Annotated in this window: 50 protein-coding genes, 1 tRNA gene and 1 riboswitch (2 of these 52 cut by a window edge); of the genes, 14 read left to right on the forward strand and 37 right to left on the reverse strand. The window is 71.2% G+C overall.

Going from position 1 to position 56,858, the window contains the following annotated elements; translation table 11 throughout:
• Positions 1-218, forward strand: the 3' portion of a protein-coding gene (locus ABEA82_RS17345) for a peptide MFS transporter (RefSeq protein WP_345662419.1). The gene continues 1,288 nt to the left of window position 1, outside the view; only the last 218 of its 1,506 coding nucleotides appear in the window; the start codon falls outside the window, past its left edge; it ends in the stop codon at positions 216-218.
• Between the two features lie 59 nt (positions 219-277).
• Here ABEA82_RS17345 and ABEA82_RS17350 read toward each other — a convergent pair whose 3' ends face one another.
• The 4 genes from ABEA82_RS17350 to ABEA82_RS17365 all read right to left on the reverse strand — a co-directional run bounded on the left by ABEA82_RS17350 (position 278) and on the right by ABEA82_RS17365 (position 3,454).
• Positions 278-1,267 carry a hypothetical protein gene (locus tag ABEA82_RS17350; protein ID WP_345662421.1) on the reverse strand — a complete coding sequence of 330 codons (990 nt, stop codon included), beginning with the start codon at positions 1,265-1,267 and terminating at the stop codon, positions 278-280.
• Positions 1,268-1,328: 61 nt separating this feature from the next.
• Positions 1,329-2,030 carry an LPXTG cell wall anchor domain-containing protein gene (locus ABEA82_RS17355; protein WP_345662422.1) on the reverse strand — a complete coding sequence of 234 codons (702 nt, stop codon included), beginning with the start codon at positions 2,028-2,030 and terminating at the stop codon, positions 1,329-1,331.
• 254 nt (positions 2,031-2,284) lie between these two features.
• A complete protein-coding gene (locus ABEA82_RS17360; RefSeq protein ID WP_345662423.1) occupies positions 2,285-2,833 on the reverse strand; it encodes an ATP-binding protein in 549 nt (182 codons plus the stop codon).
• A 243-nt stretch (positions 2,834-3,076) separates the two neighbouring features.
• Positions 3,077-3,454: an STAS domain-containing protein gene (locus ABEA82_RS17365; protein WP_345662424.1), complete on the reverse strand. Its 378-nt coding sequence runs from the start codon at positions 3,452-3,454 to the stop codon at positions 3,077-3,079.
• Positions 3,455-3,705: 251 nt separating this feature from the next.
• Here ABEA82_RS17365 and ABEA82_RS17370 point away from each other — a divergent pair, with 251 nt between their 5' ends.
• Positions 3,706-4,620, forward strand: coding sequence for an RNA polymerase sigma factor SigF (locus tag ABEA82_RS17370; RefSeq protein WP_425588529.1), 915 nt, complete (start codon positions 3,706-3,708; stop codon positions 4,618-4,620).
• Between the two features lie 89 nt (positions 4,621-4,709).
• Here ABEA82_RS17370 and ABEA82_RS17375 read toward each other — a convergent pair whose 3' ends face one another.
• The 7 genes from ABEA82_RS17375 to hutU form a co-directional block, all read right to left on the reverse strand.
• On the reverse strand, positions 4,710-5,402 hold the full coding sequence (locus ABEA82_RS17375) for a hypothetical protein (protein WP_425588538.1): 693 nt from the start codon (positions 5,400-5,402) through the stop codon (positions 4,710-4,712).
• 28 nt (positions 5,403-5,430) lie between these two features.
• Positions 5,431-5,784, reverse strand: a complete 354-nt coding sequence (locus ABEA82_RS17380; protein ID WP_345662427.1) for a hypothetical protein — start codon at positions 5,782-5,784, stop codon at positions 5,431-5,433.
• A 9-nt stretch (positions 5,785-5,793) separates the two neighbouring features.
• Positions 5,794-7,992 (reverse strand): glycoside hydrolase domain-containing protein, encoded by a 2,199-nt coding sequence (locus tag ABEA82_RS17385; RefSeq protein WP_345662428.1) that lies wholly within the window; start codon positions 7,990-7,992, stop codon positions 5,794-5,796.
• A 328-nt stretch (positions 7,993-8,320) separates the two neighbouring features.
• On the reverse strand, positions 8,321-9,616 hold the full coding sequence (gene hutI / locus ABEA82_RS17390; RefSeq protein ID WP_345662429.1) for an imidazolonepropionase: 1,296 nt from the start codon (positions 9,614-9,616) through the stop codon (positions 8,321-8,323).
• Positions 9,613-10,950 (reverse strand): formimidoylglutamate deiminase, encoded by a 1,338-nt coding sequence (locus tag ABEA82_RS17395; protein ID WP_345662430.1) that lies wholly within the window; start codon positions 10,948-10,950, stop codon positions 9,613-9,615. The genes hutI and ABEA82_RS17395 overlap by 4 nt, the downstream gene beginning before the upstream one ends.
• A complete protein-coding gene (locus ABEA82_RS17400; RefSeq protein WP_345662431.1) occupies positions 10,947-12,164 on the reverse strand; it encodes an allantoate amidohydrolase in 1,218 nt (405 codons plus the stop codon). Before ABEA82_RS17400 ends, ABEA82_RS17395 begins: the two co-directional genes overlap by 4 nt.
• On the reverse strand, positions 12,161-13,825 hold the full coding sequence (gene hutU / locus ABEA82_RS17405) for a urocanate hydratase (RefSeq protein ID WP_345662432.1): 1,665 nt from the start codon (positions 13,823-13,825) through the stop codon (positions 12,161-12,163). Before hutU ends, ABEA82_RS17400 begins: the two co-directional genes overlap by 4 nt.
• A gap of 128 nt (positions 13,826-13,953) precedes the next feature.
• Between hutU and ABEA82_RS17410 the strand changes: the two genes are divergently transcribed.
• Complete coding sequence (locus ABEA82_RS17410; RefSeq protein ID WP_345662433.1) at positions 13,954-15,315, forward strand: type III PLP-dependent enzyme domain-containing protein; 1,362 nt, start codon at positions 13,954-13,956, stop codon at positions 15,313-15,315.
• Between the two features lie 84 nt (positions 15,316-15,399).
• Here ABEA82_RS17410 and ABEA82_RS17415 read toward each other — a convergent pair whose 3' ends face one another.
• Positions 15,400-16,242, reverse strand: coding sequence for a MurR/RpiR family transcriptional regulator (locus ABEA82_RS17415; RefSeq protein ID WP_345662434.1), 843 nt, complete (start codon positions 16,240-16,242; stop codon positions 15,400-15,402).
• Between the two features lie 145 nt (positions 16,243-16,387).
• On the opposite strand from ABEA82_RS17415, the gene ABEA82_RS17420 reads away from it, so the two are divergent.
• Entirely contained in the window at positions 16,388-16,822 is a 435-nt protein-coding gene (locus ABEA82_RS17420) for a hypothetical protein (RefSeq protein WP_345662435.1), read from the forward strand.
• A 99-nt stretch (positions 16,823-16,921) separates the two neighbouring features.
• Here ABEA82_RS17420 and ABEA82_RS17425 read toward each other — a convergent pair whose 3' ends face one another.
• The gene (locus ABEA82_RS17425; protein ID WP_345662436.1) at positions 16,922-17,683 is read right to left on the reverse strand and encodes an SDR family oxidoreductase; all 762 of its coding nucleotides are present in this window, start codon (positions 17,681-17,683) and stop codon (positions 16,922-16,924) included.
• 146 nt (positions 17,684-17,829) lie between these two features.
• On the opposite strand from ABEA82_RS17425, the gene ABEA82_RS17430 reads away from it, so the two are divergent.
• A complete protein-coding gene (locus ABEA82_RS17430) occupies positions 17,830-18,660 on the forward strand; it encodes a helix-turn-helix transcriptional regulator (protein ID WP_345662437.1) in 831 nt (276 codons plus the stop codon).
• 346 nt (positions 18,661-19,006) lie between these two features.
• On the opposite strand, the gene ABEA82_RS17435 is transcribed toward ABEA82_RS17430, so the two are convergent.
• Positions 19,007-20,395, reverse strand: a complete 1,389-nt coding sequence (locus ABEA82_RS17435) for a cystathionine beta-synthase (protein WP_345662438.1) — start codon at positions 20,393-20,395, stop codon at positions 19,007-19,009.
• Between the two features lie 163 nt (positions 20,396-20,558).
• On the opposite strand from ABEA82_RS17435, the gene ABEA82_RS17440 reads away from it, so the two are divergent.
• From ABEA82_RS17440 to ABEA82_RS17450, 3 genes are all read left to right on the forward strand, one after another.
• Positions 20,559-21,578, forward strand: a complete 1,020-nt coding sequence (locus tag ABEA82_RS17440; protein ID WP_345662439.1) for an SGNH/GDSL hydrolase family protein — start codon at positions 20,559-20,561, stop codon at positions 21,576-21,578.
• A 155-nt stretch (positions 21,579-21,733) separates the two neighbouring features.
• The gene (locus ABEA82_RS17445; protein WP_345662440.1) at positions 21,734-22,951 is read left to right on the forward strand and encodes an acetyl-CoA C-acetyltransferase; all 1,218 of its coding nucleotides are present in this window, start codon (positions 21,734-21,736) and stop codon (positions 22,949-22,951) included.
• Positions 22,952-23,225: 274 nt separating this feature from the next.
• Positions 23,226-24,005 carry a hypothetical protein gene (locus ABEA82_RS17450; RefSeq protein ID WP_345662441.1) on the forward strand — a complete coding sequence of 260 codons (780 nt, stop codon included), beginning with the start codon at positions 23,226-23,228 and terminating at the stop codon, positions 24,003-24,005.
• Between the two features lie 22 nt (positions 24,006-24,027).
• On the opposite strand, the gene ABEA82_RS17455 is transcribed toward ABEA82_RS17450, so the two are convergent.
• Positions 24,028-24,339, reverse strand: coding sequence for a hypothetical protein (locus ABEA82_RS17455; protein ID WP_345662442.1), 312 nt, complete (start codon positions 24,337-24,339; stop codon positions 24,028-24,030).
• 101 nt (positions 24,340-24,440) lie between these two features.
• On the opposite strand from ABEA82_RS17455, the gene ABEA82_RS17460 reads away from it, so the two are divergent.
• A complete protein-coding gene (locus ABEA82_RS17460; protein ID WP_003990751.1) occupies positions 24,441-24,671 on the forward strand; it encodes a DUF4287 domain-containing protein in 231 nt (76 codons plus the stop codon).
• Positions 24,672-24,731: 60 nt separating this feature from the next.
• Here the strand turns inward: ABEA82_RS17460 and ABEA82_RS17465 are convergent, their stop codons facing one another.
• The 3 genes from ABEA82_RS17465 to ABEA82_RS17475 form a co-directional block, all read right to left on the reverse strand.
• Positions 24,732-25,640: a Bax inhibitor-1/YccA family protein gene (locus ABEA82_RS17465; protein ID WP_345662443.1), complete on the reverse strand. Its 909-nt coding sequence runs from the start codon at positions 25,638-25,640 to the stop codon at positions 24,732-24,734.
• A gap of 154 nt (positions 25,641-25,794) precedes the next feature.
• Complete coding sequence (locus ABEA82_RS17470; protein WP_345662444.1) at positions 25,795-26,973, reverse strand: 4-hydroxybenzoate 3-monooxygenase; 1,179 nt, start codon at positions 26,971-26,973, stop codon at positions 25,795-25,797.
• A 136-nt stretch (positions 26,974-27,109) separates the two neighbouring features.
• A tRNA-Leu gene (locus ABEA82_RS17475) sits at positions 27,110-27,193 on the reverse strand.
• Between the two features lie 415 nt (positions 27,194-27,608).
• On the opposite strand from ABEA82_RS17475, the gene ABEA82_RS17480 reads away from it, so the two are divergent.
• On the forward strand, positions 27,609-28,379 hold the full coding sequence (locus ABEA82_RS17480) for an ABC transporter ATP-binding protein (RefSeq protein WP_345662446.1): 771 nt from the start codon (positions 27,609-27,611) through the stop codon (positions 28,377-28,379).
• A gap of 39 nt (positions 28,380-28,418) precedes the next feature.
• The gene (locus ABEA82_RS17485; protein WP_345662447.1) at positions 28,419-30,950 is read left to right on the forward strand and encodes an ABC transporter permease; all 2,532 of its coding nucleotides are present in this window, start codon (positions 28,419-28,421) and stop codon (positions 30,948-30,950) included.
• Positions 30,951-31,005: 55 nt separating this feature from the next.
• Here the strand turns inward: ABEA82_RS17485 and ABEA82_RS17490 are convergent, their stop codons facing one another.
• The 16 genes from ABEA82_RS17490 to ABEA82_RS17565 all read right to left on the reverse strand — a co-directional run bounded on the left by ABEA82_RS17490 (position 31,006) and on the right by ABEA82_RS17565 (position 48,582).
• The gene (locus ABEA82_RS17490; RefSeq protein ID WP_345662448.1) at positions 31,006-32,298 is read right to left on the reverse strand and encodes a class I SAM-dependent methyltransferase; all 1,293 of its coding nucleotides are present in this window, start codon (positions 32,296-32,298) and stop codon (positions 31,006-31,008) included.
• Between the two features lie 209 nt (positions 32,299-32,507).
• Complete coding sequence (locus ABEA82_RS17495; RefSeq protein WP_345662449.1) at positions 32,508-33,920, reverse strand: NAD(P)/FAD-dependent oxidoreductase; 1,413 nt, start codon at positions 33,918-33,920, stop codon at positions 32,508-32,510.
• Between the two features lie 421 nt (positions 33,921-34,341).
• On the reverse strand, positions 34,342-35,283 hold the full coding sequence (locus tag ABEA82_RS17500) for a Ppx/GppA phosphatase family protein (protein WP_345662450.1): 942 nt from the start codon (positions 35,281-35,283) through the stop codon (positions 34,342-34,344).
• Positions 35,280-35,810 (reverse strand): DUF501 domain-containing protein, encoded by a 531-nt coding sequence (locus tag ABEA82_RS17505; RefSeq protein WP_345662451.1) that lies wholly within the window; start codon positions 35,808-35,810, stop codon positions 35,280-35,282. Before ABEA82_RS17505 ends, ABEA82_RS17500 begins: the two co-directional genes overlap by 4 nt.
• A 47-nt stretch (positions 35,811-35,857) precedes the next feature.
• A complete protein-coding gene (locus ABEA82_RS17510; RefSeq protein ID WP_345662452.1) occupies positions 35,858-36,334 on the reverse strand; it encodes an FtsB family cell division protein in 477 nt (158 codons plus the stop codon).
• 119 nt (positions 36,335-36,453) lie between these two features.
• Positions 36,454-37,743: a phosphopyruvate hydratase gene (eno, locus tag ABEA82_RS17515; protein ID WP_345662453.1), complete on the reverse strand. Its 1,290-nt coding sequence runs from the start codon at positions 37,741-37,743 to the stop codon at positions 36,454-36,456.
• 279 nt (positions 37,744-38,022) lie between these two features.
• Positions 38,023-38,718, reverse strand: coding sequence for a transglycosylase family protein (locus ABEA82_RS17520; protein ID WP_345662454.1), 696 nt, complete (start codon positions 38,716-38,718; stop codon positions 38,023-38,025).
• A gap of 4 nt (positions 38,719-38,722) precedes the next feature.
• A riboswitch (cyclic di-AMP (ydaO/yuaA leader) is annotated at positions 38,723-38,889 on the reverse strand.
• 228 nt (positions 38,890-39,117) lie between these two features.
• Positions 39,118-40,077: a LysM peptidoglycan-binding domain-containing protein gene (locus ABEA82_RS17525; RefSeq protein ID WP_345662455.1), complete on the reverse strand. Its 960-nt coding sequence runs from the start codon at positions 40,075-40,077 to the stop codon at positions 39,118-39,120.
• A gap of 124 nt (positions 40,078-40,201) precedes the next feature.
• A complete protein-coding gene (locus ABEA82_RS17530) occupies positions 40,202-41,497 on the reverse strand; it encodes a cytochrome P450 family protein (protein ID WP_345662456.1) in 1,296 nt (431 codons plus the stop codon).
• A 52-nt stretch (positions 41,498-41,549) separates the two neighbouring features.
• Complete coding sequence (locus ABEA82_RS17535) at positions 41,550-42,578, reverse strand: nucleoside triphosphate pyrophosphohydrolase (protein ID WP_345662457.1); 1,029 nt, start codon at positions 42,576-42,578, stop codon at positions 41,550-41,552.
• A 66-nt stretch (positions 42,579-42,644) separates the two neighbouring features.
• Positions 42,645-43,286 (reverse strand): SurA N-terminal domain-containing protein, encoded by a 642-nt coding sequence (locus ABEA82_RS17540; protein ID WP_345662458.1) that lies wholly within the window; start codon positions 43,284-43,286, stop codon positions 42,645-42,647.
• A 142-nt stretch (positions 43,287-43,428) separates the two neighbouring features.
• On the reverse strand, positions 43,429-44,925 hold the full coding sequence (locus ABEA82_RS17545; protein WP_345662925.1) for a serine/threonine-protein kinase: 1,497 nt from the start codon (positions 44,923-44,925) through the stop codon (positions 43,429-43,431).
• Positions 44,926-44,963: 38 nt separating this feature from the next.
• Positions 44,964-45,581, reverse strand: coding sequence for a hypothetical protein (locus tag ABEA82_RS17550; protein ID WP_345662459.1), 618 nt, complete (start codon positions 45,579-45,581; stop codon positions 44,964-44,966).
• Positions 45,582-45,762: 181 nt separating this feature from the next.
• Positions 45,763-46,506: a GNAT family N-acetyltransferase gene (locus ABEA82_RS17555; RefSeq protein ID WP_345662460.1), complete on the reverse strand. Its 744-nt coding sequence runs from the start codon at positions 46,504-46,506 to the stop codon at positions 45,763-45,765.
• Between the two features lie 40 nt (positions 46,507-46,546).
• A complete protein-coding gene (locus ABEA82_RS17560; protein WP_345662461.1) occupies positions 46,547-47,755 on the reverse strand; it encodes an MFS transporter in 1,209 nt (402 codons plus the stop codon).
• A gap of 50 nt (positions 47,756-47,805) precedes the next feature.
• A complete protein-coding gene (locus ABEA82_RS17565) occupies positions 47,806-48,582 on the reverse strand; it encodes an HNH endonuclease family protein (RefSeq protein ID WP_345662462.1) in 777 nt (258 codons plus the stop codon).
• A gap of 162 nt (positions 48,583-48,744) precedes the next feature.
• Between ABEA82_RS17565 and ABEA82_RS17570 the strand changes: the two genes are divergently transcribed.
• From ABEA82_RS17570 to ABEA82_RS17580, 3 genes are all read left to right on the forward strand, one after another.
• A complete protein-coding gene (locus ABEA82_RS17570; RefSeq protein WP_345662463.1) occupies positions 48,745-48,930 on the forward strand; it encodes an antitoxin in 186 nt (61 codons plus the stop codon).
• A gap of 127 nt (positions 48,931-49,057) precedes the next feature.
• The gene (locus tag ABEA82_RS17575) at positions 49,058-49,819 is read left to right on the forward strand and encodes an SDR family NAD(P)-dependent oxidoreductase (protein WP_345662464.1); all 762 of its coding nucleotides are present in this window, start codon (positions 49,058-49,060) and stop codon (positions 49,817-49,819) included.
• A gap of 35 nt (positions 49,820-49,854) precedes the next feature.
• Positions 49,855-50,226, forward strand: a complete 372-nt coding sequence (locus ABEA82_RS17580) for a MerR family transcriptional regulator (RefSeq protein ID WP_345662926.1) — start codon at positions 49,855-49,857, stop codon at positions 50,224-50,226.
• Between the two features lie 47 nt (positions 50,227-50,273).
• Here ABEA82_RS17580 and mfd read toward each other — a convergent pair whose 3' ends face one another.
• The 3 genes from mfd to ABEA82_RS17595 form a co-directional block, all read right to left on the reverse strand.
• Complete coding sequence (mfd, locus tag ABEA82_RS17585; protein WP_345662465.1) at positions 50,274-53,831, reverse strand: transcription-repair coupling factor; 3,558 nt, start codon at positions 53,829-53,831, stop codon at positions 50,274-50,276.
• A gap of 339 nt (positions 53,832-54,170) precedes the next feature.
• Entirely contained in the window at positions 54,171-56,750 is a 2,580-nt protein-coding gene (locus ABEA82_RS17590; protein WP_345662466.1) for an ABC transporter permease, read from the reverse strand.
• Positions 56,747-56,858: the end of an ABC transporter ATP-binding protein gene (locus ABEA82_RS17595; RefSeq protein ID WP_345662467.1), read on the reverse strand. Its footprint extends 677 nt past the window's final position; the window shows 112 of its 789 coding nt (coding positions 678-789); the start codon falls outside the window, past its right edge; the stop codon is at positions 56,747-56,749. The genes ABEA82_RS17590 and ABEA82_RS17595 overlap by 4 nt, the downstream gene beginning before the upstream one ends.

A 56,858-nucleotide genomic window follows, 5' to 3' on the forward strand; every position in this document is an offset into this window, starting at 1 on the left:
CGCCGGCGAAGTACGCCTCGCAGATGATGGGCGTCTGGTTCCTCGCGGTCACCGCGGGCGACTCCGTCACCGCGCTGCTGTCCAACCCGGCCATCGGCGGGATCAACCTCGACCGCATGGGCTTCGTGGCGCTGGAGGCCGCGCTCGCCGTGGTCGCCGGTTTCGCGGTGTTCATGTACCGCAAGAAGGTCAAGGCGATGATGGGCGACGTGCGCTGATCGCCCTCGTCCGAGCCTGAGGAAAGGGCCGTCGCACCCCGGGGTGCGGCGGCCCTTTCTCATGTCTTCTTCTGGTCGGCGTCCGGGGCGAACCAGGGCGGGGCGGAGCGTCTGGCGGTGGCGGGCAGGCGCAGCCGGACACGGCGGCGGGCCGGGCGGGCCGCGTGACCGGGGCGGCGCGGGCGTACGTGGTCCACGACGGCCAGGCCCGCGCGGAACAGCGCCGCCGGTACGACCAGCAGGACGAGGCCCCAGAACAGGGTCACGCCCCACGGGCGGCCCACGCCCCAGGGGTGCTCGGCGAGGACCTTGCCGCCGTACTTCAGGGACACGGTGTAGTCGCCGTGCGCGCCGGCGGCGAGCTCCACGGGCAGTTCGATCCGGGCCTTCCCGCCGGGCCGGATCGTGCCGCGCCACCGCTGGTCCTGCCACTGCGGCGCGAACACGCCGTGGGAGGTGCCGACCTGGAAGACGGGGTCCCGCACGGGCGACGTCCCGACGTTGCCGACGGTGACCTCCAGGTTCCGGGCGGGTGGGGAGCCGAACCAGGTCAGCAGCCCGCCGGAGCCGCGCAGCCGGGTGTCCGCGAGCAGGGACAGCCGACCGCCGGCCCGGTCCGCGGGCAACGGCTCGACCGCGTGCCCGGCGACCTGGAGGGCAGCGTCGGCCTCGGCCCTGGCCCCCGTCACCGTCTCCACGTGCACCACGCAGGGGCACGGCACGGGCGGTTCCACGACGGGCAGCCGGCGCCGGAAGCGCCCGTCGGCGTCGGTGGTGACGGCCCGGCCGTCGGCGTTGGCACAGGAGTTGGTGCCGCCGGTCACACCCCGGGACGGCTCGGCCTGCCCGCAGACCAGCAGCGTCAGCAGCGCGCGCGGCCGCCAGCCACTCCCCCGGACGGTGACCGAACCTCCCGCACCCGCCTGCGACTCGGAGACCGCCACACCGGGCCGGTCCGCGGCCCGCACGGGCCCGGCCCCGGGCAGGCTCAGCAGGAGCACGAGCAGGACGAGCGGCGACAGGCGGGGAACACGAGCGACGTACGGCATCGGCGGCTCCAGCGGGGGTGCGGGCGGGCGCGGCTCGTGCCCTGGCGGTCGTACGGTCCGCTCAGTGGCCTGCCCGTGCGCCTCGGTGACGTCGTGTCAGCCACAGGGTTCCTGCCGCGCCGGCCAGCAGGACCGTGCCGCCGAGGGTGCCGAGGGCCACGGCCGAGTCCTCGGGGCCGGTCTGCGGGAGTTCGGCACCGGAGCCGGAGCCGGAGCCGCCGCCCTGGGTGGAGCCGGTGGTGCCGCCGCCGCTCGCGGCCGTGACGTCGAGTTTCAGGGACGGGCCCGGGTCGTTGGTCGGGGTGCAGGTGGTCGTCGTGCCGAGCGCCTTGATGGTGAGCACTCCGGCCGTGAAGGTGACCTCGCCGCTCTTCTTCGGCGTGTACGTCCCGCTCAGGTCGTTGATCTTGATGGGCGTGTTGGCCGGGACGGCCGCGTCGTTGGCGGGGCCGGTCACCGTCAGGGTGCCGCTGTCGGCGCCGCCCAGGGCGATGGTGGCGCTCGGGGTCATCGCGCCCTTGCCGAGTTCGACCGGGCTGGAGGAGACGCCCTTCCGCCAGGACATGGTGATCCGGTAGCCGCCGCCGCTCCTGACGCCCTTGATGTCGATGGGCGAGACGGCGCTCTTGTCTCCGATCGGCGTCTTGCACTGGTAGTTGACGTCGACGACCTCGGCCCGGGCCACGGGGGCGGCCAACCACACCACCGAGCCGGCCAGGGCCGCGGCGGACGCGAGCGCGGCGGTTCGATTCCGGTACGACACGGTGCCGCTCCCCTTCCTTTTCCTGACGGAGCATCAGATCGGGCCGTCAAGGTACGCCCGGGCCCTTGAGGAAGGAAGACACAGGACACGGCGGATCTGTGGGGATGGAGGGGGTGCCCGGCGGGGCTTTCCGTGGGGTCGTCACCCGGACGGCGGATAAGAAGGCCACGGAAAGGTGCCGGGAGCAGGGCGAGGCTGCGGTCGCGGGGCCCGGCGACATCGGCCGGACCGGCCGCCGAGGGCCGCGGCGCTGATCAGGCCGGCGCGCCCAGTTCCGCCCAGACCGTCTTGCCGGCGACTCCCGGCGTGCGGACGACGCCCCAGTCGAGGCACAGCCGCTGGACGATGAACATGCCATGACCCCCCGGACGGCCAGCGCGGTGCGGGGTGCGCGGGGCCGGCTGGCCCGTGCCCCGGTCGGCGACCTCGATACGGATCACCTTGTTGTCGCAGGTGATCCACAGCTGGTCCGGCCCTTCGGCGTGCAGACACGCGTTGGTGACCAGCTCGGAGACGACGAGCAGCACGTCCTCGGCGGCGGCCCGCTGGTCGGCGGACGCGGCCGGCAGCCAGCCCCACGCGTACAGCGCCTGGCGGGTGAAGTCGCGGGCGAGCGGGACGACGCCGCTCTCCTCCTCGAAGCTCAGCCGGCGCACCTGCCTGCCGCCCCCCGGCGGCCCCGCGGCTCCGGACGGCGCCGCCACACCCTCGCCGGACGCCGCACCGCCACCCTCGGACGCCCCGGAAGCGCCGCTGGGCTCCGGCCCGCGGTCGCCCGGCGAGTAAGGCCGGGTGGTGCTCATCAGCGCTTCACCTCACCGATTCACCAGTTCACGATTCAAAAACTTCAGTACACAGTCAGTCACGCAGTGCGCGGCACGTCGGTTTCGCGGCGCCCCCGACAACCTGTCGGCCGACAGGTTCAGGATGTCTCCTGCCCGGGCGGACCGGCAGAACACCCCCGTATTCCGCTCGAAAGGCGTGAGGGGGGTGGGAGACCGGTCACAGCGGGGTGGCCGAGGCTCGGCGCGCCGACGCACCGCCGGTCAGCTCGACTCGTCGGCCAGCGCCGCCTGGAGCGTGTCATGGACGCTGAAGACCGCATCCGCTCCGGTGATCTCGAACACGCGTGCCACCACCGGCTGCATCCCGGCCAGCGACACGCCGCCCCCGGCGGCCTCGGCCTTCAGCCGCGCGCCCAGGAGCACATTGAGCCCCGTGGAGTCACAGAACTCCAGCCGTGCGCAGTCGATGACCAGGCGCTTGAATCCCTTGGCGAGGCAGTCCTCGAGTGGCTCACGCAACAGATCGGCGGTGTGGTGATCCAACTCACCCGCCGGGGTCACGACGGCACTAGAGCCCTCTTCCCGCACCTCCACCAGAAGCCGGCCAGACTGTGCGCTGCCGACCGTCCCGCGGTCCATGCCGTCTCTCTCTCCCGACGTCGAGGCTGCTTGCTGACGCCCTCGAACACTACGCCTTCCCGGGACGCTCCGACACCCGAACAACTACACACAAACGGACATATGCCCACAGAACGCACTTGCGGTGGGCTCAGGAAAGCGGGTAGGCCTAGTAAGGACACGTACCCGACACGGCCGGCTTTGGAGGCGCCGCACACCGCAGTGCACGTTTTGGCCCCGGCAGCCATATGCCGAGAACGATGGAGGACATCATGTCACCCCGGCTCGACGGATCGCGTACCCACAAAGCGACGTCGACACCCCCTGCGGAACATCTGGATCCCATCGAGCAGGACGAGACGCTCCTCACACAGGGCGCGCTCCTCGCCGGACTTCCGGACATTCCCCCGTACGAGGAAGTCGACGCGGTCGACGCGCGGGCCCTTTCCAAGACCCTCTTCGAGCGCCTGGAGTCGCTCGAGGAAGGCACGCACGAGTACTCGTACGTCCGCAACACGCTCGTCGAACTGAATCTCGCGCTGGTCAAGTTCGCCGCCTCCCGGTTCCGCTCCCGCAGCGAGCCGATGGAGGACATCGTCCAGGTCGGCACCATCGGCCTGATCAAGGCGATCGACCGCTTCGAGCTCTCCCGGGGTGTCGAGTTCCCCACGTTCGCGATGCCCACCATCGTCGGCGAGATCAAGCGCTTCTTCCGCGACACCTCATGGTCCGTGCGCGTTCCGCGGCGGCTCCAGGAGCTTCGGCTCGACCTGGCCAAGGCCGGTGACGAGCTGGCCCAGAAGCTGGACCGCGCCCCGACGGTGACCGAACTGGCCGAGCGCCTCGGCATCTCCAACGACGAGGTCGTCGAGGGCATGGCCGCGTCGAACGCCTACACCGCCTCCTCGCTGGACGCCCAGCCGGAGGAGGACGACTCCGAGGGCGCGCTCGCGGACCGCATCGGCTACGAGGACCACGGTCTCGAGGGCATCGAGTACGTCGAGTCGTTGAAGCCGCTGATAGCCGAACTCCCGCCGCGCGACCGGAAGATCCTGTCCCTGCGGTTCGTCGCGGGCCTGACCCAGTCGGAGATCGGCGAAGAGCTCGGCATCTCGCAGATGCACGTCTCGCGGCTGCTGTCGCGGACGCTGGTACGGCTGCGCAAGGGGCTGACCGTCGAGGAGTGATCCTCACCGGGTGACGCTGTCCCCAGGGGGGCGGACCGTGCGGTCCGCCCCCCTGGCGCGTGCGCTCCGCCCCTGACGCGTGCCGGGGCTCAGCCCGCCCGCTGCTCCTTCACCAGCTTCTTCGCCCGCTCGCGGCGGGACGGGGCCAGCACGTCGACCGCCACGCCGGCGCCCTGCCCGGGTGTGGCCTCGGCCAGCCGCAGCCGGTCGGCGAGCCCCCGGACCGACGCGTCGTCCGGCCCCCGGTCGACGTAGAACAGCGACTCGTCCACCGGACTGTCGTCGCCGCCCCAGCGCACCACGCCCTCGCAGTCGGCGAGGATGTCACGCACCGTCAGCACCTGGAGCGGGAAGAGGCTGCCGCTCGCGCCCGCGCCCGGACGGATCCGCACCGCGGTGCCCGAGGCGAGGTTGGACTCCGGCCGGCCCTTCTCCAGGCCGCCGATCCGCTGCCAGCCCGCCAGGTCGACGTGGTTCAGCTGCTCGACCTCGTAGTGGTAGCGCCGGACCACGTGGAGCAGGATCGCCTCCACATCACCGATCCGGACGTCGACCTCCAGGCCGGTGCCCGGGACGGGGCGCGTCCAGACGGTGGAGACGTGGTTGGCCTCCTCCTCCAGGATCCAGCCGTTGGCCGAGGTGGGAGCCTTCTTCCGGGGGGCGCTCAGGGGAGCGCCGGCGGGGGAGGCCACGGCGGTGGCCGGCGCGAATGACCCGGCGGCCGCCGCGACTGCGATCACCCCGGCCCCCTTGACCAGGATCCGTCTCGGTATGCCGCTCATGCTGCTGCGCGCGTTGTCGGACACGTTTTCAGTTCCTTCCCAAGCTGATGATGATGAGAGTGAGCGTGGGCAGTGCGGTGGCCACCGCGCTCAGCAGCCAGTACCTGCCGGGTGGCAGTTCCGTCCTGCGGCGGAACGGGCGGTTGACCAGCCACCAGATGAGGCCGAACAGGATGAAGACCGGTGTCGCGACCATCACCCAGGGGAGCACACCGTCGTTCTCGGTGGGCTCGCGGTCGGTCCAGCCCAGCGAGGCAAGGGGCCAGTTCGCCGCGAAGTACCACAGCATGAACGCGGGCACCACGGCCGGAATCCCCAGCAGGACGTTGGCGACCAGGGGGAGGCTCAGCCGGAGCCACGGGTGTGCGGTGCTCGTCTTCATCGGGTCTCACTAACCGCGCGACAGCATGTTGTAGTTCTCCAGTTGGTTGTACAGGCCGAGCAGCTCACGGCCGTACTTCGCGGCGTCTTCGCCGGTGCCGTTGTACCGGGCCAGCAAGGCCTGGGTCTGGGCGGGGGAGGTGGTCAGGCTCGGCCGGGGCGCGCCGATCTGGTGGGCGTTGTAGAGCGTCAGATACGCCACCGAGCGGATGTTGTACGTCGGGTCCTCGTTGAGCTGCTTCCACACGGTGGGGATGTCGTCGTTCGTGAGCGGCGAGCCGTTGATGATGCCCTGTTCCCGGCAGTAGTTGCGGGCGTCGATCGTCACCCAGGCGAAGATCTGGCCCCAGCCGGTGCTGCAGTCGTCGTCCAGCCCCTTCTTCACCGCCTCGTCGGCTGCGACGTCCAGGGGATTCAGCTTGCGCAGCTCCCACAGGACCGGCGCCTGGATGAGCGCCTTGCGGAGCTTGAGCTGCCGTGCGAGCGAGGTGAACAGCCAGTCCGCGCTCAGCACCAGATCGACCGCCTTGGTGGTGGAGATGCCGCCGAGCGTGGCCCAGTCGTCGTCGGGCTCCCAGTTCTCGCCACCGGTCTCCGGCACACCGATCGAGACCAGGTACGCCTGAACGTCCTTGAGCAGGGCGTCGCGGTAGGCGGCCTTGTCCAGGTCCGTGTCCAGTCCGCCGAAGTCCGCGCTGGGGTTGAAGCTGCTCTGGCCGAAGTCCCGGCCGGAGACGATGTTGTTGTCGATCTCGATCTGGCCCGCGCCCGAGCCGACCTTGATGGTGGAGATCTGGTCGAACGCCCAGTTGGTGGGCAGCGGGTAGCCGAGGTTGCCGGAGAAGCCGCTGGACATGTCGGAGACGAAGCTCGCCGCCGCGTAGCCGGCGTCGGCGACGCGCTGGCAGACGTTGCGGGGGCCGTAGACACCGACGCCGTAGCCGGAGCTCTCGCCGATGGTGCGCATGATCCCGCGGAAGTGCGGGAGGACGAAGTCGGTGACCTCGCCGTCCATCGCGTCGTAGTCGACGGCGAAGTAGATGATGGTGCCGGGCTTGAAGCCGTGGTACTGGGCCCACTCGATCGCGCGGAACGCGTCGGCGGTGCCCTGCTCGGGGCTGAAGTAGTTGGCCGACCGGCTCCACGTCTGGAAGATCGGGAAGCAGCTCAGCCCGTAGTCCTTGATGGTGGCCAGCTCGCCCGGCTGGATCTGCTTCTCCGGCAGGCTCGTGCTGGAGGGGTTGAAGAGGTAGCGGCCGATGTACTTGTAGCCGGCGTCCTTCAGTGCCTGCGCCCGGGCGGGCGTGATCATGGTGACGCCGTCACAGGCCGTGCCCTTGCGGGACTGGTCGCCGTAGGAGACGAGCAGCGAGGCCCAGGTCTGGAAGTCGCCCTTGCCGGTGACCGGGAGCTTGCTGAAGGACTGGAAGGTCTCCACGCCGGACTGCACCGCGGAGGTGAAGTTGCCGAAGGGGACGTTCCGCTTGTTCAGGATCATGGCCGCGGTGAACAGCTGCGCCCAGACGCCGGTGGTGCCGGTCGACACGGTGTGGCTCTTCAGGCCGGACTGCGTGCCGGGTCCGAACACGCCGTTGGCGACGCCGTCCGCCATGCCCAGCTCGTACTGGATCGCGAACAGCATCGACTTGGCGACGTCACGGGAGTGGTGACCGTCGCAGGGGATGATGTAGAAGTCCTTGCGCAGGATGTAACGGCCGTTCAGCCACTGCTGGATGGTCCGGATGGTGTCCGAGCCGTTGCTGACGGTGACGTAGGCGTCCATGTTGAACAGGCCCTTGACCACCTTGGGCCACAGGGAGCTGCCCGGGTACGTGCCGGAGACGCCCATGTTCTGGTTCAGCTTCACGACCGCGTCCTTGACCCGGTCGTTGTACTTGCCGTCGATCTCACCGCCGTCGTAGCCCTTGCAGTACAGGGCGGACTGGATGATGCGGCAGAAGTTGGCCGAGGGGATGGTCGTCTCGTCCAGCTTGCCGTACTTCTCCCCGATCTTCGCCAGGGTGGTCGGTCCGAAGGAGTCGGACAGGGCGGTGATGCCCATCTCGTACTGAAGCGCCCGGGTCAGGGCATACATCACGGGCCAGCCGGTCTGGCCGTTCTCGTCCAGCTTGGATATGCCCAGCGTGGCGCCGTTGTTGTAGGTCGTGTTGATGAATCTCTGGGCGCGCTGCACCATCTCGTCTGCCATGGGCTTCCTCCTGTCGTCCGAATGGTGAGGCGGGGAGGAAAAGCGCTGTCACCGCGGCGCGGCCACGGGCCCCCAAGGACCACGTGCCCGCGCTGGAACTGCACCCCCCGTCGGGGGGCATGGCGAAGAGACCCCCCTCGTCGCGTACGACCGGCGCCTGAGTCATGGTGCCGATGCGACTGGCGCGATCCTGCGTCGCGCCACGAGGGGGGTCAAGTCCTTTATGTGCGGAGGGTGTTGATCTGGCGGATCGTCAACTTTTATTTGTCATGCACTTGTTATGCGTACGGTATGCAAATCGTGCACAACTGTCGGGCGGGTTCGGTGGTCAGAGCACCCGCTCGCCGCGCCGCCACACTCCGGTGACCAGCGGGACGCCGGGCCGGTAGGCGAGGTGCACATGGCTCGGGGCGTCGAGGAGCGTCAGGTCGGCGTACGCGCCCGGGGTGAGCCGGCCGACGTCGTCGCGCCGGAGGGCGGCGGCCCCGCCCGCCGTGGCCGACCACACCGCCTCGTCGGGTGTCATCCCCATGTCCCGGACGGCGAGCGCGATGCAGAAGGGGACGGAGGAGGTGAAGGACGACCCGGGGTTGCAGTCGGTGGAGAGCGCCACGGTGACGCCCGCGTCCAGGAGGCGGCGGGCGTCCGGCCACTCGGCGCGGGTGGAGAACTCGGCGCCGGGCAGGAGGGTGGCGACCGTTCGGCTGTTCGCCAGGGCGTCCAGGTCCGCGTCGGTCAGGTGGGTGCAGTGGTCGGCGCTGGCCGCGTCGAGTTCGACGGCGAGCTGGACGCCCGGGCCGTACGAGAGCTGGTTGGCGTGGACCCGGGGGTGCAGGCCCGCGGCCTTCCCGGCGGTGAGGATCGCGCGGGCCTGGTCGCCGTCGAAGGCGCCCTGCTCGCAGAAGACGTCGATCCAGCGGGCGTGGGGCGCGCAGGCGTCGAGCATCTCGCCCGTGACGAGGGCGACGTAGGCGGCCGGGTCGCCGGCGTGGTCGGGCGGGACGATGTGGGCGCCGAGGAAGGTGACCTCGTCGGTGTGGGCGGCGGCGATGCGCAGGGCCCGGGCCTCGTCCTCGACCGTCAGGCCGTAGCCGGACTTGGTCTCAAAGGTCGTGGTGCCCTGGAGCAGCGCCTCGCGGAGGTAACGGGTCAGGTTGGCCTCGAGTTCCGCGTCGCTCGCGGCGCGGGTGGCGGCGACGGTCGTGCGGATGCCGCCCGCGCTGTACGGCCGGCCCGACATCCGGGCGTTGAACTCCTGCGTCCGGTCGCCGGCGAAGACGAGGTGGGAGTGGGAGTCGACGAAGCCCGGGAGCACCGCCCGGCCGCCGGCGTCGACCCGATTGTCAGTGGCGGGTGCTTTGCTTTGATCACCGGTCCACGCGATGCGGTCGCCTTCGATGACGACGGCCGCGTCCTGGACCAGTCCGAGGGGGGAACCGTCACCGGAGGAGGGGTCGTTGGTGACCAGGGCGGCGATGTTGGTGATGAGCGTGCTTGCGGTGCTCGCGGAGTGGGCGGGGCTGACGGTCGTCGCGTTGCTCATGGCGTCCTTGGTGGCCTGGTCGGCGGTGGGGGCGGGTTCGGGGGCGGAGGCGGGCCGCGCGGCTGGGCGGCCCGAGGTCATCCGCGCAGGGCTTCGACGGCGTCCGCGAGGGCTCGCGGCACATCCGGGACGAGCAAGTGCGCCCCGTCCCGTACGACGTGCCGACCTGCCACGACCGTGTGCGACACGTCTGCTGCCGACGCGGCGAATACGGCCGTCTCGGCCCCGAGCCGTGGAAGCGGCCCAGCCGTTCTGACCGAGTCGAGCGCGATCGTCGTGAAGTCGGCGAGCGCGCCGGGCTCCAGGGCGCCGGCCTCCGCCCAGCCGAGGGCCGCGTGCCCGTCGGCCGAGGCGGCCCGCAGCAGGGCCGCCGCCGTCCAGTGGCCCCGGGTCCGGGTGCGCAGCCGCTCGTTCAGCTCCATGGCCCGCGCCTCCTCGAACAGGTCGATCACGGCGTGGCTGTCGGAGCCGAGGCTGAGCGGGGAGCCCTCGTTCTGGAGGGCCACGGCCGGCCCGATGCCGTCCGCGAGGTCCCGTTCGGTGGTCGGGCACATGCAGGTGCCGGTGCCGCTGCCCCCGATCAGGGAGACGTCCTCCGCGGTGAGATGCGTGTTGTGCACGCCGGTGGTGCGCGGGCCGAGGACGCCGTGCAGGGCGAGCAGTTGCGTCGGGGTGCACCCGTGGATCTCCAGGCACGCCTCGTTCTCGGCGGTCTGCTCGGACAGGTGCACATGGAGCGGGGCCCGCCGCTCCTCGGCCCAGCGCGCCACGGTCTCCAGCTGGTCGGCGGGCACCGCCCGTACGGAGTGGATCGCCGCCCCGATCCGTGCGTGATCCCGTTCCTTGAGAAGTGAAGAGCGTGCGGCCCAGGCCCCGGCGTCGCCGTCGGAGAAGCGGAGCTGGTGACCGCTGGGCGGCCGGCCGAAGCCGGAGGACAGGTAGGCGGTGTCGAGGAGGGTGATGCGGATCCCGGCTTCCTCGGCCGCGGCGATCAGGGCCTCGCCCATCGCGTTGGGGTCGGCGTAGCGGGAGCCGCCGGGGGCGTGGTGGACGTAGTGGAACTCGCCGACCGCCGTGATGCCGGCCAGGGCCATCTCGGCGTACACCGCGCGGGCGAGGGCCTGGTAGGTGTCCGGGGTGAGGCGGGAGGCCGTGGCGTACATGACCTCGCGCCAGGTCCAGAAGGTCCCGGAGCCGACCTGGACGGTGCCGCGCAGGGCCCGGTGGAAGGCGTGGCTGTGCGCGTTGGCCAGGCCGGGGAGGGTCAGTCCGCGCAGGATCTCGGCGCCGGGGGGCGGGGCGTCGGTGTCCGGGCGGACGGCGGTGATGCGGCCGTCCCGGACGTCGAGGGCCACACCGGGCTCGACGTGTGTGCCGAGCCAGGCGTGCTCCAGCCAGTAGGTCTTCGATGTCACCTGCGGGCCAGCCCTTCCAGTACGTCGGCGAGTGCGAGGACCCCGGCCGCGCAGTCGTCCTCGGCGGCGAACTCGGCCGGGGAGTGCGAGACGCCCGTGGGGTTGCGTACGAACAGCATGGCGGTCGGGATGCGCCCGGAGAGGATTCCGGCGTCGTGTCCGGCACCCGTACCCAGGACGGGCACGGTGATGCCGGTGTCCTTGCCGAGGATGCGGGCGAGTTCGTCGCGCAGGGCGTGGTCGAACTCCACGACGGGGGTGAACGACTCGCGGACGACGTCGAGGGCGATGCCGTGGGCGGCGGCGTACTCCCCGGCCGCCTTCTCGATGCCGGCGACCACGGCGTCCAGCCTGTCCTGGTCCTCGGCACGGGAGTCGAGCCAGCCGCGCACCAGGGAGGGGATGGCGTTGACGCCGTTGGGCTCAACGGCGATCTTGCCGAAGGTGGCGACGGCACCGGCGAGTTCGGCCTCGCGGCGGGCGGCGAGCACGGTTTCGGCGTAGGAGAGCATGGGGTCGTGCCGGTCGGCGAGCCGGGTGGTGCCGGCGTGGTTGGCCTCGCCCCGGAAGTCGAACCGCCACCGGCCGTGCGGCCAGATCGCGCTGGCGATGCCGACCCGGTCGCCGGTCAGGTCCAGCGCCCGGCCCTGTTCGACGTGGAGCTCCACGAAGGCGCCGATGCGGGCGAGCCGCTCCGGGTCGGGGCCGACGGCGTCGGGGTCGTATCCGGCGGCCTCCATGGCGCGGGGCAGGGTGACGCCCTCGCCGTCGGTGAGCCGGTGCGCCTGCTCACGCGTGAGCTGCCCCGCGGTGAGCCGGGAGCCGACACAGGCGAGCCCGAACCGGGCGCCCTCCTCGTCGCCGAAGTTGACGATCGCGAGTGGCTTGGTGAGGTCCGTGCCCCGGGCACGCAGTTCGTCGAGCGCGGCGAAGGACGACACGACACCCAGGGGCCCGTCGAAGGCGCCCCCGTCGGGCACGGAGTCGAGATGCGACCCGGTGACGACGGCGTCCCCGGCGTCGGGATCGCCCAGCCAGGCCCACTGGTTGCCGTTGCGGTCGACCTCGTAGGCCAGTTGGCGGGACTCCGCCTGCTCCTTGAACCAGGCCCGGCAGTCGAGGTCGGCCGCGGTCCAGGCGAAGCGGCGGTAGCCACCGGAGGCGGAGCTGCGGCCGATCGGCAGCAGCTCCGCCCACATGCTGTGGAAGGTCACGCGCCGTCACCTTCGCGCATCGGGACCCGGACACTGCGCTCGCCGGCGACCGACTCCGCGATGTCGTAGCCCGCGTCCACGTGCCGGATGACGCCCATGCCGGGGTCGTTGGTGAGCACCCGGCGGATCTTCTCCCCGCCGAGCTTCGTACCGTCGGCCACCGTCACCTGCCCCGCGTGGATGGACCGGCCCATTCCCACGCCGCCACCGTGGTGGATCGACACCCAGGAGGCGCCCGACGCCACGTTCACCATGGCGTTCAGCAGCGGCCAGTCGGCGATCGCGTCGGATCCGTCGAGCATGGCCTCGGTCTCGCGGTAGGGCGAGGCCACGGAACCGCAGTCGAGGTGGTCACGCCCGATGGCCAGCGGCGCGGCCAGCTCACCGCTCGCCACCATGTCGTTGAACCGCTCACCGGCCTTGTCCCGCTCGCCGTAGCCGAGCCAGCAGATGCGGGCGGGCAGTCCCTGGAAGTGCACGCGCTCGCCCGCCATCTTGATCCAGCGGGCGAGGGACTCGTTCTCCGGGAACAGTTCGAGGATCGCCTTGTCGGTCTTGGCGATGTCGGCCGGGTCGCCCGAGAGGGCCGCCCAGCGGAAGGGGCCCTTGCCTTCGCAGAACAGCGGGCGGATGTAGGCGGGGACGAAGCCGGGGAAGGCGAAGGCCCGGTCGTATCCGGCGAGTTGTGCCTCGCCGCGGATGGAGTTGCCGTAGTCGAAGACCTCCGCGCCGGCGTCCATGAAACCGACCATGGCCTCGACGTGCCGGGCCATGGACTCGCGGGCCCGGGTGGTGAAGCCGGCCGGGTCCTTGGCGGCGGCGTCGGCCATGTCCTCGAAGGCGGTGCCGAGGGGCAGGTAGGCCAGCGGGTCGTGGGCGGAGGTCTGGTCGGTGACGATGTCGATCGGGGCGCCCATGGCGAGCAGTTGCGGCAGCAGCTCGGCGGCGTTGCCGAGGAGGCCGATCGACAGCGGGCGGCGGGCGTCCCGGGCCTCCACGGCCAGCCGCAGGGCGTGGTCGAGGGAGTCGGCCTTCACGTCCAGGTACCGGTGCTCGATGCGCCGCTCGATGGCCCGTGGATCGCAGTCGACGCAGATCGCCACACCGTCGTTCATCGTCACGGCGAGGGGCTGGGCGCCGCCCATGCCGCCGAGTCCGGCGGTCAGCGTGATGGTGCCCGCCAGCGAGCCGCCGAACTTCTTCGCGGCGACGGCGGCGAAGGTCTCGTAGGTGCCCTGGAGGATGCCCTGGGTGCCGATGTAGATCCAGGAGCCGGCGGTCATCTGCCCGTACATGGTCAGGCCGAGGGCCTCCAGGCGGCGGAACTCCTCCCAGTTCGCCCAGTCGCCGACCAGGTTGGAGTTGGCGAGGAGGACGCGCGGGGCCCACTCGTGGGTCTGCATGACGCCGACGGGGCGGCCGGACTGGACGAGCATCGTCTCGTCCTGCTTGAGGGTCCTCAGCGTGCGGACCATGGCGTCGAAGGAGCGCCAGTCGCGGGCCGCCTTGCCGGTGCCGCCGTAGACGACGAGCTTGTCGGGGTGCTCGGCGACCTCGGGGTCGAGGTTGTTCTGCAGCATCCGCAGGGCGGCTTCCTGCTGCCATCCCAGGGCGCTCAATTCCGTGCCGCGCGGTGCTCGGACGGGGCGGGGTCCTGACATGGTCTGCCTCCTGGTGGGTGCTCCCGGCGGAATGTTGCTTTGGTTATTCACATCCTGGCCTCCTGAATAGAGCTAGTCAATACGTGCGAGGGTCGGCGCGGCGGCGCCGTGGATGTTTGGCTGGACGCATGGGCGCACACCACGAGGGATTCGAGGCGGACGACGACGGCGCCGGGCGAGCGGCCCGGCGGGACGAGGCGGTGCGAGCCGCGGTGGAACAGGGCCTGCTCGGGCCCGAGAGCCCCATCGTCGGGCTGCTGGACGTCACCGGTATCCGGGAGTCGGCGGCCGAGCTGCGCGCGGCGTTCGACGCGGTGGTGGCGCCGGGCACGCCCGTGCTGCACGCCTTCGCGGTGAAGGCGACCCCGCTGGTGCCGGTGCTGCGGCTGCTGCGCGAGGAGGGCGTCGGCGCGGAGGTGGCGAGCCCGGGCGAGCTGGCGCTGGCCCGGGCCGCGGGGGTGGAGCCGGCCATGACCGTGCTCGACTCCCCCGCGAAGACCCCGGCCGAGCTGCGCGAGGCACTGGCCCTGGGCATCGCCGTCAACGCGGACAACCCGCAGGAGCTGGAGCGCATCGACGGCCTGATGGCCTCCGCCGCCAGTCGCTCGCCGCTCGGCATTCGCGTGAACCCTCAGGTCGGCGGGGGTTCCATCGAGGCGACGTCCACCGCCACGGCCACGTCGAAGTTCGGGGTGGCGCTGCGTGACGAGGGGGCGCGGGATTGGGTCGTACAGGCGTGCCTGGACCGGCCGTGGCTGACCCGGCTGCACGCGCACACCGGGTCCCAGGGCATTCCGCTGTCGCTGATGGCCCGGGGCGTGGCGGAGACGTACGGGCTGGCGGAGGAGATCAACCGGCGGGCCGGGCGACGGCAGATCGACACGCTCGACATCGGCGGCGGGCTGCCCGTGAACTTCGCGTCGGACGCGACGACACCGACGTACGCGCAGTACGCGCGCGTGCTGGCCGGGGAGGTGCCGGGGCTGTTCGACGGACGGTACGGCCTCGTCACGGAGTTCGGGCGGTCACTGCTCGCCAAGCACGGGACGGTGGTGGCGCGGGTGGAGTACGCGAAGTCCTCCGGCGGGCGGGCGGTGGCGGTGACCCATGCCGGGGTGCAGGTGGCCGCGCGGACGGTGTACGCGCCCGGGAGCTGGCCGTTGAGGATCGCGGCGTACGACTCGAAGGGGCGGGTGAAGGACGGGCCGGTCGTCGTGCAGGACGTCGCGGGGCCGGCCTGCTTCTCGGGGGATCTGCTGGCCGAGGGGCGGTCCATGCCGGTGCTGGAGCAGGGGGACTACGCGGCGGCACTGGACACCGGGGCGTACTACTTCGCGCATCACTATGCGTACAACTCGCTGGCACGGCCGGGGGTGTACGGGTTCTGGCCGGACGGGCGCTTCGCGGTGGTGCGGGAGGCGCAGACGGTGGGGGAGGTCGTCGCGGAGTCCGGTGGGGCGCAGGTAGGTGCGCTCACGGAATCGCCGTAGGAGGTCACGCGGTGGGCAGGGTGCGGATGCGTCGTGGCTGGTCGCGCCGTTCCCCGCGCCCCTGGACCCGCGCCGCGCGTGATGTCAGTCGACGAACAGGCCGCGCGCCGCCGCCTTCGCGTCGAACTCCTCCAGGCGGGACTGGGCCTGGGGCAGGTCGTCGCACATCGCCTCCAGCAGGACCCGGCCGAGCAGCATCGGCGCGCAGGCCGTGTCGAAGGCGAGGCCGGTGCCGACGGCGGCGGGCAGCAGCAGGTCGGACACCTTGGCGACCGGCGCGAAGGCGGAGTCGGCGACGGTGACGACGGTCAGCCCGGCCTGCCGGGCGTAGTGGAGGGTGTCGACGACCTCGCGGGGATGCCGGGGCAGTGCGAAACAGAGCAGTGCGCTCGCACCGGCCCGGACGGCGGCGTCGATGCGGTCCTGGAGCATCGTGCCGCCCTCGCCCAGGAGCCGTACGTCGGAGTGGACCTTGGCGGCGAAGTAGGCGAAGCCGCTCGCCTGGGCCGCCGCCGCCCGCAGTCCGAGGACGGGCAGCGGGCGGGAGGCCGCCAGCAGGCGCCCGGCCCGCCGCACCGGCCCGGGGTCGGCCAGGGCCTGAGCCAGGTGCCGCAGATTCTCGATCTCCGCCTCGACGGCCTGCTGGTACTCGTTGGCGGACCCGGCGTCGGCCGTGGGCTCCGCGGGGGTGACCTCGCGCAGATGGCGGCGCAGGGCGGGGTAGCCGTCGAAGCCGAGGGCGACGGCGAAACGGGTCACGGACGGCTGGCTGACCCCGGCCAGCTCCGCGAGCTCCACGCTCGACAGGAACGGCACGTCGGCGGCGCGCCGCACCATGCTGTGCGCGATGCGCCGCTGGGTCGGCGTCAGCCGGTGGCCCTCGAAGAGTGCCTGGAGCCGCGCGGCAGGGCTGTCGGTCACGCTCATGACGTGCTCCCCCTCGCCTATTCAGTAGCTGAGGATTCTGCATGAGCATATGCAGACCGGCAAGCGGGACCGAAGGGCCGCCCCCGCCCCGAGAGGGGGGCTAACCCCAGTGCGGCCGACGGCACCGCTTTCTACCGTGGGAGACATGACCGGAATCGACGCGCGGGACACCGACCTGAAGAAGGAACTCGACGCCACCCTGCAGACCCGCAGGGAGCTGGGCGAGGAGTACGAGTCCGCGCTGGTGGACTCGTTCCTGGAGAAGGTCGACCAGCGGATCGACGGCGCGGTGGAGCGCCGGGTGCGCCGGCAGCTCGCCGAACAGCAGATGCAGACGGCCCGGGACTCCCGGTCGCCGAAGGCCACCGACTCCTGGGGCGAGCGGTACGGTTTCGGGATCGTCTCGCTGGTCCTCGCGGTGCCGCTGTCCGCGATCGGCGGGGGTGTGGCCCATCTGCCGGGTCTGCTCGTCGCCTGGGCGGGCATCGTCGGCGTCAACGTCGTCCAGGCCGCCCGCACCAACCCGGGCCTGTTCGGCCGCCGCCGCAAGTCCTCCCGGGACGGCGACTGGGAGGACTGAGAGCGGGAGGGCCGAGACCGGGAGAGGTAACCGGTAGAGCTGAGACCAAAAGGGCTGATATCAGGAGGACTGAGACCGGAGGGACCGGACTCTCCTGCCTCAGGCCTGCCGGGTCGGCAGCGCGACGATCTGCCGCAGGTTGACCCGGCGCGGCCGGCTGGTCGCGTAGGCCACCAGGTCGGCGAGCTCCTCGGCGGACAGCGCGCCCACCTCGTCCCGCATGCCCTCCACCTGCCGGGACAGTTCCGCGTCGGCGATGTGGGTGAGCAGCTCGCTCTCCACGAACCCGGGCTCGACGTTGGTGACCCGGACGTCCCGCGGCCCGAACTCGCCCCGCAGGGACTCCGACAGATAGGTGACGGCCGCCTTGGTCGCGCCGTACACGGCGTAGTTCGGGAAGCTGAGGTGCGCGGCGATGGACGAGATGTTCACGAGGTCGGCCGTACGGCCGTCCGCGGCGGCGCTCACCAGGTCCTCGGTGAAGGCCCCGATGACCCGCAGCACTCCGGCGACGTTGGTGTCGAGCATCCGCTGCCACTCGTCGGTGCGCCGGGCGTCGACGGGGTGGGGCAGCATGACCCCGGCCGCGTTGACGACCAGGTCGACGGGCCCGTACTCCGCGTGGATCCGGTCGGCGGCGTCCGCGACGGACGCCTCGTGCGTGACGTCCGCGACGACGGCCAGGGCCTGCCCGCCGTCGGCGCGGATCTTTCCGGCGACGGCCTCGAGCCGTTCCTCGCGCCGGGCCAGCAGCGCCACGCGGGCGCCCTGGGCGGCCAGCAGCACGGCGACCGCCTCGCCGATCCCGCTGGCGGCTCCGGTGACGACGGCGGTGCGGCCGGCCAGGTTGTCGTACGACATGGGAGATCCCCTCTGGTGGGGGCCGGGGCGTCTCCCCGGCCTCGTCCACCACCCTCGGCGCCATCGGCCGCCGTACCCAGGGCGACGGTTTTCCTGGGTCTGGCAGTACCAGGCTCGCCGGCCCCGGGCCGCCTAGGCTCGGCGGCATGGACGGAGAAATCGGAGACTTCCTGCGCTCGCGCCGGGCCCGTATCCAGCCGGCGGAGGTGGGGTTGCCTTCCTACGGCCGCCGCCGTGTCCCGGGCCTGCGCCGCGAGGAGGTGGCGCAGCTGGCCGGGGTGAGCGTCGACTACTACGTCCGGCTGGAACAGGGCAGGGGCCCGAGCGTGTCCGACGCCGTGCTGGACGCGGTGGCGCGGGTGCTGCGGCTGGACGGGGCGGAGCACGACTACCTGCGGGCGGTGGCCCGGCCGCGCCGGCGGGACGCCGACCGGCGGGCCGCGTCCGGGGTGCGCCCGGGGATCCAGCTGATCCTGGACGGCATGGAGCGCAATCCCGCGTACGTCCTGGACCACCGCATGGACGTCCTCGGCTGGAACGCCCTCGCCGACGCGTTGCTCGACTTCGAGGGCACCGGCTCCGGCGAGCGCAACATCGCGCGCCGCGTCTTCCTCGACCCCGCCTCCCGCGACGTGTATCCGCACTGGGCCGAGATCGCCGGCCAGACGGTCGCCCATCTGCGCCTCCAGGCGGGCCACCACCCCGGGGACGCCGCCACGGCCGAACTCGTCGCCGAACTGTCGCGGGCGAGCGGGGACTTCCGCCGTCTGTGGGCCGACCACGCGGTCGACCCCTGCGACCACGGGGTGAAACACCTCCGCCACCCGGTCGCGGGCCTGCTGACCCTCCCGTACGAGACCCTCACGATCCCGGGGGCACCGGACCAGATGATCGTCGCCTACGCGCCGGAAGCGGGATCGGAGACGGCGGAGCGGCTCGCGCTGCTGGGGAGCTGGGCCACGAGCCACACGGGCTGACACCCGGCAGGCCGGGGAAAGCTTGCGCGGGGACCGCCGCACCCCCGTGCGACGGGGGTCGGGACGACGGCGGTCCCCGCGAAGGACGCGGGCCTGGTCAAGGCCGGGCTTACGCGTCCGTGGCGTCGGTGGAGGTCCGGGAGCCGCTCCGGAGGTCCGTGACGCCTACGGCGCCGGCCGGGGCGGGGAGCCGCTCCCGCCCTGCCGACACCCCCTAATGTGCAGGACCCGTGTTAAGCGGGTGCTGCGCGGACGTGACACGCTCGTACCACTTCCGCGAAGTCCACGAAGATCACGGACGCCGCAAGTTCACCCGCTTCACGGGCGATTCACCGGACGTTCGCCGTCACTTCCCGGCCCGGGCGAGGAAGGACAGCAGGTCCTGCCGGCTGACCACACCGGTCGGCTTGCCCTCGACGAGGACGATCGCCGCGTCCGCCTTGCCCAGGACGGCCATCAGGTCCGCGACCGGTTCGCCGGAGCCGACCTGGGGCAGCGGGGCGGACATGTGCTTCTCCAGCGGGTCCTCCAGCGAGGCGCTCTTGCTGAACAGCGCGTCCAGCAGCTCGCGTTCCACCACCGAGCCGACGACCTCGGCGGCCATCACGTCGGGGTGCCCGGCGCCCGGCTTGACGACGGGCATCTGCGAGACGCCGTACTCGCGCAGCACGTCGATGGCCTGGCCGACCGTCTCCTCCGGGTGCATGTGGACGAGGGAGGGCATGCGGTCGCCCTCCTTGTCGGCGAGGACGTCGCCGACGCGGGCGCTGGGGCCGGAGTCCTCCAGGAAGCCGTAGTCGGCCATCCACTCGTCGTTGAAGATCTTGCTGAGGTAGCCGCGTCCGCTGTCCGGCAGCAGGACCACCACGACGTCGTCCTCGCCGAGCCGCGCGGCGACCTCCAGCGCGGCGACGACCGCCATGCCGCAGGAGCCGCCGACCAGGAGGCCCTCCTCTTTGGCCAGGCGGCGGGTCATCTGGAAGGAGTCCTTGTCGGACACGGCGACGATCTCGTCCGCGACGGTCCGGTCGTAGGCGGTCGGCCAGAAGTCCTCACCGACGCCCTCGACGAGGTACGGCCGCCCGGAGCCGCCGGAGTAGACGGAGCCCTCGGGGTCGGCGCCGACGACCTTGACCTTGCCGTCGCTGATCTCCTTCAGGTAGCGGCCCGTCCCGGAGATGGTGCCGCCGGTGCCCACGCCCGCCACGAAGTGGGTGATCCTCCCCTCCGTCTGCTCCCACAGCTCGGGGCCGGTCGAGTGGTAGTGGGAGAGCGGGTTGTGGGGGTTGGAGTACTGGTCGGGCTTCCAGGCCCCGGGCGTCTCACGGACCAGGCGGTCGGAGACGTTGTAGTAGGAGTCCGGGTGCTCGGGGTCCACGGCGGTCGGGCACACCACGACCTCGGCGCCGTAGGCGCGCAGCACATTGATCTTGTCGAGGCTCACCTTGTCGGGGCACACGAAGACGCACTTGTACCCCTTCTGCTGCGCCACGATGGCGAGCCCGACCCCGGTGTTGCCGCTGGTCGGCTCCACGATCGTGCCGCCGGGCTTGAGCGCGCCGCTCTCCTCCGCCGCCTCGATCATGCGCAGGGCGATGCGGTCCTTCACGGAGCCGCCGGGGTTGAAGTACTCCACCTTGGCCAGGACGGTCGCCCTGATGCCCTTGGTCACGCTGTTGAGCCTCACCAGCGGGGTGTTGCCGACGAGACTGATCATCGAGTCGTGGAACTGCACCGTTGTCTCCGGATGCCGCAGAAGTGGTCTGAGTGGTGCCGCCAGCCTATGGCCTCGCGCCTCGTCATGGTCCGTGACGGTCGTTCACTCGCTGTTGAGATTGGACCACGGCCTGTACGGGGCAAGCACAGGGTGTACGGGTTCGAGGAGGTGGCGGCGACGCATGACGAGCATGTCGAGGGCGCGGGTGGCCCGGCGGATCGCGGCCGGCGCGGCGTACGGCGGTGGCGGGATCGGCCTGGCCGGGGCGGCCGCCATGGGGCTGCTGCTGGCGGAGGTGCAGCTGGCGCGACGCCGGGTGGGGGGCGGCACGTCCCCTCATGTGCCGAACGCGGACGGGCGGTACGGCGGTACGTACGCCGGTCCCGGGCAGACGCCGCTGCGGCTGACGATGCTGGGTGACTCCACGGCCGCGGGCCAGGGCGTGCACCGCTCCGGGCAGACCCCGGGGGCGCTGCTCGCCTCGGGCGTCGCGGCACTGGCGGAACGCCCGGTCGAGTTGCGCACGGTGGCGACGCCCGGGGCCCGCTCGGACGATCTGGACCGCCAGGTGGCCCTGGTGCTGGCCGGACCCGTGCCCGACATCTGCGTGATCATGATCGGCGCGAACGACGTCACCCACCGCATGCCCGCGACCCGCTCGGTGCGCTGTCTCGCGTCGGCGGTACGGCGGCTGCGCACGGCCGGTGCCGAGGTCGTGGTCGGCACCTGTCCCGACCTGGGCACCATCGAGCCGGTCCGGCAGCCCCTGCGCTGGCTGGCCCGACGGACGTCCCGCCAGCTGGCGGCCGCCCAGACGATCGGAGTCGTCGAACAGGGCGGCCGCACCGTGTCCCTGGGCGACCTGCTGGGCCCCGAGTTCGCCGCGAACCCTCGTGAGCTGTTCGGCCCGGACAGCTACCACCCCTCCGTCGAGGGCTATGCGACGGCGGCGATGGCGGTCCTGCCGACCGTCTGCGCCGCGCTCGGCCTGTGGCCGGCCGAGGAGGAGCGTCCGGACGCCTCCCGCCGCGAGGGCTTCCTGCCGGTGGCACGGGCGGCGGCGGAGGCCGCCTCGGAGGCGGGTACGGAGGTCACGGCCGCCCTGCCGACCGGGCCGCGGGGCCCGTGGGCGCTGCTGAAACGCCGGCGGCGCAGGCGGGTACCCGAGCAGGAACCGGCCCCGGCCACGCCCTCGAGCTGACTCGGGTCGAGGAGACCGAACCGGAGCACCAGGAAAAGCAAGCGCTTAGAAAGATGCGGCCAGGGTCACACCGCAACACCCGTGACCCAGCCCATACGTACGGGTAACTTCCCAGACAGCCCAGCCAGACCACCCGGTACGTCAATGGAGCCGTGATGCCCGAAGCCGTGATCGTCTCAGCCGCCCGCTCCCCCATCGGCCGCGCCGTCAAGGGCTCCCTCAAGGACATACGCCCGGACGACCTCGCCGCCACCATCGTGCAGGCCGCCCTCGCGAAGGTCCCCGAGCTGGACCCGAAGGACATCGACGACCTGATGCTCGGCTGCGGCCTGCCCGGCGGCGAGCAGGGCCACAACCTCGGCCGCATCGTGGCCGTACAGATGGGCATGGACCACCTGCCGGGCTGTACCGTCACCCGGTACTGCTCCTCGTCCCTGCAGACCTCCCGTATGGCCCTGCACGCCATCAAGGCCGGCGAGGGCGACGTCTTCATCTCGGCCGGTGTCGAGACGGTCTCCCGGTACGCGTTCGGCAGCTCCGACACCCCCGAGACGCACAACCCGCTCTTCGCCGACGCCGAGGCCCGCACCGTCGCGACCGCCCGGTCCGAGGGCTCCACCTGGCACGACCCGCGCGAGGACGGCCTGCTGCCCGACCCGTACATCGCGATGGGCCAGACCGCCGAGAACCTGGCCCGCGCCAAGGGCGTCACCCGCCAGGACATGGACGAGTTCGGCGTCCGCTCGCAGAACCTCGCCGAAGAGGCCATCAAGAACGGCTTCTGGGAGCGCGAGATCACCCCGGTGACCCTCCCCGACGGCACGGTCGTCGCCAAGGACGACGGCCCTCGCGCCGGCGTCACCCTGGAGGCCGTCCAGGGCCTCAAGCCGGTCTTCCGCCCCGACGGCCTGGTCACGGCCGGCAACTGCTGCCCGCTGAACGACGGCGCCGCCGCGCTCGTCGTCATGTCCGACACCAAGGCCCGCGAGCTCGGCCTCACTCCGCTCGCCCGGATCGTGTCGACCGGCGTCTCCGGCCTCTCCCCCGAGATCATGGGTCTCGGTCCGGTCGAGGCGAGCAAGCAGGCCCTCAAGCGGGCCGGGCTGACCATCGACGACATCGACCTGGTGGAGATCAACGAGGCGTTCGCCGCCCAGGTGATCCCCTCCTACCGCGAGCTCGGCATCCCGCTGGAGAAGCTGAACGTCAACGGCGGCGCCATCGCCGTCGGCCACCCCTTCGGCATGACCGGCGCCCGCATCACCACCACGCTCATCAACTCCCTCCAGTTCCACGACAAGCAGTTCGGTCTGGAGACGATGTGCGTCGGCGGCGGCCAGGGCATGGCCATGGTCATCGAACGCCTCAGCTGAGCTCCGCACCGTAGCCACAGCGGCACCGCCCGTGAGGCAATGGCCCAGAACCCGGAAAGCATCAGGGTTCTGGGCCCTTTTGTGATCCAATCTCCCCCAGGATGTGACCTATCTCCCTCCGTACGGGGAGAGCCGCAGGTCACAGTCGTCACACCCCCTCCCCCGGGACCGAAGGCCTGTCCGTTTCGTGACGTTACGCACTGACAGCTGCTTAGTCCGCCCTTCAAGCTGATGTAGGAAGTCGGGGGTCGACATTGAAACCGGGAGTACGTCAGTGAGCGCCATGCCGATCGCGTTGCTGGTCACCACGGCCGCCACGGGCGCCGTGGGTGTCGCCGTCCTGCGCACCGTCCTCCAGCTGCGCCGACAGGTGGCCGCCCTGCACACCGCGCTGGCCGAGAACCGCGCCGCCATGACCCGCGCCCTGCTGCCCGCCGCACGTACCGCTGACGCGGACGAGATACGGGCCGCCGTGGCCGCGGCGCTCGCCGAGGAACGGGAGCGCGAGCTCGCCGAGGCGCGGGCGTTCTGGGCCGCCCAGGAGACCCGTGACGCCTCCGACGCGCCGTCCCTGCTGGGCCTGCCCGACACCGACCTGTTCCTGCCCCGGCAGGCCGATTTCGCGGGTCTGGAGCCGGTGTCCGAGCCGGGCGCGGACACCGAGGAGCCGGCCGGTGAGTCCGCCGAGCTGGCCGCGGCCCGCCGACGCCACCCCTCCCACCCCGACTTCGTGCCGAACCCCTCGCCGGTGGTGAACGACCACGAGCGCACGGTCGCCACCCTGGAGGAGCTGGCGGCCTCCCGCGTCGAACTGACGGACGTCCGCCCGGGCCCCCTGGGCACCCTCGACGTCTACGTCTTCGCCGACGGCACGACCCTGTGCATGACCCCCGGCCACCGCGAGACCGCGGAACGCCTCGCCACCGCCCTGCGCACAGGCAAGACCCCGACCCTCCTGGGCGGCTCGGGGGTCTCGGGCGCGTACTCACTCACGTTCGAGTGCGGCGAGGAGAACGTCTACATCCTGGCGGACCGGGTCATCGCGTCCCTGTAGGGAAGCGCCACCAAAGGGGCGCCTAAACCCCCGCCCGCTTCTGCGCCTCCTCCACCACCCTCACGGCGTCGTCGACGTCCGACTCACTGGGAATCACCACCGCCAGGTCATGCCCGGCCACGGTGATCTGGTCTGCGGCAGCAAACATCCCCGCATCGGGCATCTCCCGAGGCTCCACACCGGGAGCCTCCAGACGCTGCGCCCTCCGGGCCAACTCCCTGGCCAGCTCCAGAGCCTCAGCGGCAGCGCCCCGCTGCAAGCGGCTCTGGGGCGCAGCCCTCAAACGATCGGCGAAGTGATCCACCGCACGGGTCAGAGGCGTCGTATCAACCACGTCGCGAGCGTACGCGTCGCACCGGGACTGTTGCCAACGGGCGAACACTCAGGCACCGTGACCTGAAGGACCGGCTTACATCCCAGCGTCCGGAGGCGCCGATGTCCCAAGTCTTCTCCGAAGAGACCCATCGCAACATGCTCGCCCGCATCCCCCACTGCACCGGTCGTCAGATCTCCGACTGGCTCCGCACCGTCGACGAAGGCCCCGCGCTCTTCCGCTTCGAGGAAAAGGTCAGCTGGCTCCGGCACGAACACAACCTGGCGTACGGCCACGCCAAGGCGATCGTCCACGAGTACGACCTGAGGAGGGCCGCGCGCAAACTGCTCTGAGCGCGCAGACGACAAGGGCCCCGGCCGAAGCCGGGGCCCTTCGCGTACGACCGTCGAGGACTAGTCGTTGCTGTTGAGGATCGAGATGAGCCTCAGGAACTCCAGGTAGATCCACACCAGCGTCAGCGTCAGGCCGAAGGCCGCGAGCCACGCCTCCTCGCGCGGGGCGCCGTAGGCGACGCCGTCCTCGACCTGCTTGAAGTCCAGGGCGAGGAAGCAGGCGCCGAGGATGATGCCGATGACGCCGAAGACGACGCCGAGGGCACCACTGCGGAAGCCGAGGCCGTCACCGCCGCCGAACACCGCGAACAGCAGGTTCACGGTCATCAGCAGGATGAAGCCGAGCGCGGCCGCCATCACGAAGCCGTAGAAGCGCCGGTTGACGCGGATCCAGCCGGCCTTGTAGGCGATCAGCACACCGGCGAAGACCGCCATGGTGCCGATCACCGCCTGCATGGCGGCGCCGTCGGCGATGCGGTTGTCGACGATGTTGGACACGACGCCGAGGAAGACACCCTCGAACGCGGCGTACGTCAGGATCAGCGCGGGCGAGGCCTTGCGCTTGAAGGACTGCACGAACGCCAGGACCATGCCGATCAGCGCGGCGCCGATGCCGATGCCGTAGCTACGGCTGATGTTGGCGTCGTCGACCGGCAGCAGGGCCCAGGAGAGCGCCGCGGTGAGGATGAGCACACCGAGCGTGCTCGCCGTGCGCAGGACGACGTCGTCGATGGTCATCCGGCCGGTGGTGGCCGGAGCCTGCGGCGGTGCGCCGTACTGCAGGTCCTGCTGGGCGTAGGGGTTCTGCGCGTACGGGTTCTGCGCGTACGGGTCGCCCGTCGGCTGGGCGTACGGGTTGCCCTGCGTGGCAACAGCGGGACCCCCGGCCTGCGGCGCGGTGTTGAAGCCCGCGTAGCCGTTGTCGCGGCTGAACCCCCGTCGCGAGAAGACCGGGTTTCTGCTCCTCATTTCACTCCTCCATGGCCACCGTGCGTGGCCTTGGCTCAAGAGTAATAGGTAGGCAAAGGATTGACCCTAGTGCTTGGGGAGGATCTTTCCCTCGTCGTGGTGCGCAACACGCTACGCCGCCTCGTGATTCCCCTCACTGGAGGGGGGTCGTTCCTCATCCGCCGAACGGGAGACCCGTGTACCCCTCGGCCAGGTCGGTCTCGGCGGCCCGCGAGGTGGCGATGCGCTCCAGCCGCGCGAGCTGGAGCCGGTCCTCGAAACCGGTCGCGCCGGGGGCCCTGTGCAGGAGGGTGGTCATGTCGTAGGAGAACCGCTCGGCCTGCCAGATCCGGCGCAGGCAGGTCTCCGAGTAGGCGTCGAGCAGGTCCGGTGAGCCGGTCTCCTGCTGGTGGGTCAGGGCCCGGGCGAATGTCACGACGTCACCGACGGCGAGGTTCAGCCCCTTGGCCCCGGTCGGCGGCACGATGTGGGCCGCGTCACCGGCGAGGAAGAGGCGGCCGTGGCGCATGGGCTCGTGGACGTAGGAGCGCATGGGCGTCACCGACTTCTGGGTGATCGGGCCGCGCTCCAGGCGCCAGTCGTCGGCCGTCTCGAAACGGCGCTCCAGTTCGTCCCAGATCTCCTCGTCGCTCCACTCCCCGGCGTCCGTGCCGTCGGGCACCTGGAGGTAGAGGCGGGAGACGGACGGCGACCGCATGGACAGCAGGGCGAAGCCGCGGTCGTGGCGGGCGTAGACGAGTTCGTCGTGCGAGGGCGGCACGTCGGCGAGGATGCCGAGCCAGCCGAAGGGGTACGTCCGTTCGAAGACTTGGACCAGTTCGGCGGGGATCGCCTTGCGGGCCACGCCCCAGAAGCCGTCGCAGCCGACGACGTACGCGCACTCCAGGACGTCCTCGCGGCCCTCGTGCCGGAAGCGGACGCGCGGTGCGCCGGTGCCCGCGTCCTCGACGGCCAGCGCCTCCGCCTCGAACAGCAGCGGGCCGCCGTCCTGGAGTTGGAGGGCGATGAGGTCCTTGCAGACCTCGGTCTGGGCGTAGACCGTCACGGACCGGCCGCCGGTGAGGGCGGGGAAGTCGACGCGGTGGCGTCTGCGGTCGAAGCGGAGTTCGATGCCGTCGTGGCGCAGCCCCTCGCGGTCCATGCGTGCACCGGCACCGGCCGCGCGCAGTACGTCCGCCGTTCCCTGCTCCAGGATCCCGGCCCGCTGCCGCCGTTCGACATAGGCGCGGTCGCGGCTCTCCAGGACGACCGAGTCGATGCCGGCGTTGTGGAGCAGCCGGGCCAGGAGGAGGCCGGCCGGGCCCGCTCCGATGATGCCGACGGTGGCGCGCATCAGGCACCTTCTCTCACGGTTCGTTCGCGTAGTGAAAATTATTTCACTACTTTCGGATGTGAGTTTCCGACGGCATGCGCCCGCTGTCAACGGGCATGCCGTGAAGTCTTCAATGAACCATGCAGGGGTCGGAAGGTGCCCGGAGCCGGACTCGAACCGGCACGCCCGCGAAGGGGCAGCGAGGTTTAAGCTCGCCGTGTCTGCATTCCACCATCCGGGCAGGCCATGGGCTCCGCATCGAGGTTCCGAGACTATCGGGACGGGTCCCCCGAACAGCGGAAGGGTGGGCCGATGTTGTCTTATTTTATTGACGTCTGAGGGTGCATCAGCACTCGGAACGCGCCATCCGCACTTGCCAATAGCCTTGCGTGCGGCACTCGGCCGCGTATGCGGAATGACGGAATTTCACCGTCTGAACGAGGGCACTCCACCTGTTCTTGACATGGCGCCGGTTCGGTTCTCGACGCCGGGCTCCCTCAGGGACGTTCGTCATCCCCAGGTATGACGCCACCTCTTGCGGTCAGACCGAAGTCGCCCTCCGGAACCGGAACTACGGGTGACTACACGGGCGCGAGGGAACCGGACGATGGATTCAGTCCGTCCAGAACACCGTCGTCCCGACAGGAGAGTCATCCGTGACCACCGCATCCCTCGCCGACCGGACCACCACCGTGGCCGCGCGCGCCACGGATCTGTCCAAGATCTACGGACAGGGTGAGACCCAGGTGGTCGCCCTGGACCGGGTCTCCGTCGACTTCCGGCAGGCCGAGTTCACCGCGATCATGGGCCCGTCCGGCTCCGGCAAGTCCACCCTGATGCACTGCGTGGCCGGGCTGGACACCTTCTCCTCCGGGTCGGTGCGCATCGGCGACACCGAGCTCGGCTCGCTGAAGGACAAGCACCTCACCAAGCTCCGCCGGGACAAGATCGGCTTCATCTTCCAGGCGTTCAACCTGCTGCCGACCCTGACGGCCCTGGAGAACATCACCCTCCCGATGGACATCGCGGGCCGCAAGCCGGACAAGCAGTGGCTGGAGTCCGTCATCACGATGGTCGGCCTGGCGGACCGGCTCGGTCACCGGCCCTCGCAGCTCTCCGGCGGCCAGCAGCAGCGCGTCGCCGTGGCGCGGGCGCTGGCCTCCAAGCCGGAGATCATCTTCGGTGACGAGCCCACCGGGAACCTCGACTCGCGCTCCGGCGCCGAGGTGCTGGGCTTCCTGCGCAACTCCGTCCGGGAGCTGGGCCAGACGGTCGTGATGGTGACGCACGACCCGGTCGCCGCGGCCTACGCGGACCGGGTCGTCTTCCTCGCGGACGGCCGGATCGTCGACGAGCTGTACCGCCCGACGGCGGAGACGGTCCTGGACCGTATGAAGGCCTTCGACGCCAAGGGCCGTACCAGCTGATCCCTCGTCAGGACCGACAGGACTGAGAAGAAAGAACCCATGTTCCGAACCGCCTTGCGCAACGTGCTCGCGCACAAGGCCCGGCTCCTGATGACCGTCCTCGCCGTGATGCTCGGCGTGGCCTTCGTGTCGGGGACCCTGGTCTTCACCAACACCATCTCCGACGCCTTCCAGAAGAGCTCCGCCAAGGGCTTCGACCAGGTCGACGTCGCCATGACCGCTGACTACCAGGACGCCGAGGGCGACAGGGTCGGCAAGCTCCACGACCTGACCCAGAGCGTGCTCGACAAGAGCGAGCGGGTCCCCGGGGCCGAGTCCGCCATCGGCGTCGTGCAGGGCTTCACCGCCGTCGCCGACAAGGACGGCAAGCTGATCGGCCAGGGCTTCCAGTCGCAGGGCGGCAACTACTGGGGCGCCGAGGACCCCCGCTACCCGCTGGTCAGCGGACACGCGCCGAAGGGCCCGGGCGAGATCCTCATCGACTCCGAGACGGCGAAGCGCGCCGGCTACGAGGTCGGTGACACCGTGCGGATGTCGGTCGACGGCCCGGTGCTGACGCCGAAGATCACCGGCGTCTTCACCACCGACGACGGCAATGTCGCGGCCGGCGGCAGCCTCACCCTGTTCGACACCGCGACCGCCCAGAAGCTGTTCGGCAAGCCCGGCGTCTACGACCAGATCGACGTCAAGGCGAAGGCCGGTGTCACGCAGGCCGCGCTGAAGGCCGAGCTGGACAAGGCCCTGCCCGAGGGCACCGTCTCCACCACCACCGGCAAGCAGCTCGCCGACGACCAGGCGGAGTCGATCTCCCGGTCGATGAGCGGCATGCGGACGGCCCTGCTGGTCTTCGCCGGCATCGCCCTGTTCGTCGGCACGTTCATCATCGCCAACACCTTCACCATGCTGGTGGCCCAGCGCACCAAGGAGCTGGCGCTGATGCGGGCGGTCGGCGCCTCCCGCCGGCAGGTGACGCGGTCGGTGCTCATCGAGGCGTTCGTGGTCGGCGCGGTCGCCGCCGTGACCGGACTGGTCGCGGGCATCGGCATCGGGGCCGGACTGCGCTCGCTGATGGGTTCGTTCGGTGGCGGGACCGTGCCCGAGGGGCCGCTCATCATCAAGCCCACCACGATCGTCGCCGCGCTCGCGGTCGGCATCCTGGTGACCATGCTGGCCGCGTGGCTGCCGGGCCGCCGGGCCGCGAAGATCCCGCCGGTGGCGGCCATGAACAGCGTGCACGCCAAGGCCACCACCAAGTCGCTGGTGCTGCGCAACACGCTGGGCGCCCTGGTCTCGGCGGCGGGCGTCGCGGTGGTCCTGGCGGCCTCGACGATGGACGGCTCGGACGGCCAGCTGCCCATGGGCCTCGGCGCGGTGCTGCTCATCATCGGTGTGTTCATCCTGACCCCGCTGCTGTCCCGCCCGCTGATCGCCGCCGCCGCGCCGGTGCTGCGCGTCTTCGGCGTCTCCGGCAAGCTGGCCCGGCAGAACTCGGTGCGCAACCCGCGCCGTACGGCCGCCACCGCCTCCGCGCTGATGATCGGCCTGACCCTGATCACCGGCATGACGGTGATGGCGGGCAGCCTCCAGCAGGCCATCGAGAAGATGGCGTCGTCGTCCATCAAGGCGGACTACGTGGTGTCCATGGCGAACGGCAACCCGCTGTCGCCGGACGTCGAGAAGAAGCTGGAGCGGACCGACGGCGTCAGCGCCACCAGCCCCATGCTGAACGCCCAGTCCCGGATCGACGGCCGGACCGAGTACCTCACCGGCGTCAACGGCGCGGCGATCGGCGAACTGGCCGGCCCGAAGCTCGACACCGGTTCCTTCGAGGTCGGCGGCGGCCGGGTCGTCGTGGACAGCGAGACCGCCGAGTCCAACGGCTGGAAGGCCGGCTCCGTCTTCACCGCCTCCTTCGAGGACGGCGAGAAGCAGCAGCTGACGGTCGCCGGCACCTACGAGAGCAACGACTTCCTGAGCGGCGTCCTGCTCGACCAGAAGACCCTCGCCCCGCACGTGTCGGACCCGTACAACATGAAGGTCATGGTGAAGACCGCCGGCGGCCCGTCCGGCGCGACGCAGGACAAGCTGGAGAAGGCCCTCGGCACCAACCCGGCCATCAAGGTCCAGGACAAGCAGGACATCTCCAACGAGATCGCGCAGATGTTCACACTGATGCTGAACATGGTCTACGGGCTGCTCGCCATGGCGGTGATCGTGGCCGTCCTCGGTGTCATCAACACCCTGGCCATGTCGGTCTTCGAACGCTCCCAGGAGATCGGCATGCTGCGGGCGATCGGCCTGGACCGCAAGGGCATCAAGCGGATGGTCCGTCTGGAGTCCCTGGTGATCTCCCTGTTCGGCGCGGTGCTCGGCATCGGACTGGGCGTGTTCTTCGGCTGGGCGGCCGGTGAGCTGCTGGCCACGAGGATGGCCACGTACGAACTGGTCCTGCCCTGGGCGCGGATGGGCCTGTTCCTGCTGCTGGCCGCGACCGTGGGTGTCCTCGCGGCGCTGTGGCCGGCCCGGCGGGCGGCCCGGCTGAACATGCTGGAGGCCATCAAGGCGGAGTGACGGGAACGACGAAGGTCCCCTTTCCCGGCGGCGGGAAAGGGGACCTTTTGTCGTGTCAGTTCCAGGTGCGGGCGCGCAGCGGCATGCCCGAGGCCCCCGACTCCGGGGTCCGCACGGCCAGGACCTGGTTGACGCCGATGCGGTTGCGTTCGAAGGCCAGCGCGGAGGCGGCCATGTAGAGGCGCCAGACGCGGGCGCGGCCCGGGCTGGTGAGCCGCACGGCACGCGCCCAGTCTGCCTCCAGGCGGGCGACCCAGCGGCGCAGGGTCAGGGCGTAGTGCTCGCGGATCGACTCGACGTCCCGCACCTCGAAGCCGGCCCGCTCCAGCTGGGTGACGGTGCTGCCGACGGGCTGGAGCTCACCGCCGGGGAAGACGTAGGAGTCGATGAACGCGTCGACGTTGTACACCGTCTCGTCCCGCTGCGGGCGGCGGGCGATCTGGTGGTTGAGCAGCCGCCCGCCGGGCACGAGCAGCCTGTGCAGGTCGGTGGCGTAGTCCAGGTACCGCTCGGCGCCGACGTGCTCGGCCATGCCGATGGAGGAGATGGCGTCGTAGGGCCCGTCGCGGACGTCGCGGTAGTCCTGGACACGGATCTCGACCTTGTCGGTGAGGCCCTCGTCTGCGACGCGCTTGCGGGCGTAGGCGGCCTGCTCCTGGGAGAGCGTGACGCCGACGACGCTCACGCCGTGCTCGCGGGCCGCGTGGATGGCCATCGAGCCCCAGCCGCAGCCGACATCGAGGAGCCGCTGACCGGGCTTCAGGCCGAGCTTGCGGCAGACGAGTTCGAGCTTGTCGTACTGGGCCTGTTCGAGGGTGCCGTCCGGGGCGGGCCAGTAGGCGCAGGAGTACACCATGGACGGGCCGAGGACGATCTCGTAGAAGTCGTTGCCGACGTCGTAGTGGTGGCTGATGGCGCGTCTGTCGCTGCGCTTGGTGTGCAGGTGGCGGCGGGGGCTGCGGGCCTCCTCGCGCGGCGGGGCGGGCGGCAGCGGGCTCCCGGCGAGCTTGACCAGGCCGCGTACGGCGGCGCGGACCTCGGGCTCGCGCAGGGCCTGGGCGAGGGTGCGGGCGTCGTCGCCGCGCTCCCAGACGAGTCCGGCCAGCAGGTCGAGGGCGGCGTACAGATCGCCCTCGATGTCGAGTTCGCCGGCCACCCAGGCGCGGGCCAGGCCGAGTTCGCCCGGCTTCCACAGCAGGCGGCGCAGGGCGCGGCGGTTGCGTACGACCAGGGTCGGCGCACCCGGCGGACCCGCCTGCGAACCGTCCCAGGCGTGGATGCGCACGGGGAGCGGTGCTCCCAGCAACTGTGCGAAGAGGCCCTGTAGCCGCGGTGCGGCGTCTGCCATGGTGTACACCTCCGTGACAGCGAATCCCGGAATGTCCGACACCACGTAAACACCCGCGGGGCTCTGCCGCAGTCCCCGGCACGCGTCATGTCTGGGCAAAACCGCTACTTCGGCCGCGCGGTCGTGCCACGGCCGGCCCACACGCCGAAGGACCTCCCGCACCACGGATGGCGGGAGGTCCTTCGGTCAGGACGGGGCGGGACCGGGCGTCAGGAGGCCTTGGCCTTCTCCTCGGTCTTCTCCGCCTTCTTCTCGGTGGTCTTCTCCTTCGGCGGAGCGGCCACCGGGGCCGGCTTGGCGGCCTCGTAGAACTCCTCGCGCGGGGTCTCCATCGCGCCGAGGGAGACGACCTCGCGCTTGAGGAACATGCCGAGCGTCCAGTCGGCGAAGACGCGGATCTTGCGGTTCCAGGTCGGCATCGCCAGGCCGTGGTAGCCACGGTGCATGTACCAGGCGAGACGGCCCTTGAGCTTGATCTTCATCTTGCCCATGACGATCATCGCGACGCCCTTGTGGAGGCCGAGACCGGCCACCGCGCCCTTGTTGGCGTGCGAGTAGTCCTTCTGCGGGAAGCCCCGCATGCCGGACAGGACGTTGTCGCCGAGGACGCGGGCCTGACGCAGCGCGTGCTGGGCGTTCGGCGGGCACCAGGCGTTCTCGTTGCCGGCCTTGCGGCCGACGAGGTCCGGCACCTGGGCGTTGTCGCCCGCGGCCCAGATGTAGTCGGTGCCCTGGACCTGGAGGGTCGTCGCGCAGTCGACGTGGCCGCGGGGCCCGAGGGGCAGGCCGTAGCGGGACAGGACCGGGTTGGGCTTGACGCCGGCGGTCCAGACGATCGTGTTGGAGTCGACCTCGAGGCCGTTCTTCAGCACCACGTGGCCGTCGACGCAGGAGTCCATGGAGGTGGACAGGTAGACCTCGACACCGCGGCCCTCGAGGTGCTCCTTGCCGTACTTGCCGAGCTTGGGACCCACCTCGGGGAGGATCTTGTCGGCGGCGTCGACGAGGATGAAGCGCATGTCCTCACGGGACACGTTCCTGTAGTACTTCGAGGCGTCCCGGGCCATGTCCTCGACCTCGCCGATGGTCTCCGCACCGGCGAACCCGCCGCCCACGAAGACGAACGTGAGGGCCTTGCGGCGGATCTCCTCGTCGGTCGTGGAGTCGGCCTTGTCGAGCTGCTCGAGGACGTGGTTGCGCAGGCCGATGGCCTCCTCGACGCCCTTCATGCCGATGCCCTGCTCGGCGAGGCCGGGGATCGGGAAGGTGCGGGAGACCGCGCCGAGCGCGACGACGAGGTAGTCGAAGGGCAGCTCGTACGCCTCGCCGACCAGCGGGGCGACGGTGGCGACCTTGCGGTCCTGGTCGATGGTGGTGACCCGGCCGGTGAGAACCTCCGCCTTGGGCAGCACGCGTCGCAGCGGGACGACGACGTGGCGCGGGGAGATGTTGCCGGCGGCGGCTTCCGGGAGGAAGGGCTGGTAGGTCATGTACGACCGGGGGTCGACGACCGTGACGGTCGCCTCGCCGTAACGCATCTTCTTGAGGATGCGCCGAGCTGCGTACAGGCCTACGTACCCACCGCCTACTACGAGGATCCTGGGACGCTCCGTGGTGCTCATGCCATCGAGTATCCACCCGCCTCAGGGGGGTGGCTCGTGCGCCCCTTCACAAGCTCCGACAAGGGGTGTGTTATCCTCCGCGACTCGCGTGATCCATGTCATGGTGACAACCGGGATCCTTTGTGCGTCCCGAGCCGTTGTCAATGCCGCGTGAGCTGCCTCTCTGGCTCGAAGAGGCCTCCGTGAGGTGCCGCCGGAGCCCGCTTCCCGACCCCCTCCGAAGCACCCCCATATCACGCTTCTGAACGCGTTCAAGGGCTGGTTGGGCCCCCAGGTGGGTCAACCGGACCCTTGTTGTCGCTCTGGAGGGCCGAATTCCTTGTGAAGAACTTCACGAACTTTCCCGACGAGCTGTCGCCGAGGGGCCCGTCCGAGCCCCCCGGAGACGCTCATCCGTGATCCATGCCTGCTCAGAAGCGGCCTACGCCAGCGACCAGCCGATGCCGTCGAGGATGTCGTGCTCGCTCACCACGACCTCCTCCGCGCCGATCCGCTCCATGATCGACAGGAGCACGAGGGCCCCCGCACCGATCACGTCGACCCGGCCCGGGTGCATGGAGGGCACGGCCGCGCGCTCGGCGTGCGTGGAGCGCAGCAGCCACTCGGTGATCTCGCGGACCTTCTCGTGGGAGACGCGGGAGTGGTGGATGACCTCCGAGTCGTACTCGGGCAGCTCCTGGGCGATCGCCGACACGGTCGTCACGGACCCGGCCAGGCCGACCAGCGTGCGGGCCTCGCGCAGCGGAACCGTCTCCTCGGCGAGGTCGAGGGCGGCCTCGATGTCCGCGCGCATGGCCGCGATCTGCTCCTCGGTGGGCGGGTCGCTCACCACCCCGTCCCGGACCAGGTGCCGCTCGGTCATGCGGACGCAGCCGACGTCCACCGAGCGCGCCGCGCGCACCCGGTCCTCGCCGACCACGAACTCGGTGGAGCCGCCGCCGATGTCCACGACGAGGTAGGGCTTCGCGAGGTGGTCGCGCCCGGCGAGCTCCTTGGTGGCGCCGATGAAGGAGAACTCGGCCTCCTGGTCCCCGGAGATCACCTCGGGCTCGACGCCCAGGATGTCCAGCACGCCGCGCACGAACTCGTCCCGGTTCTCGGCGTCCCGGGAGGCGGAGGTCGCCACGAACCGCAGCCGCTCCGCCCCGTGCTCCTTGATGATCCCGGCGTACTCGCGGCACGCCGCGAAGGTCCGCTGCAACGCCTCGGGAGCGAGCCGGCCGGTGCGGTCGACGCCCTGCCCGAGCCGCACGATCGTCATCCGGCGGTCCAGGTCGACCAGCTCACCGGTGGCCGGGTCGGCGTCCGCGACCAGCAGGCGGATCGAGTTCGTACCGCAGTCCACGGCGGCGACACGGGTCACTTGGCGTCCTCCTCGACGGCCGTCACACACGGGCCCTTGCGCCACCACTCCGGCAGCATCGCGATCGCCTCGTCCCCGAGGGGGTTCACCCCGGGGCCCGCGGCCAGCGAGTGCGCCACCAGCACGTGCAGGCACTTCACCCGGTCCGGCATGCCGCCCGCGCTGGGGAAGTTCTTCAGCTCCTCGATCTCGTCGCGGCGCCGGACGTAGTCCTCGTGGGCCGCCCGGTAGGCCGCCGCCAGCTCCGGGTCCGCGGCCAGCCGTTCGGTCATCTCCTTCATCACGCCGTTCGCCTCCAGCGTGCCGATCGCCGAGGCGGCGCGCGGGCACGTCAGGTAGTACAGCGTGGGGAACGGCGTGCCGTCCGGCAGCCGCGGTGCCGTCTCGACGACGTCGGGCTGCCCGCACGGGCACCGGTGCGCGATCGCGCGCAGACCGCGCGGGGGCCGACCGAGCTGCTGCTTGAAGGCCTCGACGTCCGCGTCGGTGGGCTCGGTGCGCGGGGTGGTCGGCGGGGGCGTTTCCATGACTGTGTTCTGACTGTCTTTCTCTGATCGCCGGCTGGGGGTTCAGGTCACTGACCGGAGGCGTCGGACTTGTCGACGCCGTCCCAGACGTTGAGGTACCAGGGGCGGTCGGCCGCCCCGAGGTCGGTGCGCGACTGCTTCGCCGCGTGCGGGTCGACGACGATGAATCCCGTCTCCCCCGGCATCACGTAGTGCAACCGCTGCCGGATCTGCTGCTCGGCATACGCGTCGTCCTGCCAGCGCGCCTTCTGGTCGCGCAGCCGTTCGACGCGCTGCCGCGCCTGCTGCTGTTCCTTCTGGAGGTCGTCGATCTCGGCGCCCTGCGAGACGTACTCGCGCATCGGGTAGGCGAGCGCCACGATCAGCGAGCACATCACCAGGGCGAGCAGCGCGGCCCGGCCGGTCAGCCGGGAGCGGCGGGCCTGGCGCCGGGTCTGGGAGCGGTAGACCCGGGCCGCGGTCTGCTCTCCGAGCAGCCGGATCCTGGTCGCGGTGGAGAACCGGTCCCGGTCCTTCACGGCCATGTCTGCCCGCCTCCCGCTCACGTCCGATGCGCGTACGTCCCCGCACACGGTACGGGACCGAGTACGGGGACGTACGTACGACGCTTCCTCGCGGGGCCGTGCCTCAGCCCTCGCCGTGCCTACTGGCCGGCGGAGCGGAACCGCGGGAACGCGCTGCGCCCGGCGTACACCGCGGCGTCGTCGAGGATCTCCTCGATGCGCAGCAGCTGGTTGTACTTGGCGACACGCTCGGAGCGGGCCGGGGCGCCGGTCTTGATCTGGCCGCAGTTGGTGGCGACGGCCAGGTCGGCGATGGTGACGTCCTCGGTCTCGCCGGAGCGGTGGGACATCATGCACTTGAAGCCGTTGCGCTGGGCCAGCTCGACGGCGTCCAGGGTCTCGGTGAGCGAACCGATCTGGTTGACCTTGACCAGGAGCGCGTTCGCGGCGTTCTCCTCGATGCCGCGGGCGAGGCGCTCGGGGTTGGTGACGAACAGGTCGTCGCCGACGAGCTGGACCTTGTCACCGAGCTTGTCGGTGATGGTCTTCCAGCCCTCCCAGTCGTCCTCGAACAGCGGGTCCTCGATGGAGACGAGCGGGTACGCGTCGACGAGCTCGGCGTAGTACTCGGTCATCTCGGCGGCGGAGCGGGTCTTGCCCTCGAAGGTGTAGGAGCCGTCCTTGTAGAACTCGGACGCGGCCACGTCGAGGGCGAGGGCGATCTGCTCGCCGGGGGTGTAGCCGGCTTCGTTGATCGCCTCGAGGATGAGGTCGAGGGCCTCGCGGTTGGAGCCGAGGTTCGGGGCGAAGCCGCCCTCGTCGCCGAGGCCGGTGGCCAGGCCCTTGCTCTTCAGGACCTTCTTCAGCGTGTGGTAGACCTCGGCGCCCCAGCGCAGGGCCTCGGAGAACGACTCCGCGCCGATCGGGGCGATCATGAACTCCTGGATGTCCACGTTGGAGTCGGCGTGCGAGCCGCCGTTCAGGATGTTCATCATCGGCACCGGCAGCAGGTGCGCGTTCGGACCGCCCAGGTAGCGGAAGAGCGGCAGGTCGCTGGCCTCGGAGGCGGCGTGGGCGACGGCGAGGGAGACGCCGAGGATGGCGTTGGCGCCGAGGGAGCCCTTGTTGTCGGTGGCGTCCAGGTCGAACATCGCCTGGTCGATCAGGCGCTGCTCGGTGGCGTCGTAACCGACGAGCTCCGGGCCGATCTGCTCGATGACCGCGAGGACGGCCTTCTCCACACCCTTGCCGAGGTAGCGGTTCGAGTCGCCGTCGCGGAGCTCGATGGCCTCGAAGGCGCCCGTGGAGGCGCCGGACGGGACGGCGGCACGACCGGTGCTGCCGTCGTCGAGGCCGACCTCGACCTCGACCGTGGGGTTGCCTCGGGAGTCCAGGATTTCCCGGGCTACGACGACGTCGATGGACGGCACGAGCATCTCCTTCTTGATGTGACGCGGTTACGCGGGCCGCTCGGGCCCAGCGAGGTGCGGGCCGGTGGCTCGCGACATGAGCCTAACCGGCTCGCGGCGATCGGCCACCGGGTCGCCCACCCCATGGACAGAACCGAGAGTAAATTGTTTCCGAACGGAACAAAGCCGGGGCGCAAAGGCCGGCGGAAAAAACCCCGCCCCGGCGCGTACGGGGGAGGACGCACCGGGGCGGGGAGCCCGTGGGGACGGGGGCCGCCCGAGGTGGGCGGGGGCCGCTGCTTACTTCAGGTGCAGCTGCTGGCCCGTGTAGATGAGGTTGGCGTCGTCGATGATGTCCTTGTTCAGCTGGTAGAGCTTCTCCCAGCCGCCCTGGACCTTCTTCTCCTCGGCGATGGAGCTGAGGGTGTCGCCCTTGACGACCTTGTACTCGCCGTCACCCTTCTTGACCTTCTTGCCGGTCGGGGTGGTGACGGTCTTCTTGGCGGCCGGGCGCTCGTCGGAGCGGGAGGCCGGCTGCTGCTGGGTCTCGCGGGACTCGGTGCTCTGCTGCTGGCTCTGCTGCGAGGAGCTGCCGGAGTCGCTCGAGGAGCCGCCGCCGGTGGAGGCGCCCGACAGGCCCTTGCCGCAGACCGGCCAGGCGCCCTTGCCCTGGCTCGCCAGGACCTTCTCGGCGACCTGGATCTGCTGGTCCTTGCTGGCCTGGTCGGCGGTCGAGGCGTACTGGGTGCCGCCGTACGCGGACCAGGTGGAGGCGGAGAACTGCAGACCGCCGTAGTAGCCGTTGCCGGTGTTGATGGACCAGTTGCCGCCGGACTCGCACTGGGCGACGGTGTCCCACTCGGAGGTGGTGGCGGCGGAGGCGGTGCCGGTCGCCATCAGCGGGGCGGCGACGGCGGCGCCGGTGACACCGGCGACGGCGATGGCACGGCTGGCCTTGGACGGACGGCGGTGCTTGCCCTTGCTGGAAAACAGCATGGAGAGATCCCCTCACCGACGCCTGCGAGGTGAGCTGTCGGGTTCGGGCCGGTTGAGTTGCCCGGCCGCGCCCCTCCCGGGACACGGCTTCACCCCTAGCCCTTCCGGCACAAGTGGCCGGTCGGGCACCTACCTTGGGTCCCCCGCTCCTGCCTACGGCGCTTGACGCGACGACTGTTCCCGTACGGCCGCTGGCAGGATTCGGCGTTGCGGCAGCCGGGGCTCGTGGTGACGAGCGGTCACGACGTTAGGCACGGGATCCGCGGAATTTCAAAGACGATCAAGGCTTCTGAGATCTATCTCTCACGGACCCCAAACGGGACATTCGCCGCGAACCATGACGCGAACTCGTGGGGTTACGGGGTGACTTCCGCCCCCGTTTCCGCACTGCCCGAACAGCTACTTCTCGTCCGCTTCGCCCTCCACCGCGAGCTTCTCACCGGGACGGATGAGGTTCGGGTCGTCGCCGACGGCCTTCTTGTTGCCGTCGTAGAGCTCGTGCCATCCGCCGCTGATGTCAAGGGAGTCGGCGATGGACCAGAGGCTGTCGCCGACACCCACGATGTAGGCGCCTTCGGAGGCGTCACGGGAACTCTCGGCGCCGCGCGAGGCGTGACGGCCCGTGGACTCGTCCGCACGGCCGCTGTCGGACGTCGAGGTTTCGTCGGCGCTGGGGCCGCGGTGCCTGCCGGAGCCCGTGTCGGCCGGCGCCGAGGAGTCGCCGCCCTGCTTGGAGTCGGACGTGTCACGCTCGGGGGTGGCCGACGGAGAGCTGCCGGGCTGCTGCTTCTGCGACGACTCCCCGGATTCACCCGAATTGCCGGACTTGCCGGTCTCGTCCTTCGAGTCCGACGACGTGTCGGGCGACGACGACGGGGAAGAGGAGGGGTCGTCGGAGGGGGAGGAACCGAGCGAGTCGAGCAGACCGGGCGAGTCCGTCGAACCGGAGGAGTCGGAGGAGGAGTCGGAGGAGTCCGATCCCTTGCCCTGCTCCAGGCCGGAGAGCAGCCCGCAGGTACGCCAGGCGCCGACTCCCTGGTCGGCGAGGATTCTCTCGGCCACGGCTATCTGCTGGGAGCGGCTGGCCAGGTCGGCGCTCGCCGCGTAGTCGAGGCCACCGTTGTTCTCCCAGTCCTCCTGGGAGATCGCGAGGCCGCCGTAGTAGCCGTTGCCGCTGTTCTGGCTCCAGGCGCCGCCGGTCTCACAGTCCGCGACCCGGTCCCAGGTCGTGCCGTCGGCCGCGCTGGCGCCGGAGGCTCCGAGGAGCGGGATCGCGATGGCGGAGCCGGTCACTCCGGCCGCGAGGAGGAGAGCCGGAGCCTGGCGGGGGCGACGGTGCCGACCGTTCCCGGAGAGCATACGGAGACCTTTCGCGAGGGAAGCAGTGACCGGCGCGGCGCAGGTGACCCTGGCGCGCTGATGGGTGAACGTATCGGCAGACGATCACTTGTCACAAGTTCATGCCGCGTAGATCACGTGAAGATCACAGTGCTGATGTTTCGTCACTCTTGGCCGGCGCGAACTCCACCGGCAGCGTGCGCAGCCCGCGCATGATGAGGCCGCCGCGCCATCTCAGCTCGGCCGGATCCACCGCGAGCCGCAGGTCGGGGAGGCGGGTGAGGAGGGTGGCGAGCGCGGTCTGGCCCTCCAGCCGGGCGAGCGGGGCGCCGAGGCAGTAGTGGATGCCGTGGCCGTAGCCGAGGTGCTGGTTGTCGCGGCGGGAGAGATCGAGCACATCCGGGTCCGTGAACCGCTCCGGGTCCCGGTCGGCGGCGGCAAGGACCACGAGGACCGGGTCGCCTGCCGCGATGCGCTGCCCGCCGATGGTGAGCGGCTCGGTGGCGAAGCGCCAGGTGGCGAGCTCGACGGGACCGTCGTAGCGCAGCAGTTCCTCGACGCCGGTCTCCAGGAGCGCGGTGTCGTGGGCGGCCAGGGACCGCTGGAGCCGCTCGCGCTGCTCGGGGTGGGTGAGCAGGGCGTAGGTGCCGTTGCCGATGAGGTTGACGGTCGTCTCGAAACCGGCGAACAGCAGGATGAAGGCCATGGCCGCGGCCTCGTTCTCGGTGAGGTGCTCACCGTGGTCGGAGGCGCGGATGAGCCCGGAGATGAGGTCCTCGCCCGGGGCGGGTTCCGCGGGCAGCGCCTCCCGCTTGCGGTGGATCAGATCGGCGAGGTAGCCGCGCATCTTCTTCACGGACCGCGCCACCCCGCCCCGGGGCCCGCCCTGGTGACGGATCATCATGCCCGCCCAGTCGCGGAAGTCGTCCTGGTCCTCGCGAGGGACGCCGAGCAGGTCGCAGATGGCGTAGATGGGGAGCGGAAACGCGAACTCGTGGATGAGGTCGGCGGACCCCTTCTGCGCGAACCCGTCGATGAGACGGTCGGTCAGCTCCTGCACCCGTGGCGCGAACTCGGCGACCCGGCGGGGTGTGAACGCCTTGGACACCAGCCGCCGCAGCCGGGTGTGGTCCGGCGGGTCGATGTTCAGCAGATGCGTCATCAGCTCGGCCTTGCGCTCGCCGGGGATTCCGGTCTTGCCCTTGGCGTGCGCGGGCTCGGCGTGGTGCGCCGGGTTCTTGGAGAGACGGTGGTCGGCGAGGGTCTGCTTGGCGTCGGCGTACCGCGTGACCAGCCAGGCCTCCACACCGCTGGGAAGCCGCGTCCTGTGGACGGGGCTGTGCTCGCGGAGCCAGGCGTAGGCGGGGTAGGGGTCGCTCGCGAACTCCCAGGTGAAGAGGTCGGGAGCGGCGGGAGTGCTGGGCTGGGGCTGGTCGGTCACTCCTCGACGGTATCCGGCGTGCCGCGGGCCCCCTGCCCGCCCCGGGGCCTGCTCAGCCCTCGGCCTCCCGTATGGCGTCCCGGTACGCGCGGGCCGCCGCCCTCAGGGCCGCCTCCGGGTCCACGCCCTCCGACTCCGCGCGGACCGCCAGGGCCAGCAGCTCGTAGCCGATGCCCTCGACGGGCGGGAGCGGTATGTCCAGGTGCGCGGTGCGGGCGCGGGACGCCAGCTTGGCGGCGAGCGCCAGGCCGGGCTGGCCCAGGGGGATGCCCTCGGTGACCGAGGTGCGCTGCTTCTCGACCGCCTTGGTGCGCAGCCAGTGCGCCTTGACCTCCTCGGGCGTGGTGGCCGTCGCGTCACCGAAGACGTGCGGGTGGCGGTGGATCAGCTTGGCGACGATGCCGGCGGCCACGTCGTCGATGGAGAAGGCGTCCTCCCCGTCCTCCGGGCGGCCCTCCTCCGCGATCCGGGCGTGGAAGACGACCTGGAGGAGGACGTCACCGAGCTCCTCGCGCAGCTCGTCGCGGTCGCCCTCCTCGATCGCCTCGACGAGTTCGTACGCCTCCTCGATGCCGTACTTGGCGAGGCCCTTGTGGGTCTGCTGGGACGACCACGGGCACTCGGCGCGGATGCGGTCCATGACCTGGACGAGGTCGAGGAGGCGGGCGCCGGGCAGGTCGTAGGAGGCGGGGAGCAGTTCCAGCTCGGGCATGGCGACGCGTCCGCCGCCGGCGAGGCGGGCCAGGCCGTCCGTCAGGGCGGGCTCGCCCTCGCCCGTCGCCACCACGACCACCGTGCGGCCCCCGGCGCAGGCGCCGACCAGTTCCTCGGCGGTCGGGGACGCCTCGTCCACCGCTATGCCGGCCTCGCGCAGGTAGGGCAGCTGCGGATGGGCGCCGTCCGCGCACAGCACCCGGTCGGCCGCGTGCAGGGCCTGCCAGGCGGGCCAGGACAGCAGGCCGGGGGCGACGCGGTGGCTGGTGGTGAGCAGGACGATGCGGCCCGGGGCGGAGTCGGTCGCCTGGTCGGGGCCAGGGGCCTGGGCGGGGCCCGGGGTGGCTTCGGGGCTGTTGGCGTTCACGGTTCGAAACTAACCCACGCCGCCGACAGCGCCGGAAGTTATCCACAGGCCCCCGCGGTCGTACCGCTACATGCTCTGCTGCGTCTGGGCCGCCGTCACGTCCCGGACCCACGGTGTCTTGGCGTCGGCGCGGCTGCTCTTCTGGACGTTCCAGGTGCCGTAGCGCGGGTTGAGGTCGACGTTCAGGTCCTCGGAGGCCTCGGACAGGGCCTTCCAGAACTCGGGGCGGCTGGTGTCGGTGCCGAGTTTCTCGGCGAGTTTCTGGGCCTCCAGCTGGAGGCGGAGGTTCTCCTCGAGGCGCTGCGGCGGGATGCCGTACTGCTGGAGCCAGGTCGTCTCCAGCGCCTTGGCGCCGCCCGCCTGCTCCTCCAGGCCGGAGCGCATCTCCTGCATCTCCCTGCGGGTGACCGTCACACCGGCGTTCTCGGCCGCGCGGTGCAGCACCCGGTCGAGGACCATGGTGTGCAGGGTGTCGCGGGTGAGGGTGCCGGTTCTGGCGATGGCCTGCTGGTACTGGGCGTCGTTCTGCACGGCCGCCCGCTGGGCTGCGCGTACCTCGCCGACCCGCTCCTCCAGCTGGGAGACGGTGATCCGCTTGCCGCCGACCACGGCCGCCGCGCCGGGATGGGCGTCGTTTCCGCAGGCGGTGAGCAGGGGCGCCGCGGCGGCGATCGCGGCGGTGAGGACGAGCGCGGTGCGGCGGTGCAAGGGAACCTCCCGAGGAGATTGTGCGACGGTGCACAAAGTCTTGCGGTGATCGATGGTAGGCAGTGGGCAGGCTCTGGCCAACCCATTCGACCAACGATTCACCAGGACTTCCGGCACCGCCGCGCCTCTCCCGGGGCGGCGGTCAGCCGCGGACCTGCCCCAGCCACTGCAGCGTCCGGCGGAGCTCCGCGCCCAGCGGGTGGCCGGTGCCGTGGGTGCGCTCCACGTCGTGCAGCAGCCGGGCCAGGGTGTCGTGGGCGGCGCCGCGGTCACCGAGCGCGAGCAGGAGGTGCCCGATCCGGCGGCGGACGTCATGGGCGAGCTCGGGCCCGCCGGCGGCGACGTACTGGTTCTCGTAGTACGGCAGCACCGCCCGGTACTCGGCGAGCGCGGCGGCCGGTTCGCCCAGCTGTTCCAGGCACTGGGCGACCTCGTAACGGAACCGCAGGGCCTGCGGGTCGGCCTGGCCGGCCTCGGCCGCGCGTTCCTCGGCGAGGCGGCGCAGCTCGGGCAGGGCGCGCCGGTACTGGCCGTCGTCCAGGAGCGTGGCCGCGTACTGCTTGCGCAGGGTGCGCACGACCGGGGAGTGCTCGCCGTGCTGTTCCGCCGCGGCGGGCAGGATCGCGCCGAGGATGTCGACGGCCTGGGTGATGCGGCCCTCGCCGAGGAGCCGTTTGGCCTCGTCGACGGCGTGGGCGATGTCCGTGTTCCCCGCTGTCTCGATGACGGGTGCGGCGGGCGCGGGCTGGGGCGCGGGGGTGCGCGCACGGTAGGGCCAGGGGGCGTGCGGGCGCAGGAACGGGCGAGTGGGGTCGAGGGCCGCCCCGGTGGGGGCACCGCGCGCGGGCAGCAGCGGCTCCAGCTGTTCGTACACCTCCTGCGCGGAGGCGGGCCGGTGCTGCGGGTCCTTGGCGAGCAGGCGCAGGACGAGGGACTCCAGCGCCTCGGGGACTTCGGGGCGGATGCGGCGTACCGGCAGCGGCGGTTCGTACAGGTGCCGGTGCAGGACGCCGAGTGCCGTGGAGCCGGAGAACGGCACGTCGCCGCTGAGCAGTTCGTGCAGGACCACGCCCAGTGCGTACAGGTCGGTGTACGGGCCGACCGCACCGCCCATCGCCTGCTCCGGGGCCATGTAGGCGGGTGAGCCGATCGGGGTGCCGGTGTGGGTGAGGCGCGTGGTGTCCGTGTCCATGACGGAGGCGATGCCCAGGTCGAGGACGGTGACCGTGCCGTCCTGCTTCACCATCACGTTGCGCGGCTTGAGGTCGCGGTGGACGATCGGCACGGCGTGCACGGCGCTCAGCACGGCGCACAGTTGTGCCGCGACCGAGACCGCCCACTGCCAGGGGTACGGGGTGCGCTCGGCGAGATGACCGGCGAGGTCGGCGCCGTCTATGTACTGCATGACGAGGAACAGTTCCTCGCCCTCACTGCCCGCGTCGTGCACCGTCACCAGGCCGGGGTGGTCGACCTGCGCGGTCACGCGGCACTCGCGCACGAAGCGGCGGCGCAGTTCCTCCGCGTCCTGGCCGGCCACCTTGTCGGGGCGCAGCAGCTTCACCGCCACACGCCGGTCCAGCCGCTGGTCGTACGCCGTCCAGACCTGTCCCATGCCGCCCTGCCCGAGCAGCGTGGACAGCTCGTAACGGCCGGCGACGACACGTCCTGCCGCCGCGCTCACCTGCCGCCCTCGGAATCACCGGGGGCGCCGTCCGTGCGGCCGTCCTGCCGGCGCAGGTAGTCGCTGAGCTCGTCGAGTTCGGCGCGTACCTGGTCGATGCGGGCGGGCGCGGGGCGCTGCGGGGACGGGGGCACGGGGTGCTGCGGCGTCTGGTGCGGCGAGGGCTGCGGGACGGGCGTGGACGAGGGGGTGTAGGGCGGCGCGGGGTGCGGATAGCCGTACGGGGACTGCGCGGGCTGCTGGGTGGGGACCGTCGGCGCGTGGGGCAGCGCGTGGGCGAACTGCTGGGGCGGTGTGCTGTGGTGGCCGATGTCCACGATCAGGAACCAGACGGCCGCGCCCACGCCGAGCAGCATGATCACGGCCAGCGCGATGTCGGTCCGGAAGTCGCTCTCCGGCAGGACGCCGATCACCGCGAAGCACGCGATGGACAGCGGCAGGCTCACCCAGGCCGCCGCCCAGTCGAGGGCCCGTCCGCGCAGGAAGGCCACCCGGAACAGCGGGACACAGGCGAGGAAGCCGCAGGTGAGGAAGCCGGCTGCGGCGAACAGCACGCGCAGGGAGATGACCGTTGCCGCGCTACGGGAGGGCGGCGCCGCGCCTTGGCCGTACATGACTGCTCCTGGACCGGTGTAGCCGATGGGAAGGGACGTGCGAGTGACAGAGCCCGGTGGGGAATCCGAGCGTATAGCCCGACACGGACAACCGGTCACGGGTTGTACCGAACCGTTGTCGTGCTGATCACTACGCGTGCCAGGAGCGTGCGACGAGGGGCCCTTGGTCGGCCCTCGGCTCCTACAACGGATGCCGCATCCACACGTTGGGCTCGACGTACACCGCGTACCCGCGCTCCGGCTCGCAGCGCACCGGCACCAGACCGCCGGGCACCTCGATGTCGCCCTCGGTGTCGAAGGGCAGCCCGGTCCAGCGGCGCCAGTCGGCGAGTGCGGCGGACACCGTCATGGACGCCGGTGCCACGGAGTCGATGGTGGCTCCGGCCCGGGCGTGGACGCGCAGCCACGGGTCCTGGGGCAGACCGTCGGGGCGCACGCGGCGGGCGTACTCCTCCATCGGGGTGTGCGGCTCCAGGTGCTTGGCGTTGGGGCGGACCGGGGCGACGACCTCGCGGAAGCCGCGGGTCCGGGCGTTGTCGCGCAGGGCCGAGAGCATCAGCCCGGACAGGCCGCGGCCCTGGGCGTGCGGGGCGACCGACACGGAGATCGCGCTGACCGTGTCGGGGCGGACCCCGCGACGCAGGTCGGAGAAGGCCCACACGAGGACCGTGTCCCAGCCGTTCGCGGGCAGCCGGCCGCGGCCCTCGGCGTCCAGCGCGAAGGGCACGCTGTAGGCGTTCGCGACGACCTCGCCCCGCTCGTCCTCGGCGAACAGGACGTACTCCGGGAGTTCGGCGGCGATCCGCGGGAAGTGCGCCGCGCCCACGAGGTCCTGGGTCACGAACTCCGGCCAGCTGTCCGCCATCCCGACGATCCGCTCCAGCATCTCCGGGCGGTCGGCGAGGCTTGATGTCTTCGGCTGCATGCGGTCACGGTAGGCGCGGACGCGAACGCCCGGAATCGAATTACCGCGCGGGGGCGCGGTCTTCCGCCTGCGGAGTCCTGGCTCGCCGCGCGGCGACGACCATGACGACGGTGGAGGCCAGGGCGATCCCGGCGCCGACGTAGAGGGGCGAGGTGTAGCCGAGCCCCGCGCCGATGGCCAGGCCTCCGAGCCAGGCGCCGAGCGCGTTGCCCACGTTGGACGCGGACACGTTGGCGCTTGCCGCCAGCGCCGCCCCGTGCGCGTGGTCGGTGACGCGCGTGATCATCCCGGGCACACTGGCGAACCCGGTCACACCCATCAGGAACACCAGGAGCACCGAGGCGGTGGCGTCGGCTGCCAGCAGGCCGAACAAGGCCAGCGTGCAGGTGAGTCCGAGCAGGGCGAGGACCAGGGCGCGGTCCCGGTCGCGGTCGGCCGCTCGGCCCCCGACCAGGTTCCCGACGACCAGCCCCACGCCGTACACCATCAACAGCCAGGCGACGTCCTGTGGATCAAAGCCACTGACCTCGGTGAACGTGTAGGCGATGTAGCTGAACGCCCCGAACATCCCGCCGTAGCTGAGCGCTGTCGCCACCAGGGTCAGCCACACCTGCCCGGAACGGAACGCGCGCAGCTGCGGTGCCAGACCGGCCGGTTGTCCCGGAACCGCCCCGTCCGCCCCGGAGGCCGAGGGCGTCCGGCCCGCCCCCGCCGGGACCAGGGTGGCGATACCCGCCAGCGCGAGCACACCGATCCCGGTGACCGCCCAGAAGGCCGCCCGCCAGCCCCAGCGTTCGCCGACCAACGCGCCGAAGGGCACACCCAGCACGTTCGCGACCGTCAGCCCCGCGAACATGACCGCCACGGCCCGGGACTTCTTCTCCGGCGCGACCAGACCGCGCGCGACCAGCGAGCCGATCCCGAAGAACGAACCGTGGCACAACGCCGCGACGATCCGCCCGAGCAGCATCACCGGATAGTTCGGGGCGACGGCCGAGAGCAGGTTGCCGATGACGAACAGCGTCACCAGGCCCACCAGGACCTGTTTGCGGGGCAGCCGTGCCGTCGCCGCGGTCAGGGCGATCGCTCCGACGGCGACACTGAGCGCGTACCCGGAGATCAGCCAGCCGGCAGCCGCCTCGGACACCGTGAGGCTCGACGCCACCTGCGGCAGCAGCCCGGCGATCAGGAACTCGGTCAGACCGATCCCGAAGCCGCCGAGGGCCAGCGCGACCAGTCCGCTCGGCATCGCGCTCTGACGGCCCCTCAACGCGCTCCCGGAGGAGTCCGGTTCCGGGTTCACCCGCCGCACTGCGTCAGCATCATCCGCTTGTCCGCCGACGTGACGGGGAGGTCGTACTTCAGGGACACCTGGGCGAAGCGCACCGCGTAGGAGCAGCGGATGCGCTTGCTGGGCGGCAGCCAGGACGCGGGGCCGGAGTCGCCCTTGGAACCGTTGGTCGGGCCGTCCACCGGGACGAGGTTGAGCGGGTCGTTCGCTATGGCCTCCCGCTTGTCCTTCGTCCAGCGCGAGGCGCCCATCTGCCAGTCGTACGACAGCGGCATGACGTGGTCTATCTGCACCTTCGTCGCCCGGGACTTGGTCCACTCGATGGCCTTCCCGGTGTACGGGTCGTGCAACGTCAGTTTCACGACGACGCAGTCCGAGCCCTGCCGGAAGCGGAGCTCCTCACCGTCGCGTTTCAGGAGGTCGTTGCGCGTATCGCACCCGTTGCGCGCGAAGGGCACGTCGCCCGGAGCCGAGTCCATCCAGGCGTAGCCGAACTCGTCCCGCTCGTAGCCCGTCCTCGGGCCACGCCCCTTCGTCTCCACCTTCTCGATCACGGCCCGCGCACGCGCCCGGTCCCCGGTGGACGTGATCGCCGCCAGGCCCGGCTTCGTGCCGTCCGGGTTGTCCAGCGGGCTCACGGCTCGTCCGTCGCCGGCGGTAGGGACACCGGAGCCGGAGGGGCCACTGCCGTCGGCGGGCGGGGCCAGGCCCTCGCACCCGGTCAGTGCCGAACCGGCGAACACCATCGCGGCAGCCAGTACCGCCCCGCCCCTCAGACGCGCCACCGTGCGCCCCTCCCTTGCTCGCCGTCCCGCCCGGTGCGGGGCAGCCTCTGTCCGGGCTCCACGGTAGCGAGGGAGAGGTACAGACCACAGTGGGACTAAATGAGCATTCTTCGCATGTCACGCGTATCGTCGGTCGTGAATGACCTCTGGAAGGAGCTCTGCATGGGTATCTTCGACCGGTTCAAGAGCCAGGGGCGGCACAAGGCCAAGCAAGGCTCGGACACCGCCGAGCAGAGGATGAACGAGAAGACCGGCGGCAAGTACGAGGAGCAGATCGACCGGGGGCAGCAGCGGGCCGAGGGCTCACTGGGCATGGACCGCGACCGCGACCGGCCCGAGGGTCAGTAAGGCCTCCTGACTTCAGAGGCCGCCCGCGGAGGCACCACTCCTGCGGGCGGCTTCGCGCGCCGAGGGGCGTCATGGCGCACTCTCTTGCTTGACCTTGACACCGGCGTCAGGGTCCGACGATCCCCGTATGACAGCTCCGCACCAGAAGACCCCGCGCACCGTTCTCGTCACCGGCGCTGGTACCGGCATAGGCCGCGCCACCGTCCGCGCCTTCGCCGACGAGGGGGCTCACGTCGTGGCGGTGGGCCGCCGCGAGGCGCCCCTCGCCGAGACCGCCGCCCACGACCCGTCCCGCATCAGCCCGCTCGTCGCCGACGTCACCGCGGCCGACGGCCCCGAGACCATCGTCCGCACGGCACTCGACCGGCACGGCCGGATCGACGTGCTCGTCAACAACGCCGGCATCGTGAGCCTCCAGTCCCTGCGCACGTACACGCGTACCGCCGTCGAGCCCCTGCTCGCGACGAACCTCATCGCTCCCGTGCTGCTCGTCCAGGCCGCGCTCCCCGCTCTCGAGGACAGCCGCGGCGTGATCGTGAACGTGACGACGTCCGTCGGGCAGCGTGGCTGGCCGGGCAACTCCCTGTACGCGGCCGGGAAGGCGGCCCTGGAAGTGCTCACGCGCAGTTGGGCGGTCGAGCTCGCCCCGCTGGGGATCCGGGTCGCCGCGGTGGCCCCGGGTGCGATCGACACACCGATCGGCGAGCACTCGGGCCGGACTCCCGAGCAGCAGGCCGCGGTCCGGGCGTGGCAGCTCCGGCACACGCCCCTCGGCCGGGTCGGACGGCCCGAGGAGGTCGCCTGGGCGATCACCGGACTGGCCTCGCCGCAGGCCTCGTTCGTCACCGGCGTGGTCCTGCCGGTGGACGGTGGTGCGGTGGTCGCATGAGACTGGCGCTCATGGCAGAACCCCTCACGCGGACCATGCGGATCGGTGAACTCGCCGAGGCGACCGGCACGACGCCGCGCGCCCTGCGCCACTACGAGCAGGCGGGGTTCATCACCTCCGTGCGCGCCGCGAACGGCTACCGCCTGTACGACGCCGGTACGGCCGTCCGTGTCCGCAACGTCCGCCGGCTGCTGGAGGTGGGCCTGACGCTGGACGACGTACGGGTGTTCCTGCCCTGCCTCGACGGTGACGTCACGGCAGGGCCCGCCTCCGACGAGGCGCTCCGGGTCGCCGCCGGGCGCCTCGCGGTGCTGGACGCGCGCATCGCCGCGCAGGTCGCGGTCCGCGACCGGCTGGCTGCGGCACTGCGCGAGGCCACCGGCGCCCGCGTACGGCCGGTGGCCTGACGGCCCCTCGGGCCAGGGCCTGTCCCCCCGAAGCCCTGGGCCGGCCGTCAGGAGCCCAGTACCGACGTCAGGAACTCCCCGACCCACGCCAGCAACTCCCGCCCGACCAGCGGCTTCCCGCCCACCTTCGCGGTCTTCGGGCGCGGCACCAGCACCTGGTGGACCGCGGGCTTGATGACGACCCCGGGGTACAGCCGCTTGACCCGCAGCTCCTGCGACTCGCGCAACTCCACCGGAGCGAAGCGGATGTTGTTGCCCTGGAGCACGATCTCCCCGACGCCGCACGCCCGCGCGAACATCCGCAGACCTGCCACGAGCAGCAGGTTCTCCACGGGTTCGGGCAGCTTGCCGTAGCGGTCGACGAGTTCCTCGCGGACGGCCTTGATGTCCTCCTCCGAGTTGGCGGAGGCGATGGCGCGGTACGCCTGGAGGCGCAGGCGCTCGCCCGGCGCGTAGTCGTGCGGGACGTGCGCGTCGACGGGCAGCTCGATCTTGACCTCGAGCGGCGGCTCCTCCTCGATCTCGCCGGTCTCCAGCTGGCGCCGGTAGTCGGCGACGGCCTCGCCGACCATCCGCACGTACAGGTCGAAGCCGACGCCCGCGATGTGGCCGGACTGCTCGCCGCCGAGCAGGTTGCCCGCGCCGCGGATCTCCAGGTCCTTCATCGCCACGTACATGCCCGCGCCCATCTCCGTGTGCTGGGCGATGGTGGCGAGCCGCTCGTGCGCGGTCTCGGTCAGCGGCTTCTCGGGCGGGTAGAGGAAGTAGGCGTAGCCGCGCTCGCGGCCCCGGCCCACCCGGCCGCGCAGCTGGTGCAGCTGGGAGAGGCCGAAGTTGTCGCCGCGCTCCACGATGAGGGTGTTGGCGTTGGAGATGTCGATGCCGGACTCCACGATCGTCGTGGACACCAGCACGTCGAACTTCTTCTCCCAGAAGTCGACGACGACCTGCTCCAGCGCCTGTTCCGACATCTGCCCGTGCGCGGTGGCGATGCGTGCCTCGGGGACGATCTCGCGCAGCCGGGCCGCGGCCCGGTCGATCGACTCGACCCGGTTGTGGATGTAGAAGACCTGGCCCTCGCGCAGCAGTTCACGACGGATGGCCGCGCCGATCTGCTTCTCCTCGTACGGGCCGACGAAGGTCAGCACCGGGTGCCGTTCCTCCGGCGGTGTCGTGATCGTCGACATCTCGCGGATGCCGGTCACCGCCATCTCCAGCGTCCTCGGGATCGGGGTGGCGGACATGGTCAGCACGTCGACGTTGGCCCGGAGCTTCTTCAGCTGCTCCTTGTGCTCGACGCCGAAGCGCTGCTCCTCGTCGACGATGACGAGGCCCAGGTCCTTGAACTTCGTCTCGGAGGAGAACAGGCGGTGCGTGCCGATGACGATGTCGACCGAGCCCTCGCGCAGGCCCTCCAGGACCGCCTTGGCCTCGGTGTCGGTCTGGAAGCGGGAGAGGGCCTTCACGTTGACCGGGAACTGCGCGTAGCGCTCGCTGAACGTCCCGAAGTGCTGCTGCACCAGCAGGGTCGTGGGGACGAGGACGGCCACCTGCTTGCCGTCCTGGACGGCCTTGAAGGCGGCCCGGACCGCGATCTCGGTCTTGCCGTAGCCGACGTCGCCGCAGATCAGGCGGTCCATCGGGACCGTCTTCTCCATGTCTTCCTTGACCTCGGCGATGGTGGTGAGCTGGTCGGGCGTCTCCGCGTAGGGGAAGGCGTCCTCCAGCTCGCGCTGCCAGGGGGTGTCCGCCCCGAAGGCGTGCCCGGGGGCGGCCATGCGCGCGCTGTACAGCCTGATGAGGTCGGCGGCGATCTCCTTGACGGCCTTCTTCGCGCGGGCCTTCGTCTTCGTCCAGTCGGCGCCGCCCAGGCGGTGCAGGGTGGGGGCCTCGCCGCCGACGTACTTGGTGATCTGCTCCAGCTGGTCGGTGGGGATGTAGAGGCGGTCGCCGGGCTGGCCGCGCTTGGCGGGGGCGTACTCGACGACCAGGTACTCGCGGGTGGCGCCCTGCACGACGCGCTGCACCATCTCGATGTAGCGGCCCACGCCGTGCTGCTCGTGGACGATGTAGTCGCCCGCCTCCAGGGTGAGCGGGTCGATGGTCTTGCGGCGGCGGGCCGGCATGCGGGCGCCCTCGCGGCCGGACGCCTTCTGACCCGACAGGTCGGTCTCGGTGAGGACGGCGAGTCTCAGGGCCGTGTCGACGAAGCCGTGGTCGATCGAGCCGCACGCCACGTGCACGACGGACGGGGAGATCTCGGCGAGGTCGGAGTCGAGGCGGGCCGCGATGCCCTCGCCGCCCAGTACCTCGACCGTTCGGGCCGCCGGGCCGTGGGCCTCGGTGACGAACACGGTGCGCCAGCCGTCGGCGAGCCAGCCCTTGGTGTCCGCGAGGGCCTTGGCGGTGTCGCCGCGGTAGGTCTCGGGGGCGTGCATGCCCAGCTTCAGGGTGTCCCCCGCCGCGTCAGCGGAATATGTCGCCGTGAGATCCTCGTCCGCGGCGAACGGCGACACCGACCACCACAGCATGTCCAGCTCGCGGGCCCGGTCGCGGACGTCCGCGATGGACCACAGGGAGGCCGCGTCGACGTCGATGGGCGCCTCGCCGCCGCCGGCGGTAGCCGCCCAGGAGGCCTGGAGGAACTCCTGCGAGGTGGCCACGAGGTCCGACGCGCGCGTGCGGACCCGCTCCGGGTCGCAGACCACGGCCATGGCGCCCTTGGGCAGCACGTCGAGCAGCAGCTCCATGTCGTCGACGAGGACCGGCGCGAGGGACTCCATGCCCTCGACGGCGATCCCCTCGGCGATCTTGCCGAGGAGTTCGCCCAGCTCGGGGTGTTGTTCGGCCAGGGCACGCGCACGCGCGCGGACGTCCTCGGTGAGCAGCAGTTCACGGCACGGCGGCGCCCACAGGCCGTGCTCGGCGACTTCGAGGGACCGCTGGTCGGCGACCTTGAAGTAGCGGATCTCCTCGACGTCGTCGCCCCAGAACTCGACGCGCAGGGGGTGTTCCTCGGTGGGCGGGAACACGTCGAGGATGCCACCGCGGACGGCGAACTCGCCGCGCTTCTCGACCAGCTCCACGCGCGCGTACGCCGCGGCCGCCAGGGCGTCGACGATCTCCTCCAGGTCGGCGCTCTGCCCTGTCCTCAACGAGACGGGTTCGAGGTCGCCGAGGCCCTTGACCTGCGGCTGGAGCACGGACCGTACGGGCGCCACGACGACGGAGACGGGGCCGGTCTCGGGGTCGTCGGGGCGGGGGTGGGCCAGCCGGCGCAGCACGGCCAGGCGGCGGCCGACGGTGTCGCTGCGGGGGCTGAGCCGCTCGTGCGGGAGCGTCTCCCAGGACGGGTACTCCACGACCTCCTCCGGCGGGAGGAGGGAGCGCAGGGCGGCGGCCAGGTCCTCCGCCTCGCGGCCCGTCGCCGTCACGGCCAGCACCGGGCGGCCCGTGTCGCGGGCCAGGCCGGCGACCGCGAAGGGACGGGCGGCTGGGGGGCCGACCAGGTCGACGTGCATGCGGTTGCCGTCCGCGGCTGCCTTGATCGCTTCCGCGAGGGCGGCGTCCTTGACTACGGCGTCGAGCAGACCGTGCAAGCTCATGGGGGCTTTATCCGTCCAGGGGTGGGCAACACGACGGGCCCGACGCGCGCCGCGGGCCGGGGGTCTCCAGCGTACGACGCTGCGCGGCTCGGCGTGGGGGCCTGTGGATGACGCCGCTCGGTGTGAGGTGCTCGGCGTCGGTGTCCTGGCCCGCCAGGGGGCTCCGCTCCCTGGGCCCCCGGGACCTGTGCCCGCCTACCGCCCGAAACGGCCGAACAGGAAGCCGGGCTCGCGGTCGCGAAAGCACCCGGTGCCGGGGAGTCCAGGACTGGACTCCCCGGCACCGGGCCCCCGCAACCCCCGTGTGCGGTGGTTCTGGGTGGTATCGGCGTGCGGCCGCTACTCCGTCGCGATCGCGTTCAGGACGTTCATCCGGCCCGCCCGGAACGCCGGGATCAGTGCCGCGAACAGTCCGACGAACGCCGAGCCGATGAAGACGCCGATGATGGTCGGCCAGGGGATCTCCAGGACCCCCAGGCCCTCCAGGGCGAGCAACTGCTGCGCGGTGGCGCCCCAGCCCATGCCCAGTCCGAGGCCCAGGAGGGCGCCGAAGAGGGCGATGACGACGGACTCCATGCGGATCATGCGGCGCAGCTGGCGGCGGGAGAGGCCGATGGCCCGCATCAGGCCGATCTCCCGGGTGCGCTCCACCACGGACAGCGCCAGGGTGTTCACCACGCCCAGGACGGCGACGATGATCGCCAGGGCCAGCAGACCGTAGATCATGTTGAGCAGCTGGCCGATCTGGTCCTTCAGGGCCTGCTTGTAGTCGGTCTGGTCGCGCACGGTGTACTGCGGGTAGTCGTGCAGCGCCGACTTCAGGGACGTGTAGGCGGCGTCCTGCCGTCCCTCCTCGGCGGTGGCGAAGAGCAGCGAGTCCAGCGGCATCTTGTCGGCCGGGACGTACTTGGCCATCGTCGAGATGGACGTGTACATCGCGCCCGCGTCGATCACGACGTCACTGCTGGTGATCGCCCGGACCGTGAGGTCGGCGGTCCGGCCGTCCTTGAAGGCCACCTTGATCTTGGAGCCGAGGCTGATGCCGTGGTCCTTGGCGAACTTCTCGTGCACGGACATCGAGTCGGGCTTGTAGGCGTCGGGGAGCTTGCCGGCGACGGTCTCGGTGCGCAGGTCCGTCGCGTAGGACGGGTCGGCCGCCGTGATCGCCGTGTCCTTGAGCGTCTTGCCGTCGGGGGTGGTGAAGTCGGCCTTGCTCCACTTGTACTCGGTGACCCGCTCCACGTTCTTCGCCGACTTCGCGGCCTCGACCGCCTGCGGGGTGATCAGCTGGCCGCTGTCGGACTGGAGGATGAAGTCCGTGCCGACGGTCTTGTCGAGCTGGTCGGTGGCGGACGCCACCATGGACGAGCCGACCACGGACAGGCACGCCACCAGGGCGAGGCCGATCATCAGCGCGGCGCCGGTCGCGCCGGTGCGGCGCGGGTTGCGCAGGGCGTTGCGCTCGGCCATGCGGCCGACGGGGCCGAACATGCGCAGCAGGACGGCGCCGAGGACGCGGACCACACCGCCGGCGAGCAGCGGGCCGATGACGACGAACCCGATCAGCGACAGCACCACGCCGAGGCCGAGCCACAGCGAGCCCTCCTTGGCCTTGTCGGCCGCCGCCGCCAGGTACAGGCCGAAGCCGCCGGCGCCGGTGAGGACGGTGCCGATCACGCCGCGGATCCAGCTGGACTTGGAGTCCGCGGGGGCTCCCGCGTCGCGCAGGGCGGCCATCGGGGAGATCTTGCCGGCGCGCCGGGCGGGCAGGTAGGCGGCCAGGACGGTGACGACCACGCCGAGGACGAGGCCGACCACCGGGGTCGTCCAGGCCACGGTCAGGTCGTCGGTGGACAGTTCCATGCCCATCTGGCCCATGAGCTTCATCAGGCCGACGGCGAGGCCGACACCGGCGCCCACGCCGAGCACCGATCCGACGAGGCCGAGCAGCAGCGCCTCGGCCAGCACCGAGCGGTTGACCTGCTTGCGGGAGGAGCCGATGGCCCGCATCAGGCCGATCTCGCGGGTGCGCTGGGCGACCAGCATGGAGAAGGTGTTGATGATCAAAAAGATGCCGACGAGGAAGGCGATCCCGGCGAAGCCGAGCATCGCGTACCTCATGACGTTCATGAAGCCCTCGACGTCCTTCTGGTTGGCGTCGGCGGTCTCCTTGGCGGTCTTCACCTGGACGTCGCCGCCGAGCGCCGCCTTGACGTTCTTCTTCAGCTGGTCGTCGCTGACGCCGGAGGCCGCGGTGACGTTGACGTCGGTGTAGACGCCGGTCTCGCCGACCAGGGTCTGCTGGGCGGTCCTGGTGTCGAGGTAGAAGATCGCGGCGCCGGGGTTGGTGACGGTGAAGTCGGCGATGCCGGAGATCTTCGCCTCGTGGGTGCCGACGGCGCTGATCACGCCGATCTCGTCACCGAGCTTCAGGTCGTGCTTGTCGGCGGTGTCGGCGTCGACCATGATCTGGTCGGGGCCCCTGGGCGCCACACCGGAGGTGATCTTCATGGTGCGGGCGTCGTTGCCGTTCCAGCTGCCGACGATGGTCGGGGCGCCGCTGGAGGGCGAGAGGCTGTCCTTGTCAGCGTCGACGACGGTCACCGAGGTGGAGAACACCGTGCCCTCGGCGGACTTCACGCCCTGCACCTTGCGGACCTCGCCCAGCACGGAGGCCGGCATGACCGGCGGCTTGCCGTTGTCGGAGGTCGTCTCGCCGCTGTCGGAGGCGCCCTTGCCGCTCACCGTGACGTCCGAGGACGTGGCCGCGAAGAGCTTGTCGAACGTGGTCGACATGGTGTCCGTGAAGACGAGCGTCCCGCAGACGAAGGCCACCGACAGCAGGACGGCGATCGCGGAGAGCGCCATCCGGCCCTTGTGCGCGACGAAGTTGCGCAGGGAGGTCTTCATGACGGTCATGACGTACGCCCCCGGGCGTCGAAGTCCTTCATGCGGTCCAGGACGGCCTCCGCGGTCGGCTTGTGCATCTCGTCGACGATGCGGCCGTCTGCGAGGTACAGCACACGG

The sequence above is a fragment of the Streptomyces venetus genome (assembly GCF_039540295.1).
Taxonomy (GTDB): Bacteria; Actinomycetota; Actinomycetes; order Streptomycetales; family Streptomycetaceae; genus Streptomyces; species Streptomyces venetus.

Bases quoted from the DNA above. Each gene is read 5' to 3' on its own strand.
- ABEA82_RS17350 (WP_345662421.1), bottom strand. From the start codon at position 1,267: ATGCCGTACGTCGCTCGTGTTCCCCGCCTGTCGCCGCTCGTCCTGCTC.
- ABEA82_RS17360 (WP_345662423.1), bottom strand. From the start codon at position 2,833: ATGAGCACCACCCGGCCTTACTCGCCGGGCGACCGCGGGCCGGAGCCC.
- ABEA82_RS17365 (WP_345662424.1), bottom strand. From the start codon at position 3,454: ATGGACCGCGGGACGGTCGGCAGCGCACAGTCTGGCCGGCTTCTGGTG.
- ABEA82_RS17370 (WP_425588529.1), top strand. From the start codon at position 3,706: ATGTCACCCCGGCTCGACGGATCGCGTACCCACAAAGCGACGTCGACA.
- ABEA82_RS17375 (WP_425588538.1), bottom strand. From the start codon at position 5,402: ATGAGCGGCATACCGAGACGGATCCTGGTCAAGGGGGCCGGGGTGATC.
- ABEA82_RS17380 (WP_345662427.1), bottom strand. From the start codon at position 5,784: ATGAAGACGAGCACCGCACACCCGTGGCTCCGGCTGAGCCTCCCCCTG.
- ABEA82_RS17385 (WP_345662428.1), bottom strand. From the start codon at position 7,992: ATGGCAGACGAGATGGTGCAGCGCGCCCAGAGATTCATCAACACGACC.
- hutI (WP_345662429.1), bottom strand. From the start codon at position 9,616: ATGACCTCGGGCCGCCCAGCCGCGCGGCCCGCCTCCGCCCCCGAACCC.
- hutU (WP_345662432.1), bottom strand. From the start codon at position 13,825: ATGTCAGGACCCCGCCCCGTCCGAGCACCGCGCGGCACGGAATTGAGC.
- ABEA82_RS17410 (WP_345662433.1), top strand. From the start codon at position 13,954: ATGGGCGCACACCACGAGGGATTCGAGGCGGACGACGACGGCGCCGGG.
- ABEA82_RS17415 (WP_345662434.1), bottom strand. From the start codon at position 16,242: ATGAGCGTGACCGACAGCCCTGCCGCGCGGCTCCAGGCACTCTTCGAG.
- ABEA82_RS17420 (WP_345662435.1), top strand. From the start codon at position 16,388: ATGACCGGAATCGACGCGCGGGACACCGACCTGAAGAAGGAACTCGAC.
- ABEA82_RS17425 (WP_345662436.1), bottom strand. From the start codon at position 17,683: ATGTCGTACGACAACCTGGCCGGCCGCACCGCCGTCGTCACCGGAGCC.
- ABEA82_RS17430 (WP_345662437.1), top strand. From the start codon at position 17,830: ATGGACGGAGAAATCGGAGACTTCCTGCGCTCGCGCCGGGCCCGTATC.
- ABEA82_RS17440 (WP_345662439.1), top strand. From the start codon at position 20,559: ATGACGAGCATGTCGAGGGCGCGGGTGGCCCGGCGGATCGCGGCCGGC.
- ABEA82_RS17445 (WP_345662440.1), top strand. From the start codon at position 21,734: ATGCCCGAAGCCGTGATCGTCTCAGCCGCCCGCTCCCCCATCGGCCGC.
- ABEA82_RS17460 (WP_003990751.1), top strand. From the start codon at position 24,441: ATGTCCCAAGTCTTCTCCGAAGAGACCCATCGCAACATGCTCGCCCGC.
- ABEA82_RS17465 (WP_345662443.1), bottom strand. From the start codon at position 25,640: ATGAGGAGCAGAAACCCGGTCTTCTCGCGACGGGGGTTCAGCCGCGAC.
- ABEA82_RS17470 (WP_345662444.1), bottom strand. From the start codon at position 26,973: ATGCGCGCCACCGTCGGCATCATCGGAGCGGGCCCGGCCGGCCTCCTC.
- ABEA82_RS17485 (WP_345662447.1), top strand. From the start codon at position 28,419: ATGTTCCGAACCGCCTTGCGCAACGTGCTCGCGCACAAGGCCCGGCTC.
- ABEA82_RS17490 (WP_345662448.1), bottom strand. From the start codon at position 32,298: ATGGCAGACGCCGCACCGCGGCTACAGGGCCTCTTCGCACAGTTGCTG.
- ABEA82_RS17495 (WP_345662449.1), bottom strand. From the start codon at position 33,920: ATGAGCACCACGGAGCGTCCCAGGATCCTCGTAGTAGGCGGTGGGTAC.
- ABEA82_RS17505 (WP_345662451.1), bottom strand. From the start codon at position 35,810: ATGGAAACGCCCCCGCCGACCACCCCGCGCACCGAGCCCACCGACGCG.
- ABEA82_RS17510 (WP_345662452.1), bottom strand. From the start codon at position 36,334: ATGGCCGTGAAGGACCGGGACCGGTTCTCCACCGCGACCAGGATCCGG.
- ABEA82_RS17520 (WP_345662454.1), bottom strand. From the start codon at position 38,718: ATGCTGTTTTCCAGCAAGGGCAAGCACCGCCGTCCGTCCAAGGCCAGC.
- ABEA82_RS17525 (WP_345662455.1), bottom strand. From the start codon at position 40,077: ATGCTCTCCGGGAACGGTCGGCACCGTCGCCCCCGCCAGGCTCCGGCT.
- ABEA82_RS17550 (WP_345662459.1), bottom strand. From the start codon at position 45,581: ATGTACGGCCAAGGCGCGGCGCCGCCCTCCCGTAGCGCGGCAACGGTC.
- ABEA82_RS17555 (WP_345662460.1), bottom strand. From the start codon at position 46,506: ATGCAGCCGAAGACATCAAGCCTCGCCGACCGCCCGGAGATGCTGGAG.
- ABEA82_RS17560 (WP_345662461.1), bottom strand. From the start codon at position 47,755: ATGCCGAGCGGACTGGTCGCGCTGGCCCTCGGCGGCTTCGGGATCGGT.
- ABEA82_RS17570 (WP_345662463.1), top strand. From the start codon at position 48,745: ATGGGTATCTTCGACCGGTTCAAGAGCCAGGGGCGGCACAAGGCCAAG.
- ABEA82_RS17575 (WP_345662464.1), top strand. From the start codon at position 49,058: ATGACAGCTCCGCACCAGAAGACCCCGCGCACCGTTCTCGTCACCGGC.
- ABEA82_RS17580 (WP_345662926.1), top strand. From the start codon at position 49,855: ATGCGGATCGGTGAACTCGCCGAGGCGACCGGCACGACGCCGCGCGCC.
- mfd (WP_345662465.1), bottom strand. From the start codon at position 53,831: ATGAGCTTGCACGGTCTGCTCGACGCCGTAGTCAAGGACGCCGCCCTC.
- ABEA82_RS17590 (WP_345662466.1), bottom strand. From the start codon at position 56,750: ATGACCGTCATGAAGACCTCCCTGCGCAACTTCGTCGCGCACAAGGGC.